Origin of the sequence: Ruania zhangjianzhongii, from assembly GCF_008000995.1 — a bacterium.
Taxonomy (GTDB): Bacteria; Actinomycetota; Actinomycetes; order Actinomycetales; family Beutenbergiaceae; genus Ruania; species Ruania zhangjianzhongii.
Window position 1 is genome coordinate 1,376,033 of sequence record NZ_CP042828.1, and the last position, 56,081, is coordinate 1,432,113.

General features: G+C 69.0%; 55 protein-coding genes (1 of these 55 cut by a window edge). 32 read left to right on the forward strand and 23 right to left on the reverse strand.

What is annotated here, in order from left to right; all coding sequences use genetic code 11:
• Window positions 1-165: 165 nt before the first annotated feature.
• The 6 genes from FU260_RS06330 to FU260_RS06355 are packed head-to-tail and all read right to left on the reverse strand — an operon-like array spanning window position 166 to window position 7,187.
• Window positions 166-1,536 (reverse strand): dihydroorotase, encoded by a 1,371-nt coding sequence (locus FU260_RS06330; RefSeq protein ID WP_147916290.1) that lies wholly within the window; start codon window positions 1,534-1,536, stop codon window positions 166-168.
• Between the two features lie 9 nt (window positions 1,537-1,545).
• A complete protein-coding gene (locus FU260_RS06335; RefSeq protein ID WP_147916291.1) occupies window positions 1,546-3,042 on the reverse strand; it encodes an aldehyde dehydrogenase in 1,497 nt (498 codons plus the stop codon).
• Window positions 3,039-4,025: an amidohydrolase family protein gene (locus FU260_RS06340; RefSeq protein WP_147916292.1), complete on the reverse strand. Its 987-nt coding sequence runs from the start codon at window positions 4,023-4,025 to the stop codon at window positions 3,039-3,041. Before FU260_RS06340 ends, FU260_RS06335 begins: the two co-directional genes overlap by 4 nt.
• Window positions 4,022-4,642 carry a cysteine hydrolase family protein gene (locus FU260_RS06345; RefSeq protein ID WP_147916293.1) on the reverse strand — a complete coding sequence of 207 codons (621 nt, stop codon included), beginning with the start codon at window positions 4,640-4,642 and terminating at the stop codon, window positions 4,022-4,024. The genes FU260_RS06340 and FU260_RS06345 overlap by 4 nt, the downstream gene beginning before the upstream one ends.
• Complete coding sequence (locus tag FU260_RS06350; RefSeq protein ID WP_147916294.1) at window positions 4,635-5,885, reverse strand: alpha/beta hydrolase; 1,251 nt, start codon at window positions 5,883-5,885, stop codon at window positions 4,635-4,637. Before FU260_RS06350 ends, FU260_RS06345 begins: the two co-directional genes overlap by 8 nt.
• 33 nt (window positions 5,886-5,918) lie before the next feature.
• Window positions 5,919-7,187: an MFS transporter gene (locus FU260_RS06355; protein ID WP_147916295.1), complete on the reverse strand. Its 1,269-nt coding sequence runs from the start codon at window positions 7,185-7,187 to the stop codon at window positions 5,919-5,921.
• Window positions 7,188-7,452: 265 nt separating this feature from the next.
• Here FU260_RS06355 and FU260_RS06360 point away from each other — a divergent pair, with 265 nt between their 5' ends.
• The 3 genes from FU260_RS06360 (at window position 7,453) to FU260_RS06370 (ending at window position 10,215) form a co-directional block, all read left to right on the forward strand.
• Complete coding sequence (locus tag FU260_RS06360) at window positions 7,453-8,400, forward strand: asparaginase (RefSeq protein ID WP_235912253.1); 948 nt, start codon at window positions 7,453-7,455, stop codon at window positions 8,398-8,400.
• A gap of 56 nt (window positions 8,401-8,456) precedes the next feature.
• A complete protein-coding gene (locus tag FU260_RS06365; protein ID WP_147916297.1) occupies window positions 8,457-9,128 on the forward strand; it encodes a GntR family transcriptional regulator in 672 nt (223 codons plus the stop codon).
• Between the two features lie 196 nt (window positions 9,129-9,324).
• Complete coding sequence (locus FU260_RS06370; protein ID WP_147916298.1) at window positions 9,325-10,215, forward strand: DNA-methyltransferase; 891 nt, start codon at window positions 9,325-9,327, stop codon at window positions 10,213-10,215.
• A 116-nt stretch (window positions 10,216-10,331) separates the two neighbouring features.
• Here FU260_RS06370 and FU260_RS06375 read toward each other — a convergent pair whose 3' ends face one another.
• Genes FU260_RS06375 through FU260_RS23795 form a run of 3 tightly spaced genes read right to left on the reverse strand, consistent with a single transcriptional unit; the run spans window position 10,332 to window position 13,599 of the window.
• On the reverse strand, window positions 10,332-11,135 hold the full coding sequence (locus tag FU260_RS06375) for a class I SAM-dependent methyltransferase (protein WP_147916299.1): 804 nt from the start codon (window positions 11,133-11,135) through the stop codon (window positions 10,332-10,334).
• Between the two features lie 43 nt (window positions 11,136-11,178).
• A complete protein-coding gene (locus FU260_RS06380; RefSeq protein WP_147916300.1) occupies window positions 11,179-13,404 on the reverse strand; it encodes a LuxR C-terminal-related transcriptional regulator in 2,226 nt (741 codons plus the stop codon).
• A 57-nt stretch (window positions 13,405-13,461) separates the two neighbouring features.
• Window positions 13,462-13,599, reverse strand: a complete 138-nt coding sequence (locus tag FU260_RS23795; protein ID WP_210418214.1) for a hypothetical protein — start codon at window positions 13,597-13,599, stop codon at window positions 13,462-13,464.
• A gap of 48 nt (window positions 13,600-13,647) precedes the next feature.
• Here FU260_RS23795 and FU260_RS23525 point away from each other — a divergent pair, with 48 nt between their 5' ends.
• The 4 genes from FU260_RS23525 to FU260_RS06400 are packed head-to-tail and all read left to right on the forward strand — an operon-like array spanning window position 13,648 to window position 16,335.
• Complete coding sequence (locus FU260_RS23525; protein WP_148239369.1) at window positions 13,648-13,827, forward strand: hypothetical protein; 180 nt, start codon at window positions 13,648-13,650, stop codon at window positions 13,825-13,827.
• Between the two features lie 60 nt (window positions 13,828-13,887).
• Window positions 13,888-14,301, forward strand: coding sequence for a hypothetical protein (locus FU260_RS06390; RefSeq protein WP_147916302.1), 414 nt, complete (start codon window positions 13,888-13,890; stop codon window positions 14,299-14,301).
• A gap of 48 nt (window positions 14,302-14,349) precedes the next feature.
• Window positions 14,350-15,033: an ankyrin repeat domain-containing protein gene (locus FU260_RS06395; RefSeq protein WP_147916303.1), complete on the forward strand. Its 684-nt coding sequence runs from the start codon at window positions 14,350-14,352 to the stop codon at window positions 15,031-15,033.
• Between the two features lie 39 nt (window positions 15,034-15,072).
• A complete protein-coding gene (locus FU260_RS06400; protein ID WP_147916304.1) occupies window positions 15,073-16,335 on the forward strand; it encodes a PoNe immunity protein domain-containing protein in 1,263 nt (420 codons plus the stop codon).
• A 46-nt stretch (window positions 16,336-16,381) separates the two neighbouring features.
• Here FU260_RS06400 and FU260_RS06405 read toward each other — a convergent pair whose 3' ends face one another.
• From FU260_RS06405 to FU260_RS06415, 3 genes are read right to left on the reverse strand one after another with little or no spacing between them, the layout of a single operon-like run.
• Window positions 16,382-17,095, reverse strand: a complete 714-nt coding sequence (locus tag FU260_RS06405; protein WP_147916305.1) for an endonuclease III domain-containing protein — start codon at window positions 17,093-17,095, stop codon at window positions 16,382-16,384.
• Between the two features lie 9 nt (window positions 17,096-17,104).
• A complete protein-coding gene (locus FU260_RS06410) occupies window positions 17,105-17,485 on the reverse strand; it encodes a transcriptional regulator (RefSeq protein WP_147916306.1) in 381 nt (126 codons plus the stop codon).
• Window positions 17,478-18,041: a hypothetical protein gene (locus FU260_RS06415; RefSeq protein WP_147916307.1), complete on the reverse strand. Its 564-nt coding sequence runs from the start codon at window positions 18,039-18,041 to the stop codon at window positions 17,478-17,480. Before FU260_RS06415 ends, FU260_RS06410 begins: the two co-directional genes overlap by 8 nt.
• Before the next feature lie 116 nt (window positions 18,042-18,157).
• Between FU260_RS06415 and FU260_RS06420 the strand changes: the two genes are divergently transcribed.
• On the forward strand, window positions 18,158-18,364 hold the full coding sequence (locus FU260_RS06420; protein ID WP_147916308.1) for a hypothetical protein: 207 nt from the start codon (window positions 18,158-18,160) through the stop codon (window positions 18,362-18,364).
• 230 nt (window positions 18,365-18,594) lie between these two features.
• Here FU260_RS06420 and FU260_RS06425 read toward each other — a convergent pair whose 3' ends face one another.
• Together FU260_RS06425 and FU260_RS06430 are read right to left on the reverse strand one after the other, a co-directional pair.
• Window positions 18,595-19,368, reverse strand: a complete 774-nt coding sequence (locus FU260_RS06425; RefSeq protein ID WP_147916309.1) for an ABC transporter ATP-binding protein — start codon at window positions 19,366-19,368, stop codon at window positions 18,595-18,597.
• A gap of 184 nt (window positions 19,369-19,552) precedes the next feature.
• Window positions 19,553-20,698 (reverse strand): acyl-CoA dehydrogenase family protein, encoded by a 1,146-nt coding sequence (locus FU260_RS06430; RefSeq protein WP_235912224.1) that lies wholly within the window; start codon window positions 20,696-20,698, stop codon window positions 19,553-19,555.
• A 314-nt stretch (window positions 20,699-21,012) separates the two neighbouring features.
• On the opposite strand from FU260_RS06430, the gene FU260_RS06435 reads away from it, so the two are divergent.
• The 6 genes from FU260_RS06435 (at window position 21,013) to FU260_RS06460 (ending at window position 27,594) form a co-directional block, all read left to right on the forward strand.
• A complete protein-coding gene (locus FU260_RS06435; protein ID WP_022916640.1) occupies window positions 21,013-21,294 on the forward strand; it encodes an HU family DNA-binding protein in 282 nt (93 codons plus the stop codon).
• 245 nt (window positions 21,295-21,539) lie between these two features.
• Entirely contained in the window at window positions 21,540-22,865 is a 1,326-nt protein-coding gene (locus tag FU260_RS06440) for an ABC transporter substrate-binding protein (RefSeq protein WP_147916311.1), read from the forward strand.
• A 78-nt stretch (window positions 22,866-22,943) separates the two neighbouring features.
• Complete coding sequence (locus FU260_RS06445) at window positions 22,944-24,110, forward strand: carbohydrate ABC transporter permease (RefSeq protein ID WP_147916312.1); 1,167 nt, start codon at window positions 22,944-22,946, stop codon at window positions 24,108-24,110.
• Window positions 24,107-25,024: a carbohydrate ABC transporter permease gene (locus FU260_RS06450; RefSeq protein WP_147916313.1), complete on the forward strand. Its 918-nt coding sequence runs from the start codon at window positions 24,107-24,109 to the stop codon at window positions 25,022-25,024. Before FU260_RS06445 ends, FU260_RS06450 begins: the two co-directional genes overlap by 4 nt.
• Before the next feature lie 20 nt (window positions 25,025-25,044).
• A complete protein-coding gene (locus FU260_RS06455) occupies window positions 25,045-26,559 on the forward strand; it encodes a glycoside hydrolase family 1 protein (protein WP_147916314.1) in 1,515 nt (504 codons plus the stop codon).
• A 36-nt stretch (window positions 26,560-26,595) separates the two neighbouring features.
• Entirely contained in the window at window positions 26,596-27,594 is a 999-nt protein-coding gene (locus tag FU260_RS06460) for a LacI family DNA-binding transcriptional regulator (RefSeq protein ID WP_147916315.1), read from the forward strand.
• Between the two features lie 126 nt (window positions 27,595-27,720).
• Here FU260_RS06460 and FU260_RS06465 read toward each other — a convergent pair whose 3' ends face one another.
• Window positions 27,721-28,692, reverse strand: coding sequence for a TetR/AcrR family transcriptional regulator (locus tag FU260_RS06465; RefSeq protein ID WP_147916316.1), 972 nt, complete (start codon window positions 28,690-28,692; stop codon window positions 27,721-27,723).
• 91 nt (window positions 28,693-28,783) lie between these two features.
• On the opposite strand from FU260_RS06465, the gene FU260_RS06470 reads away from it, so the two are divergent.
• The 5 genes from FU260_RS06470 to FU260_RS06490 are packed head-to-tail and all read left to right on the forward strand — an operon-like array spanning window position 28,784 to window position 33,301.
• Window positions 28,784-29,689, forward strand: coding sequence for an ATP-binding cassette domain-containing protein (locus tag FU260_RS06470; protein ID WP_147916317.1), 906 nt, complete (start codon window positions 28,784-28,786; stop codon window positions 29,687-29,689).
• Window positions 29,689-30,492 (forward strand): ABC transporter permease, encoded by an 804-nt coding sequence (locus FU260_RS06475; protein WP_147916318.1) that lies wholly within the window; start codon window positions 29,689-29,691, stop codon window positions 30,490-30,492. Before FU260_RS06470 ends, FU260_RS06475 begins: the two co-directional genes overlap by 1 nt.
• A complete protein-coding gene (locus tag FU260_RS06480; protein WP_147916319.1) occupies window positions 30,489-31,088 on the forward strand; it encodes a GNAT family N-acetyltransferase in 600 nt (199 codons plus the stop codon). Before FU260_RS06475 ends, FU260_RS06480 begins: the two co-directional genes overlap by 4 nt.
• Before the next feature lie 45 nt (window positions 31,089-31,133).
• Entirely contained in the window at window positions 31,134-31,478 is a 345-nt protein-coding gene (locus FU260_RS06485) for a DUF3039 domain-containing protein (RefSeq protein WP_147916320.1), read from the forward strand.
• Complete coding sequence (locus FU260_RS06490; protein WP_147916321.1) at window positions 31,475-33,301, forward strand: DEAD/DEAH box helicase; 1,827 nt, start codon at window positions 31,475-31,477, stop codon at window positions 33,299-33,301. Before FU260_RS06485 ends, FU260_RS06490 begins: the two co-directional genes overlap by 4 nt.
• A 365-nt stretch (window positions 33,302-33,666) precedes the next feature.
• Here the strand turns inward: FU260_RS06490 and FU260_RS06495 are convergent, their stop codons facing one another.
• Entirely contained in the window at window positions 33,667-35,034 is a 1,368-nt protein-coding gene (locus tag FU260_RS06495) for a nicotinate phosphoribosyltransferase (protein ID WP_413038333.1), read from the reverse strand.
• A gap of 222 nt (window positions 35,035-35,256) precedes the next feature.
• On the opposite strand from FU260_RS06495, the gene clpS reads away from it, so the two are divergent.
• The 5 genes from clpS (at window position 35,257) to FU260_RS06520 (ending at window position 40,680) form a co-directional block, all read left to right on the forward strand.
• Window positions 35,257-35,562, forward strand: coding sequence for an ATP-dependent Clp protease adapter ClpS (clpS, locus tag FU260_RS06500; RefSeq protein WP_147916322.1), 306 nt, complete (start codon window positions 35,257-35,259; stop codon window positions 35,560-35,562).
• Window positions 35,559-36,152: a DUF2017 domain-containing protein gene (locus FU260_RS06505; protein ID WP_147916323.1), complete on the forward strand. Its 594-nt coding sequence runs from the start codon at window positions 35,559-35,561 to the stop codon at window positions 36,150-36,152. The genes clpS and FU260_RS06505 overlap by 4 nt, the downstream gene beginning before the upstream one ends.
• 41 nt (window positions 36,153-36,193) lie before the next feature.
• The gene (gene murI / locus FU260_RS06510) at window positions 36,194-37,036 is read left to right on the forward strand and encodes a glutamate racemase (protein ID WP_147916324.1); all 843 of its coding nucleotides are present in this window, start codon (window positions 36,194-36,196) and stop codon (window positions 37,034-37,036) included.
• On the forward strand, window positions 37,033-37,803 hold the full coding sequence (locus FU260_RS06515) for an MBL fold metallo-hydrolase (protein ID WP_147916325.1): 771 nt from the start codon (window positions 37,033-37,035) through the stop codon (window positions 37,801-37,803). The genes murI and FU260_RS06515 overlap by 4 nt, the downstream gene beginning before the upstream one ends.
• 180 nt (window positions 37,804-37,983) lie before the next feature.
• Entirely contained in the window at window positions 37,984-40,680 is a 2,697-nt protein-coding gene (locus FU260_RS06520) for a phosphoenolpyruvate carboxylase (protein WP_147916326.1), read from the forward strand.
• A 38-nt stretch (window positions 40,681-40,718) separates the two neighbouring features.
• Here FU260_RS06520 and FU260_RS06525 read toward each other — a convergent pair whose 3' ends face one another.
• A complete protein-coding gene (locus FU260_RS06525; RefSeq protein WP_147916327.1) occupies window positions 40,719-41,720 on the reverse strand; it encodes an MsnO8 family LLM class oxidoreductase in 1,002 nt (333 codons plus the stop codon).
• 134 nt (window positions 41,721-41,854) lie between these two features.
• Between FU260_RS06525 and rph the strand changes: the two genes are divergently transcribed.
• The 4 genes from rph to FU260_RS06545 all read left to right on the forward strand — a co-directional run bounded on the left by rph (window position 41,855) and on the right by FU260_RS06545 (window position 45,591).
• Window positions 41,855-42,634 carry a ribonuclease PH gene (gene rph, locus FU260_RS06530; protein WP_147916328.1) on the forward strand — a complete coding sequence of 260 codons (780 nt, stop codon included), beginning with the start codon at window positions 41,855-41,857 and terminating at the stop codon, window positions 42,632-42,634.
• The gene (gene rdgB / locus FU260_RS06535) at window positions 42,631-43,248 is read left to right on the forward strand and encodes an RdgB/HAM1 family non-canonical purine NTP pyrophosphatase (RefSeq protein ID WP_147916329.1); all 618 of its coding nucleotides are present in this window, start codon (window positions 42,631-42,633) and stop codon (window positions 43,246-43,248) included. The genes rph and rdgB overlap by 4 nt, the downstream gene beginning before the upstream one ends.
• Before the next feature lie 53 nt (window positions 43,249-43,301).
• Window positions 43,302-44,018, forward strand: a complete 717-nt coding sequence (locus FU260_RS06540; RefSeq protein WP_147916330.1) for an MgtC/SapB family protein — start codon at window positions 43,302-43,304, stop codon at window positions 44,016-44,018.
• An 88-nt stretch (window positions 44,019-44,106) separates the two neighbouring features.
• Window positions 44,107-45,591: a mannitol dehydrogenase family protein gene (locus FU260_RS06545; protein WP_147916331.1), complete on the forward strand. Its 1,485-nt coding sequence runs from the start codon at window positions 44,107-44,109 to the stop codon at window positions 45,589-45,591.
• 88 nt (window positions 45,592-45,679) lie between these two features.
• Here FU260_RS06545 and FU260_RS06550 read toward each other — a convergent pair whose 3' ends face one another.
• Window positions 45,680-46,612, reverse strand: coding sequence for a sugar-binding transcriptional regulator (locus FU260_RS06550; protein ID WP_235912225.1), 933 nt, complete (start codon window positions 46,610-46,612; stop codon window positions 45,680-45,682).
• Between the two features lie 264 nt (window positions 46,613-46,876).
• Between FU260_RS06550 and FU260_RS06555 the strand changes: the two genes are divergently transcribed.
• From FU260_RS06555 to FU260_RS06565, 3 genes are read left to right on the forward strand one after another with little or no spacing between them, the layout of a single operon-like run.
• A complete protein-coding gene (locus tag FU260_RS06555) occupies window positions 46,877-48,205 on the forward strand; it encodes an ABC transporter substrate-binding protein (RefSeq protein ID WP_235912226.1) in 1,329 nt (442 codons plus the stop codon).
• A complete protein-coding gene (locus FU260_RS06560; protein ID WP_413038335.1) occupies window positions 48,202-49,149 on the forward strand; it encodes a carbohydrate ABC transporter permease in 948 nt (315 codons plus the stop codon). Before FU260_RS06555 ends, FU260_RS06560 begins: the two co-directional genes overlap by 4 nt.
• Before the next feature lie 3 nt (window positions 49,150-49,152).
• The gene (locus FU260_RS06565; protein WP_147916333.1) at window positions 49,153-50,043 is read left to right on the forward strand and encodes a carbohydrate ABC transporter permease; all 891 of its coding nucleotides are present in this window, start codon (window positions 49,153-49,155) and stop codon (window positions 50,041-50,043) included.
• Window positions 50,044-50,113: 70 nt separating this feature from the next.
• Here the strand turns inward: FU260_RS06565 and FU260_RS06570 are convergent, their stop codons facing one another.
• Together FU260_RS06570 and FU260_RS06575 are read right to left on the reverse strand one after the other, a co-directional pair.
• Window positions 50,114-50,524 carry a DUF3054 domain-containing protein gene (locus FU260_RS06570; protein WP_235912227.1) on the reverse strand — a complete coding sequence of 137 codons (411 nt, stop codon included), beginning with the start codon at window positions 50,522-50,524 and terminating at the stop codon, window positions 50,114-50,116.
• Window positions 50,525-50,530: 6 nt separating this feature from the next.
• Window positions 50,531-51,070, reverse strand: coding sequence for an NUDIX hydrolase family protein (locus FU260_RS06575; RefSeq protein WP_147916334.1), 540 nt, complete (start codon window positions 51,068-51,070; stop codon window positions 50,531-50,533).
• A gap of 138 nt (window positions 51,071-51,208) precedes the next feature.
• On the opposite strand from FU260_RS06575, the gene FU260_RS06580 reads away from it, so the two are divergent.
• Complete coding sequence (locus FU260_RS06580; RefSeq protein ID WP_147916335.1) at window positions 51,209-51,868, forward strand: DedA family protein; 660 nt, start codon at window positions 51,209-51,211, stop codon at window positions 51,866-51,868.
• Between the two features lie 94 nt (window positions 51,869-51,962).
• On the opposite strand, the gene FU260_RS06585 is transcribed toward FU260_RS06580, so the two are convergent.
• The 3 genes in view from FU260_RS06585 to pbp4b are tightly spaced (at most 52 nt apart) and all read right to left on the reverse strand, a layout consistent with a single transcriptional unit that may run on beyond the window.
• Entirely contained in the window at window positions 51,963-54,059 is a 2,097-nt protein-coding gene (locus tag FU260_RS06585; RefSeq protein ID WP_147916336.1) for a glycoside hydrolase family 3 protein, read from the reverse strand.
• Window positions 54,060-54,111: 52 nt separating this feature from the next.
• Entirely contained in the window at window positions 54,112-55,017 is a 906-nt protein-coding gene (locus FU260_RS06590) for an endonuclease/exonuclease/phosphatase family protein (protein ID WP_210418215.1), read from the reverse strand.
• A gap of 36 nt (window positions 55,018-55,053) precedes the next feature.
• Window positions 55,054-56,081 carry the 3' end of a penicillin binding protein PBP4B gene (pbp4b, locus tag FU260_RS06595; protein ID WP_147916337.1) on the reverse strand. It continues 1,384 nt past the right edge of the window, so 1,028 of the gene's 2,412 nt are visible here — the last part of the coding sequence; its start codon lies beyond the right edge, outside the window — the gene reads right to left on this strand; its stop codon occupies window positions 55,054-55,056.

Sequence of the window (56,081 nt, forward strand, 5' to 3'; positions counted from 1 at the left end):
CTGGACGAAGGGATCAGGGCCTGTGTGTCTTCGCCAGCTCAGAGGCAGCTCGACCCTGCCCAGCAGTGAGTCGGATGCGTGCCGCCGCCACCAGGAAGCGCCGGGTACCTCGGGGTACCCGGCGCTTCTGCATCCGCACGCAGTCGACGAGGTGAGCTCGCGAGGCTACGGCTGCGATCGGCGTCGATCGATAGCCCCCGCTCCGTAGATGAAGCGACCTGTGCGTGGGCTGGTTGGGTCCGCCTTCTCGGCGATGAGGGTGCCTCGCAGGTAGGTCTGCAGCACCGTGCCCTGTACCTCGCGGCCGTCGAACGGCGTCCAGCCCGCCTTGGAATGGACGTCTTCGTTGCGTAGCGTGCGGCGCGCCGCCGGGTCAACCAGCACGAGGTCGGCATCGGCGCCGACACCGATGCGCCCCTTGGCCGGCCAGAGTCCGTACTGCTGGGCCGGCGCCTCGGCGTATACCCGTGCGATGTCCTCGAACGAGAGATCTCCCCGCGCCGCTGCATCGATGAGGATCGCCATGGTGCTGTCCAGGCCCGGCAGCCCGAAGTGGGCGTTCCAGATCCCGCCGTCAGCCTTCTGTTCCAACGTCGAGGGTGCATGGTCGCTGGACATGTGCGTGAGCACCCCGGTTCGGAGCAGCTGCCACATCTCGGTCTCGTCGGTAGAGGTGCGCGAGCGGGCCGGCGGGGTGAACTTGCGCAGCGTGCCCTGCTCGAGAACTTCGTCCTCTCGCAGGAGGAAGTACTGCGGGCAGGCTTCGGCGGCAAGGCGTGCACCGCGGTCACGCTCGGAAGCGACGTACTGCGCCACTTCCTGGTTGCTGACGTGCGCGATCGTGGCTCGCGCTCCGGTGCGGCGCACGAGGAGGGCAGCGACCGCAACGGCCACGAGCTCGGCATCCCGGCTGCGCCAATCGATCAATATCCCGGCATCGTCCCGGCCCTCGGCCTGGAGTACCGTCTCGGCGTCTTCGGTCAGCGACTCGTCCTCGCAGTGCAGCAGACTAACGGCGCCCTCCAAAGCGGTTGCCGCGAGGTGCGTCTTGAGCGCCGCCGCGGTGTGCCCTGGTACACCGTGCGTGGTGCAGGTGAACACTTTGAAGAATGTGATGCCTGCGCGCCACAGGTCCCGGACTGCATCCGCCCGTCCCGGCCATGCGTGGGCAGCGAGTCCGTAATCCACGTGTGAGCGCCCGTCGAGATGGTCGATCTTGCGGTGCAGATCATCGACGGTGCGTACGGGGGCGCCATGGGTGTGCTCGACGATCGAGGTGACGCCCGATGCGGCGGCCGCTCGCGTTCCGGAAGGGAAGTCCTCGCGCTCTGGTGCTCCCGGGTCCATCAGGTGGACATGGGTATCGACACCGCCTGGCAGCACGAGCAGCCCGGAGGCGTCGACAACCCGCTCGGCATGCGGCGTCGAGGTGTCCAGTTGCACGATGCGGCCGTGGCGGACGCCGATGTTCAGTCGCCGCCTGCCCGTCGGCGTGACGACGGTTCCGCCAGCGAGGAGAAGATCGAGCTCAGCCATGACACTCCCTCATGAGTAGCGCACGTCCTCGACGCTGCCGAACCAGTCGAACGGCTCTTCCGAGGTGTTGATGATGATGCTCTGCGGGCGGGTGTACGCCTCGAAGGCCTCAAGCCCGTTCTCCGAGCCGATACCGCTGGCCTTGAAGCCGCCCCAAGGGGACGCGGGGTCGATCCTGTGATGGTCGTTGACCCAGACGATTCCGATGTCCAGGCTCTGGCCCACCCGGATCGAACGTCCCACGTCGTTCGTCCACACCGAGCCGGCCAGACCGAACGGTGAGTCGTTCGCCTGCCGAATTGCATCCTGCTCGGAGTCGAAGGGAGCGACGAGAGAGACCGGGCCGAAGACCTCGTCGTGCCAGAGGTCATGGTCGTGGGCGACGTCGGCAACGATCGTGGGCTCGTAGAACCAGCCCTTCTGCAGGTGTGCGCCGGACGGAATGCGCCCTCCGGCAAGCACTGTGGCTCCCTGCTCGCGAGCCCGATCGACGGCGCCCGCCGTTTTGGAGCGCTGGGCCTCGGATACCAAGGGACCCACCTGGGTGTGCAGATCGAGCGGGTCGCCGAGGCGCAGCTTGCGAGTGCGTTCGACGAGCCTGGCGACGAACGGTTCGTAGATCTGGCGGGCGACGAGGATGCGTGCCCCTTGTACGCAGGTCTGACCGGTCGCGATGAACGCAGCGAACAGTGCCCCCGCGACGGCCTGGTCGATGTCGACGTCGTCGAACACGAGCACTGGTGCTTTCCCACCGAGCTCCGCAGTGACCGGAATGAGCGAACGGCCGGCGCTAGCGGCGATGACCCGGCCGGTCTCGGTGCCGCCGGTGACGTCGAGCTTGGCCAGCCCTGGATGTTCGGTGAGCGCCTTGCCGGTTGTCCGTCCGAGTCCCGGCACGAAATTCACCACACCGGCGGGGACGCCAGCTTCTTCGAGGAGTTTGACGAGGAGCCCGGGAACGACGGGGCCCAGCTCACTGGGTTTGATGACGAGCGAGTTTCCCGCGGCGAGCGAGACACCGACCTTCTTCATCGTGATGAGCAGCGGGTGATTCCATGGCGTGATCAGGCCGACGACACCGAGCGGCACTCTGCGGACGACATTGAGGTGGTCCGCGCCGAAGTCGGGGCTGGTGCCCTGAGCCGTCTGGGCGACAGCACCGAAATACTCGAGCCACTCGGGCAGCCGCTTGAGCTGGGCCCGCATCTCGCGAAGCGTCCGGCCGATCTGCCGCGTCTCCAGCCGGGCGTACTCGTCGATCCGCTCGGCCAGCATCCCCGAGGCCCGGTTCAACACCTTCGCGCGCTCGCGCGCCGGCATGCTGCGCCAGCGACCGTCCTCGAACGCGGCGCGTGCTGCCTCGACGGCCCGGTCAATATCATCGGCAGTGCCGTCGGCGACGTCGTAGAGCGGCTCGCCGGTCGTCGGGTTGACGACGGTGAAGGTCCCGCCGTCACTCGCTGGACGCTCGCGTCCGTCGATGTGCAACAGGACGGACTCGGTCATCGGGGGGCTCCGTTCAGATTGAAGAGTCGTGTGGCGTTCTCCGACGACACGGCGGTGCGGCCGGCGGCATCCGTCACCTGCTCCGGAAACGTCCCGCCGGCCATGTCGAAGGGAATGTCGGTACCGAACATGACCCGGTCGGCGCCGACGCGCTGGATCAGCCAGTCGGTCGACTCGCGGCTGTGGGTCAAGGTGTCGTAGTGGAAGCGGCGAAGATACTCGCTCGGTGGCCGGCGCGGCCTCTTCGCCTCCGGGCGGACGCGGTGTCCGTGGTCGAGTCGGCCGATCTGGAACGGCAGGTGTCCGCCGCCGTGCACGAGCACCACCTTGAGATCGGGGAGCTCGTCGAGGATCCCGGAGAAGATGAGGCGAGAGGCGGCAACCGCGGTCTGCCAGGGGTTGCCCTGCAGGTTCGTCAGGTAGTAGTCATCGAGATCGGGTGAGGAACCGACGTAGTACGGGTGCAGCACCAGAGGAACATCGAGCTCCACGGCCGCCTCGAGCACCGGCCGGAGAGATGGATCGTCGAGCGGCACGCCCTCGACGTGCGGGCCGATCTGCGCCCCGCGCATCCCGAGTGTCGTGACGGTCCGCCGCAACTCCTTCGCCGCGTCGTCCGGGCTTTGCATCGGTAGGTTCGCGAGCCCGAAGAACCGACCACGGCCTTGGTCGACCATCGCAGCGACTGCATCATTGATCGTGCGCGCGGCCGCCGCGGCGCCTTCGACCTCCGTCCAGTAGAGAAAGAGGGGCGGGGCAACGGAGATCACCGAGATGTCGGTCCCGGCGGCGTCCATGCTGGCCAGGCGCGCTTCGACGTCGAAGAACTCTTGGACCAGCGGGTACCGGTAGCCCTGCCGGTGCACAACGACCGGGCTGTCGCCGTTCTCCTCGATGCGAATGCCGTCGGGTGCGGTGCCTTGGCGCATCGCCGCCACGAGATTCGGTGGGATGACGTGTCCGTGGGTGTCGATGACGGTCACAGCGCCTCCAGGATCTCTTCTGCGGTTGCCACCCAGCCGAACGCCTGGCGGATGATGGCTAGTGCCGGCTCGTGCAAGGCCGGGTCCATCGTGTCGACGCAGTCGCTGACCACGATAGGGGCGTAGTCGCGGGCGTTGGCCGCCACAGTGGTCGCGAGCACGCAGCTGTTCGTGTTGACGCCGGTGAGAAGGAGAGTCCCTACCCCGCGAGAACGAAGCACGTGGTCGAGCTCGGTTGCGACGAACGAGTCGTACCGCTTCTTGTGCAGGATGACGATGTCGTGGTCAGGGTCGAGGATCTCGGGCACGACCACGAGGCCGTTACCTGAGACGAGTTGGTGGTTGAGGACGTTGGCCCGGGTGGCATCACCGCCGGCGACCTCGCTCCACCAGGGGTTCGAGGCGATCTCCTCTCGGCTGTGGTAGGCGGTGACCACGTGCACGACGGGTAGCCCGTGGCTGCGTGCGCCGTCGACGAGCACTCGGTTCGCTTCGATGACTCGCGCCGCGGCGTCCGCAGAAAGGGGCATGGTCGCGACTGTGGGGTCCAGATGACCGGGATGCATGTCGATCGTGACGACCGCGGCGTTCGTCAAGGACTTCGGCAGGTTACTCATCAGAGGTGCTCCTCGGCAGTGGTCGTTGTTCGATCTCGCCGGAGGGCATCACGTAGTCGATCCGCTCCTCGACAGGCTTTCCCTCGACGCGCTCGACGAGCCAGTCGGCGGCGTAGTTGATCCAGTTCGGTCCGGAGGCGACGGAGGGCGTCGGCATCGAGAGTGCGTGTCGCCCTTGCTGATACACGAGCATGGCCGCCGGGCTCGCGCAGTCTGCGACCAGGTCGTAGCTGTGCTCGATGGGGGAGAGCTCGTCGGCGTCACCGGCGACGACGAGCCATGGCACGCTCATCTGCGGCATGGCCGGACGCAGGTCGATCTGCTTCACCATCTCGTCGAAGGCGTCCTCGTCGTTCTCCATCGCCGACATCCACATGTACCGGGCCTTGAAGCTCGGTGACGCCGCCTCGAAGATCGTGAAGCATCCGGGCTCGTGGCAGACGAGCCCGACCGCCGCACCGCGCAGGCTGGGCTGGGTTGCCGCGATCTGGGACATCCAGTAGGAGCCGAACGAGAGACCGAGCCCTACGACCTGGTTCTCGTCCACCTCGGGTCGTGAGCGGCACCACTGCATGAGTGCTTCACCGGCATCGACCCACGCTGTGGGGGTGAACGGCACCCCGCGGATCGGTGCCTCACCCTGCCCGGGGCCGTCGAAGGAGAGCACGGCGAAACCCCGTTCCAGGAGCTTGTCACCGTAGAGGCTGACGTTCAGCTCCTTGGCTGCGTCCATTCCGCCGCAGTACAGCACAGTGCGAATCGGTTCACCCGAGTGGCCACGGGGCAGGTGCAGCCAGGCGGGGAGGTACGCATCGCCGAACGGGATCTCCACCCGCTCGACGTGATGGTCCGCGAGACGGGCGTAGGCGGAGTAGGCCTCGTTCTTCAGATCATCGAGACGGACCAGCTCCTGCGTGGTCTCCCAGATCGGCCACTCGGCCGTCGCGTAGAGGAGCGCCGCGTAGAAGTAGCTGTCCCGCGCAGTCTCGAGGTGGCCGGCGGACTCGGCGCTCTCGGCCGTGCGGCGACGATGCTCCGCCCGCTCGGTGAACACCGGGACGATATCCGCAAACTTCGTGATGCGCGCCGTCGCCACGGCGAACTCGCCGATGCCCTCCACTCCCATCGGACGCACGGTGTAGGCGATACGGGGCTGGTCCCACTCAAAACCGTCCGTGCGCAGTACGGAGTCGATCATCCAGCGTTGCTCATGCCAGCGGCGTGGACCTGATGGTCGCGTCATCGTTGCTCCTCCTCGGTTGTCTCTCGTGTTCGGTCAGTGGGGTTTCGCGGTGCGTACACGGCTGAATTGGTCCGACTTCACGAAGAGCAGGACGAGGACGCCGACCAGCGGAAGCACGGTCAGCTGCCAGATGCCGGCGCCACCCCACCCCACGCCGTCGACGAGGCTCGAGAAGATGTACCCGGCGATCGAGGCAGGCACGTAGAAGCAGCTGACGAAGAATCCGGAGGCTCGACCGATCAGCGCCGGACGCACGGCACGCTGTAGTCCGGCGTAGACGCCGACAAAGCAGAAGCCGCTCGCGACAGCGCCCTCGGCGAAGGCGAGGACGTACTGCCAGCCGACGGATGTCGGTCCGTTGAAGATGAGGAAGCCAACGACGGCTCCGATGAGGAGCGCACCAATCAGCACGTTTCGTATGTTGAGCCGGTCCATCAGGTAGCCGGCCGGTAGCCCCATCATCGCGCCGAGGCCGAACATGCTGGCGATCGTGCCCGCGTCGGAGAGGGAGATCTGCAACTCGTCCTGGAGGAACGTGGGGTAGAGCCCGATGAACCCGTACATCGCGATCCCGACGACGACCGCGGTCAGGCCGAGAAGGATGACGTTCCTGTTCAAGAACCGAGCGGGTACATGGTCGGTGTGGCCGACCTCGTCGGAGGCCTCATCGGCGAGTTCGACCTGCTCGGTGAACCGCCTCTTGACGAAGAACGCGATGATCAACACGAACGCGAAGCCAACGGCACCGAAGATATAGAACGGTATCCGCCAGTCCCCGAGATTCGCCGCGAGGTTGGCCCCCACCACGGGGCCGAGGAAACCGCCGAGCCCAAACGCGAAGTTGAGGCTCCCGATGGCGAGAGCGCGGTTCGCGAAGAAGTAGGCGCCGACCGCTGAGAACAAGGCCGCATTCTGCATCGCCTCGCCAACACCTGAGAGCGCGCGGTAGGCGAACATGTCGAAGAACCCGACGCCGAACGCGGTGAGCACGGTGAAGACCGAGTAGATGCCGATGCCGATGAGCATCACCGACTTGCGGGAGAGTCTGTCGAGGAGGAAACCGGTCGGTACGCCGGCCAGTCCGATCCCCAGCGTGAAGATGGTGGCGAGGAGCCCGCCCTGGGCGAGGGTGTAGCCCAGGTCCGCACTGACCTGCGGGAGCAGGACGGGGAAGACCTGGCGATCCATCGCGTTCAGTGTGTACGACAGGCAAACGACAACGAGACTGGTCAGCGCGACTGACCGGGTGAGTCGGGCGAGGTCCGGTTTCGACTCGACCTGAGGGCTGGGGCTCTGACTCATCTGCGCATCACTCCTTCGTGTTCATCATGCTGACCCCGAATCTTCGATCATGCACTCTATAATTTATAAAATGCACTAGGCTCAGGTATAGCGCATCCCCGGGTGGTGTCGTCAAGTGCGGCCGTCGCCGCGGGTCCGCGGACGCGCTTCGCCTGACGACGAGGATTGGAGTTGCATGAGATCGCTCGACAGCCGACTGCCGGAGCCTGATCAGCAGGGGGCCAGACCGACGGTTGCGATCGCCTCGCTGGGCGGCACGATCACGATGACCAGTGCGGACGGCGGCGGCGTCGCGCCGTCGCTGACCGCCGAGGACCTGCTTGCGTCGGTACCCGAGCTGCGCACTGCAGCTGTTCTCACGACCGAGACCATCCGGACCGTTCCAGGGGCATCGCTCAGCCTGACCGACATCCTCGAGGCGCTGCAGTGGGCGAGGAGTGCGGTTGCCGGGGGAGCGTCCGGGGTGGTGATGATCCAGGGCACCGACACCATCGAGGAGACGGCGTACCTGCTCGACCTCTACTGGGGCGAGCAGGCGCCGCTGATCGTGACCGGCGCGATGCGGCCGCCGCAGCTTGTCAGTGCCGATGGACCGGCCAACCTCCTTGCGTCCGTGCGCGTGGCCTGCGCGGAACAAGCGTGTGGCCGTGGCGTGCTGGTCGTGCTGAACGACGAGATCCACGCCGCCAGCAGGGTACGCAAGATGCGGGCCAGCGGTCTCAACGCATTCGAGTCGCCGTCGTTCGGGCCGCTCGGTTACATCGATGAGGGAGTGCCGGTATTTGGGAATACCTTCGCTCGTGTGTCGCTCGATCTGCCAGTACCCACGTGTGCGCCGCGCGTCGCGCTGCTCGAGACCGCGCTCGGTGACGACGGCGAGCTTCTCGACCTGGCTGTGGGTGCAGGTTTCGATGGAGTGGTGCTGAGCGGGTTCGGCGTTGGACATGTCTCATCGACGGTGGCAGCGGCGGTCGAACGGGCGGCGGCGTCCGTTCCCGTTGTGCTCGCGAGCCGCACCGGCAATGGCAGCACCTATCGGCACAGCTACGGCTTCGTCGGCTCCGAGTCGGACCTCATCACCCGCGGGGCGATGATCGCCGGATGGCTGGATGCTCGAAAGGCGCGGATCCTTCTGGCGTGTCTGATCGCGGGTGGCGCAGATGGGCCGCGGATCCGACGCGAACTGGACCAGCGTGGCGGGCTGATGGTCTAGGGCCGCAGCCGCAGTAGCCTAGACCTGCACAGTACGGCGCGCCGGGAAGGTCGTTCATGACGTTCAGTCTCAACTCCAAGCACGGCCGGAGTATGACGACGCACGGTTTCGTCCTTCAGGCGCTTCGCGACGGGATTCTCGATGGTTCGGTCGCTGGCGGAACGCGCCTCATCCAAGCCGATCTCGCGCGCGAACTCGAGGTCAGCATCACTCCGGTTCGCGAAGCGCTGCGCGACCTCGCCACCGAAGGGCTCGTCGTCTTCGACCCGCACCGTGGTTTCCGCGTGCGTACCCTCGACCTTGCCGAGGTTCGTGAGCTCTATGAGCTGCGGATGACCCTCGAGCCGTTGACGGTCCGACGCGTGGCCGAGCGCGTCTCCGACGATCAGCTCGAACGGGCGGAGGACCTGCGTCAGGCGATGGAGCACGCAACGAATGTCTCGGAATGGTCCGAGCTCAACCGGCGATTCCACGCGACCCTGGTCGAGGGGGACGGGGGCAGCAGGCTGGCACAGATCGTCGAAGGGTTGCGGGACAGCGCGTCGGCCTACGTGAGTCTGTCGCTGAGCGCGAGTCCCGAGCGCATCGCGGAGTCGGACCGCGAGCACGCTCAACTGATCGAGCTCTACCGCAGCAAAGACATCGAGGGCGCAGTGGCTCTGACTGTGCAACACCTACACACGACACTGTCCACGATCGAAGAGGCGTACGAGAAGGGTCTGCTGTAGGAACGTGGGGCCCGTTCGCGCACCCGGCGTGTTCTTCCAGCGGCCGCTAGTCTTACCCGAGCGGATCCGCTGCGGGCGCAGCGCCCGCTGCGACGGTAGCGCGCTGGGGCTGACGCGGTCGCACCTCTAGGCCGGGCCCTCGTGCGGCCGAAGCGCCTCCGCAGTCGGATCGACCGTGGTGGCTACGATCGTTGCCATGAGTCTCTGGAGCCCTGACCGTGCGAATCTGGTCGTTCATGCCGACAACGCGCAGGTCCTCGACAGTCTGCCCGACTCTTCGTTCCGGATGATCTACATCGACCCGCCATTCAATACCGGGAAGACGCAAAAGCGGCATTCTTTGACCACCGTGCGTTCAGCGCAGGGGTCGAGGGTCGGGTTCCACGGCCAAAGGTACGAGACGATCAAGGGCAAGGTTCTCGCGTACAACGATGCGTTCGACGACTACTGGTCCTTCCTGGAGCCTCGGTTGGAGGAAGCGTGGCGGCTCCTCGCCGAGGACGGCACGCTCTACCTGCACCTCGACTACCGGGAAAGCCATTATGCCAAAGTGTTGCTTGATGCACTGTTCGGCAGAGAATGCTTCCTCAATGAGATCATCTGGGTCTACGACTACGGTGCCCGCACCACCAGCAAATGGCCGACGAAACATGACACCATCTTGGTCTACGTCAAGGACCCGAAGAAATACTACTTCAACAATGAAGAGGTCGACCGTGAGCCGTATATGGCTCCCGGTCTGGTGACGCCCGAGAAGGCGGCGAAGGGCAAGCTCCCTACCGACGTCTGGTGGCACACGATCGTCTCGCCGACCGGTAAGGAGAAGACCGGATACGCCACCCAGAAGCCGGAGGGTGTGCTTCGCCGCATGGTGCAGGCGAGCAGCCAAGAGGGCGACTGGGTCCTCGACTTCTTCGCCGGCAGCGGCACCCTCGGCGCAGTCGCCAGTCAGCTCGAACGCCGATTTGTCTTGGTGGACAGCAACCCCGAGGCGATCGAGGTGATGAAGAAGCGGCTGATCCCCGGGCCGAACCGCCGCGACGTCGAGTTCGTCTCTCTCCCCAGTGCGGAAACCGTCATCGCGTGATGACTGAGGCGGACGTCCTGGACGTCGCGGCCGACCTGCGGGCCTTCTTCGGCTGAGGCCCCCACCGCCCCAAGGAAGCGCCGCCGGGCCCCCTCGGCGGCGCTTCCCGTCTGTGATCACCTGGGCTTCTGCCCGCGCAGGTAGACCAGCTGGTAGTTCCAGATGCGGAATGTCGGGTCGTGGCAGAGTTCCTGGTAGCGCTGCATCTCCCACTCCTCGGCACCGGCGGCGAGGAGGGCGTCGTGAGCTTGAGTGTTCAACGCGGCGTGCACCAGCAGGCCGGGGCTACCACCGGTAGCGGTCTGTGAGTTTTCCGTCCCGTAGAGGTGCGCCAGACCGGCAGCCACCATCTGGTCGCTGATGCGGTAGCCCCAGGTCAGGTCCATCCCGGCAGCAGGCCCGACCACCTCGTGCGAGAGGTACTGGATCCGTTCCCAGATCGCCACGTCGCGCATGCAGTGGTCGGAGAGCACCCGCAGTGGGCGTGAGGTGGCATCGCCGATCACCAGCCAGCCGCCCGGCGCGAGCGCATCTGCGAGCGTGCTGAGAATCGCCTCCCGATCGGGCAGGTGCAGCAGCGTCAGCCGGGCATGGATCAGGTCGTACGGTCCGGCCTGCGCCCCGACCAGCCCCTCGTTGATATCGGCACCGACCACGGTGATTCCTGGCCCATCGCCCAGCCTGCTGGTGTCGATATCGACAGCCACCACCTCACCGCTGGGCCCCACCTGCTTGGCCAGCCACCGCACCACCGACCCGCCGCCTGCGCCCACGTCGAGGCACCGCTGGCCGGGCTGCAGACCGATCGGGCCGATGATGCTGACGGTGTGGACGTCGAACAGGTGAGCGAGGTGGTCCATATGGTCACCGCCCTGCTCAGAGCCGGTATCGAACAGGTAAGAGTTCTGCGTGTCCGTCATCTGCCCAGCGTGGGCGGTCGACGGCGCAGCGCACCATCCGTAATCACACGGATTCTCCCGTGATCGCCCAGGCAATCACGCCCTGCCGGCTGGACACCGCGAGCTTAGTGCGAATGTGCTCCTGATGGGTCTCCACGGTCCGCCGGGAGATGACCAGCTGCTCGGCGATCTCGGTGTTGGTCAGTCCCTTCCCGGTCAGCATGGCGACCTCGTGCTCGCGCTCGGAGAGTGCAGGCCTGGACCGGTCCGGAAGGCCCAGGGCGGCACTGATCGCCTGCTCGGTCGTCATCGCGGCGCCGGCAGAGCGCAGCTTCTCGGCCACCGGCACCCCCACCTTCCGTTCGGCGTCCTCGACCGCTGCCGTCACGATCGCCGCGACTACCGGTGGGACCGCCGTGCCGTGCCGGGCGAGTGCCTGGGCGGCGCCGGCCAGCCGCAGAACGGCGGGCGTCCGGCCCTCGCTGTGCGCGAGCGAGACCCCGGACCAGAGCCACTCGGAGTCTCCGTCAGCGGCGCCGAGCAGCTGCAGATCGGCGATCGCCCCCGCCAGGTACTTGCGATGTGCGGCCAGGTCGCCGCGCCGTGCTGCCGCATAGGACAGTCCCACCCGGGTACGGCGGGCGATCGCCGGGGCCGGTTCGGCCGAGGCCAACAGCCGCAGAGCTGCCAGGTCTGCCTCTGCCCCTTGGTCGATCTCGTCGAGGGTGAAGTGGGCATAGGCGAGCACTGTGTGTGACCACGCTTCCGCCTGGCGGTCACCGAGGTCGGCAAAGAGTGCGATGCTGCGCTGGCAGCAGGAGACGGCCCGCCGAGAGTCTCCGGCTGCGGCAGCCACCTGAGCGAGGGCGCGCAGGCCACGAGCCTGCCCATCGTCGTCACCGAGAGTGCGCATCAGCTCGACGGCGTCGGCCGACTGGGTGATCGCCTCGCGGTAGCGGCCCTGCCGGTAGCCCAGCTGCGCGAGTGCCAAAAGGGCTTCAGCCCGAGTGCGTGGCGACAGTCCTGGCGCGACCAGCAGGGGCTCGATCCGTTCCCGGGCGGCGTTCACGTGGCCGCGGTGCTCCCAGTAGCCGGCCAGACACGTCACCAGCTGCACGGCCAGATCACCGTGCCCAGCACGAGCCCATGTGACTGCTGCTAGCACATTGCCCTCCACGTCCCGCAACCGCGAGTACTGTCGGTGCCCCGCCACTCCCATCAGCCCAAGGGAGGCGGATCGGGCCACCTCGAGGAAGTGCTGGGCGTGGGCAGCACGGACCTGCTCGCCACGCGTCGTGGCTTCCAGGCGGGCGGCAGCGTACTGCCGAATCGGCTCGAGAAGGCGATAGCGCAGCTCACCGCCGTCAGCCGGCTCGGCGAGCAGCAGCGAGTGGTCCACCAGGCGCGCCAGGTTCGCCACGAGTTTCGGGTGGTCAGCAGCGACGGCGGCCACCGCAGGCAGATCGAACGCCCCGACGAGCACGGAGAGAGCCTCGAACAGACGCTGCTGGGCCGGCGAGAGCTGCTCGCAGCTCCAGCCGATCGTTGCGGTCAGGGTCCAGTGCCCGGCAGCGGTGGGATGCGGGAGCTGTGCGCCGGCGAGCTCAGACGCCAACCGGGCGAGCAGCTCCGGGAGGGAGAGCACGCGCGTTTGCCGGGCGACCAGCTCGATCGCCAGCGGGAGGCCGTCGAGGCGTGCGCAGATCTCGTCGATCACTGCGGCGGTGCCGGCCTCGGGCACCAACGTGGTGACCAGAGCGGCCCGGTCGGTGAAGAGCTGCGCCGCCGCCGATGCATCGAGCGGACCGATGCGGTGGAGCTGTTCCCCCGGCACGGCGAGCGGGACGCGGCTGGTCGCCAGCACCCGCACCCGCGGACAGGTGGTGACGATCCGGCTGACCAGCGTGGCCGCTTCCTCGCGGACGTGTTCGCAGTTGTCCAGCAGGAGCAGGAGGTCGGCATCCCGGAGCGCCTCAAGCACCGCCTCGGTGAGCGTCGCGCCCCGGTCGGTCGGCACCTCCAGTGCCACCGCGATCTCGCTGACCAGATCGGCGGAGTCGGAGACCGCGGCCAGCGGGACGGAGACCACACCGCGCTCGGTGGCGGTCTCCGTGCGGCGTGCGATCTCGACCGCCAGGCGGGTCTTCCCGGCCCCGGGCGGGCCGACCACTGTGACCAGGCGCGCCTCGCCGAGCAGGCGAGCTACGCCGTCGACCTCGGCCTCCCGGCCGACGAAGCTGGTCAGGGTGAGCTGCGACGGGGGCCAGGCGCGCGAGCCGTTCCCGTCCATCTGCCGCTCCTTGCTGTGCCCGACCCCTCGGTGGTCATCGGGTGATCGTACTGACGCCTACCCGTCGGTGTAGAACTGTGTGGTCCGCTCTTCGGCTGCGAGCGCACTCTCGCGGGGAGTGCCGAAGGCGATGTTGGCCTCGCCCCAGGCCGCGCTGGAGACGGCGATGAAGGCCTTCCCCTCCGCCGATGTCACCCACGCTTCCTGGTCCTCGATCGGCCGTTCTGCCGCAGGATCGGCCAGATGCAGCGACAGGCCGAGCAGGCTGAAATCCCAGCCCACCGGATGCCGCGGTCGAGGCGGGATACCGATGACCTGGCGTTCTTCCCCGTCCTCGCCGCCGACTACGAGACCTACGCCGGCCACACCATCGACGGCCTGCGGCTGCGCACCATGGACCAGCTTGCTGCTGAAGAGGCATGACCGGTAGCTCGATAGGGTTTCTGGGGTCGAGATGGAGCGATGGAGAGCGGTGAGTGAGGAATGAGTGAGGACGCGATTGTGCCGTTGATGCGCGCGATCGTGGCGGGCATCGATGAGGAGGCGGTGGGATGGAACGATCCTCTTCCCGAAGACTGGCAGTCGTTCTCGGTCGTGATCGACCTGACCCGCGAAGGCACGTATGCGAATTCTTACGGGTACGCCTACGGGCTCGCTGACGCGTGGATCAAGCCCGTCTCGGTGCCCCCGGCGCTCGTCGATGATCCGCTGAATGCCTTTGTCGCGGAGCGCTACCCCGAGGGGGCGACGCCTCCGGTGAAGATGCTGTTCCAGCTCGAGCTCGCGACGGGCAACTACAACGTTGAGTACGAGGACAGCGACCGCGCGCGCTGGAAGGTCTCTCCGGCGAACTATCAGGCGGTGCAGGCCGAGCTCAAACCGGTTTTCGAAGACTGAGTCTCGATCATTGACCGGGCCGGCGCGCGTCGCAGCTGAAGGAGTGTTGTGCAGGCGATCTTCACCGACATTGTCGACGGCGACGAGGAGAAGGTTCTCGAGCGCATCGAGAAGGATCCCTCTGTCCTCTCCGTCGTAGCCACGGGACGTCCGAAGAAGTACGCGGGGCAGTCACCGCTGCAGGTCGCGGTCCGATCCGGCGCGTTCCGCATCGCCGAATTGCTCTTGTCCCATGGTGCAGACCCGAACTTCGTCGATCGGAGCGCGCCCGGCGGCTGGTCGGCGCCCGTGTTGCACGACGCCATCGCGGCCGCCGTCAAGCGGTCCCGCTGGCTTCGTCCCTCTGCGCCCACCCAGCCCGTTCCGGAATGGCTGCTTGCGAACAGCGCAGAGAGCGCCGATGCGGCCTTCTCCGTGCTGTCGGCCCTGCTCGAGACCGGTGCGCCCGTCGACGCGGTCGATTCCTATGGGAACTCGTCTCTGGCGCGCGCGGCACGTGCTGCGCGCGAGATCCTGCCCCAGCACTGGTACAACGAGCCGGATCGGGTGGACGACAAGCCCTTGAATCCCGAGCTCATCGACGATCTGGCGCGCATCTTCGGCGCGCTGTACTCCCGCGGGGCCGACCCGAGCGCGGTCGATCCACAGCTCGGGCATCGCCTCGACGAGTTCTACGCCGCTGAGCCGGTGGGGCTGTTTCTCACACACCCGGACGCTGCCCCGCCCGACTGATCGCAGTGGCAGCGATCCCTGCACCATAGGGTGCTGCCTATGGTGCACACGATCCGGGACGCCCGAGTCGACCCACAAGAACTCGAGAACAGTCTTCAGCGGCGTGAGCGAAGGGTCGCCAAGGGGCGCCTGCGGGTCCGCGAGCATTCGCGCGCGCGGGAAGCCCGCGATCTGTGCCGCGACGACAGCGCATATCTGAGCCGGCGGTACACCGCAGGGGACCCGCTCAGCGAGCTCGCCGACATGCTCGATGAGTGGGCCGAGGACTTCGTCGCCTCCGTGCGTGTGCGTCAGGACGCTGCCGGTGGCGATCCCGGGTTCCTGGCGGCGTTCGACGATCGGCGGCTTCTCCTGGCGGCGATCGATCTGGTGTTCGTGGCGACCAGCCTGGGCCGGGTCGATATCGCGATGACGGTGCTGACTCATCCTGCGGTGGTTGCTGTGCCTGGTCGCGCTCTCGATGCGCTGGCGGTGATCCACGGCGTCGAGCGACCAGTGAGCGAGAGCGAGGTCTTGGCGGGAAGCTATGACCCCTGGTTGAAGGTCGGGAACGCGGCTCCTGAGCAGCGCCAGGGGCAGTTCGAGGACTTCGTCCGCGGATGGCGCGCGCACGGCGAGGAGGCCCGGTCGCTGGCAGTCGTCAACGAGTTCTTTACTGGTGCGTGGGCGTTTGAGGCGGTGGTGCTGGCGCAGGTGTTCGGCCTCGACGACGAGCCGGTGCGGGAGGTGCCGGAGTATCCGGTGGATCTGGCCGATTATGCGCGGGAGGCGGGTCTGCCTCGGTTGACTGCGGAGACGAGGTTGCCGGGGCCGTGGCAGAAGCCGGTGCCACCGAAGGTACTCGAGCCGGTCAACCCGCGCGAACCTCTGGAGGTGGTGGGGGAGCCGGGGTTGGCGCACCTGGCAGCTGTGCTCTCACCGGTGGGCGGTGACCAGTTGGCGGCTGGGGACGGCGATGTTGTGCTGGATGCCGCGTTCGAGGCTGGCGCTGTGCTGAGCGTGGATGCGCGGGCGATGGATCCGGACGAGGCGGGGGAGCTGGTGCAGATGACGTGCCGGGATCTGGGTCTGCCGGCACCGGGCCGTGTCCCGGGGCGGTTGCCGAAGGATCCCGCGAAGGCGCTGCCGAAGCTCGATGCCTGGCTGGAGACCGTGGGAGTGCGGTTGCTCGGACCGGCCACCGATACCGATGACCTGGTGTTCTTCCCTGTCCTCGCCGCCGACTACGAGACCTTCGCCGGCCACACCATCGACGGCCTGCGGCTGCGCACCATGGACCAGCTCGCCACCGACGAAGCCTGATCCGGCGCGCAGATCCCGCGAATCGCAGGAGCACCGAACGAACCGCTCAGCCGCGGTGTGCCTCCGCAGGCACCACATCCGTAGGCCCGGGCTTGGCCTTCGGCTTCCCACGGCGGGCTCGGGCCTCGGCACCGATCTGCTTCTTGGTGGCCGCGAACGAGCAGATCGGGCAGCCGACCAAATCGTGTCGCTGCGCGGGGCAGAACTCCCGGCCGAAGTAGATGATCTGCAGATGCCGGCGATTCCAGGTCTCCTTGGCGAAGGCGCGCTTGAGATCTGCCTCGACCTTCTCCACCGTGGTGCCGCTGGAAAGGCCCCAGCGCCGGGCGAGGCGGAAGATGTGCGTATCCACGGGGAACGCCGGCACGTCGAAGCCCTGGGCCATCACCACGCTCGCCGTCTTGTGCCCCACACCGGCTAGTCGTTCGAGGAAGTTCCAGTCCGGGAGCACCTCGCCGCCGGCGTCGAGGATCTGCCCGGCGGCGGTCCACACGTTCCGCGCCTTGGTAGGAGCCAGACCGATCTGCCGGATCAGCTCCAGGATCCGCTCCGGGCCGAGGGCGTACATCTGCTCCGGGGTGCTCGCCTCGGCGAAGAGTGCCGGGGTGATCTCGTTGACCTTCTTGTCCGTGGTCTGCGCGGACAGCGCCACCGCCACCAGCAGCGTGTAGACATTGGTGTGATCCAGGGCGATCGGCGGATCCGGGTACAGCTCGTCCAGGATCTGCCCGATCCGCTCCACCTTCTCGGCTCGCTTCACCTGGCCAGCCTACTGGCCGAGCTCGGGGCCTTCACCCATCTGGGAAGCGTCGACGATGAGCTGGAGGGCGCGCACATGCTCTTCGAACGCCTCGCGGCCGATCGCCGTAGCGCGGTACCAGCGAGTGCGCCGCTTTCCGGTGTAGGTCGCCACCGAGGTCACATAGCCCACCTCGCTGAGTGCGGCCAGATGTGCCGACAGGTTGCCATCGCTCAGGCCGAGCGCCTTGGCCAGCGCAGTGAATCGGATGGCGCCATCGGGTTGCAGCCCGTGCAGCGTCGCCTGGATCCGTAACCGGTTCGGATCGGAGAGCGTCGCATTGAACGGGGTGCGCAGGCGTTCGGACAACTCGGCGGAGAGGTCCGCACCGGGGTTGGTCGGCTCAGACATGCCGTGCTCCCCGCACCGTGCGGTACACCCCGACGATCAGCAGAGGCAGTGCCGAGCCGATCCCGAAACAGACTAGCTCTGGGACGAGCGGTTGGACGGCGGAGACGGCGGCCACCACCACCACGATCATGCCCGCCACGGCGAACGGGACATCCGCGGTGGCGACCGCGTACAGGCTCATCGCCATGCCCCACAGCGCGCCCAGGAACAGTGCGATATACACCCATGAGGACGGCTGCGCCGCCGCCACCAGGAACGGGGACGCGACCAGCACCACCACCCAGCCCCAGCGGGTGCGGCCTTCGGCACCGGTGCGGATCGCGTGCCGCATCGGCAGCCAGCTGCAGAGCATTCCGATCACCCAGGCCAGGGCGAGCACGAGGAGGCGCGCCACGCCGTCCAGGAGATCGAGGGCGGTATAGCCGGCGCCGAATGCCACGCCCCAGCCGATCAGCGGTAGCCCGGTGACCAGCGACCGCCCCGCCGTGCGGGTGCGATCGGTGAGCGAGCCGAGCTCGCGGATGAGCTGCTCGGCCTGCGCTGGGTCCTGGGACATGAACACGAGTCTACGAAACGAGGAACTTCCGCACACAGATGTGTACTCTGTGGCACAGAGTTATTACTCTGCAGTACGGAGCATCTAATCCGGATGCGCAGACGAAAGGAAACGTGATGGGGCGCAATTTCAGCAGCGGACTCCTCGCCGGTGTGGTCGCAGCGACGATCTGGATCTCGGTCAGCCTCTGGCAAGGACTGGCCACGGAAACCGTGGGGATGTGGGCTTTGGTATTCCTGGTAGCGACCACGATCATCAGCACGGTCATCGGCGGGATCGTCTCCCGCAGCGCCGGCAGCTCGGTCCAGGCCCAGCGAACCTGACCGCCCATGACAGCGGCCGTGGCCGCTGCCCAGTGACCGAGCGTCGCGCCGGCAACGCCGCGGGCCGCTAGTTCGGGAGTGACTCGCAGGTCCCGGCCGGCTTGCCCGGTGCCGGCCAGCAGCAGACGTCCAGTGGCTCGCGGCCAGCAGTCGCGCCGTCGACTGGCGCTGGAGTGGCAGGGCGAGAGCCGGCCGGCGCTTGCGCTGAAGCGTGAGCGCCGGCCCGCGCTTCAGCGGAAGCGCTGCACTGCCAGCGGTGCTGCTTCGGCGAGCTCACGGATCGCCTCGTGCTCCTGGGCCGCGAGCACGTCGCTGAGCGGGCCGGAAGCGACGAACCGCCCCTCGGCGAGGAAGTGGATGCTCGGGCACATCCGCTCCACCAGCTCCAGGTCGTGCGAGATCACCACGGCCGCGGTGCCGAGCTGAGCGAACAGGTCACCCAGACGGCGCGCCATCAGGCCGCGGGAGGCGGGATCGACGGCCGTGAAGGGTTCGTCCAGCACCAGGATCTGCGGGCGGGTGGCCAGCGCCGTGGCCAACCCCACCCGCTGGCGCTCGCCACCGGAGAGGGTGAGCATCGCGCGGTCGGCGAACCGGTCCGGCAGCGCGACGGCGTCCAGCAGCTCCTCAGTGGTGGTGGCGTGCGTGCGCCCCGCCTTGCGCGCCTCTTTCAGCGCCGTGCGCAGGGAGTTCGTCACGGTCATCCGGGGATCGGTGATCGTCATCGAGTCCTGGGACATGAACCGCACGTCAGCACGGAACACCTTCCCGGGCTTACCGCGCATCCGGTGCACCGGGCGGCCGTCGAAGGTCACCTGCCCGCGGGTGGGGGTGAGTGTGCCGCGCAGCAACCGCGCCAACGTGGTCTTCCCGACCCCGGACGGGCCGACGATCCCTACCGGTGCATCTCCGGCGGTGATGGTCAGATCGATGCCCTGCAGGACCTCGTTCCCTGGGTATCCACCCCGTACGTCGTGGGCCTGAAGAACGGATCCTGCCGCCATGGAGAGCGTGCTCCTTCGATCGTGGGAGGTGTCCTCCGTATGCTAACCCGCCCCTCGCTGCAGCCCGACCCGCCACCACTCAGGGCGCCGAGCTATCACTCGTGCAGGGTCGTGCCCGGCGATACCCAGCGCTCGTGCCCACTCACGGGAGCGGGGTGGGCTGAGGTGAGGTGCCGGTGGCGGGTCAATCCGGCAGCGGCCCGAGCAGGGCGTTCGCCCAGGCCCCGTGTGCGGACTCGTCGTCGCTGGGATGGAACAGGCCGGCGAGCACGTCCCGGTAGAGCCGGGAGAGCTCACTGCGGTTGAAGTAGGCGCCACCGCCGCTGACTCGGATGGCCGCGTCGACCACATCCTTGGCGGTCTCGGTAGCCCGAACCTTCGCCGCGGACAGCCGCGGGAACCACATCGCGCCGTGGTCGGCCAGGGTGTCCACGTCCGCCGCGAGCGCGCTGATCTGCGGATAGATGCCGTCCAGGGCGATCCCGGCGTGCGCCACGCGCCAACGGATGTCCGGATCATGCGCGTACGGGGCGCCGTCGTGCTGTAGCGAGGTGCGCTTGGCGACGGTCGCCGCCGCCACTTCGAGCGCCCGCTGCCCGATCCCGGTGTACACCGCGGCGAGCAGGAGCTCGAAGCAGGCGAAGATGCCGAAGATCAGGGGGTCCGGGTTCGGCCCCGGATCCAGCCGGCGCACCACCCGCTGGGCCGGAGCGTGCGCACCGTCGAGCACAGTGGTGCAGGACTGCGAGGCACGTTGGCCGAGCGCGTCCCAGTCGTCCTTGATCTCGAAGCCGCCCCCTTCGCGGGTGATGAAGGCATACACCGATTTCGGTCCGTCCGAGGAGGTGGTGTCGGTGCCGAAGGTGCCCAGCCGGGTCCAGGCGGGGGAGAGGGAGGTGAAGATCTTCGTGCCGTGGAAGGTGTAGCCGCCCTCGCCGTCCGGCCGGGCCTCGGTGGTGGAGCCGAACAGCACCAGGTCGTTGCCGCGCTCGGAGATCCCGAAGCCGAACACCTCGCCGGCTGCCGCCTCGTGCAGTACCTGGTCCATGAACGACTCGCCCCGGTCGTGCACGACTTTGGCCACACCGACCCACACCTGGTGCATGTTCACTGCGAGGGCGGTCGCCGGTGCCGCACCCGCGAGCGCCATCTGTTCCCGGGTGACCTCCTCCAGACTCATCCCCAGGCCGCCGAACTCGACCGGCACCAGCGCCTTGAGGTAGCCGGCCTCGCGCAACTCCTCCAGGTCCTCGGTGAAGAACGCGTTCTCCCGGTCGTAACCCGCGGCCCGCTCCCGGATCCGGGTGAGCAACTCTGGTGACAACAGCACGATCTTCTCCCTCGTTCGGCGATTCCTCCATCTCACCACGGATGTCGGACTCCGGGGCGGGTGCGGGCGATCGAGCGGCCAGGTTCCAGGCCCGCGCGGCAGCTGGCGCGCCCGGGCCATCCGGTCTGTGGCTATTGAGCCAGATGGGACGGAACTGACAGAAGAACCGTCCTCGAACCGCTGAAACCCTTGAAAATCGCGGAAACACGCCGAGAATCGGCGTGGATTTGCGCCACCTGGGGCTCCGCCGTCGTAGTGTGACCACGGCGCTTCCCGCTCGGGGGGCGATTTACGATCGAGGAGAGGGAACCTACGTGTCCGTCAACCGCACTGATCTCGTTGCCGCGATTGCCGAGAAGGCATCGCTGACCAAGACCGACGCCGACGCCGCGCTGGGTGCGCTGCAGGAGGTTCTGGTCGAGTCCCTCGGTAAGGGCGAGGCCGTCAAGGTCACCGGTCTGCTGAGCGTCGAGCGGGTGGAGCGCGCCGCGCGCACCGGCCGCAACCCCCGTACCGGTGAGGAGATTCAGATCCCGGCCGGCTACGGTGTCAAGGTGTCCGCCGGCTCCGCGCTGAAGAAGGCCGTCGCCAAGTGAGGCTGGGCGGCTGCTGAGCCGCCGCTGACGAAGGGGCGTGGGAGAGGATCCCGCGCCCCTTCGTCGTGTCTGCGCAGCTGTGCGGCGGGCGATCCAGGCGGCAGTGGCCGACGCGGCCGGTGGCCCAGGGGTTGACGTGGCCGACGGTCCAGGGCACGATGACCTACGCGTGGAAGCGCTCCCACCTCCGATGGTGGAAGCGCTACCACGATGGCCGATCCCATCGCTCAGACAAGGACGTCACCATGCCCAGCACGCGCACCAGACTTCCCCGACTCGCCGCAGCGGCGACCGGTGCCCTCACCCTGACCGCTCTCGCCGCCTGTGGCGGTACCGGCGATCCCGCCGGATCGGGTGGCTCCGGCGAGTCCGGCGACATCACGCTGACCGTCGCCACCTTCAACCAGTTCGGCTACACCGACGAGATGCTGGACCGCTTCGAGGAGGAGCACCCCGGCGTCACCGTGGAGCTGATCACCGCAGATACCTCCGAAGCCGCACGCACCAACCTGACCACCAAGATCGCTGCCGGGGGTGAAGGCCTGGCCGACATCGAGGCGATCGAGGTGGACTGGCTGCCCGAGCTGATGCAGTACCCGGACCTGTTCGCGGACCTGAGCGATCCCGAGCTCGAGGGCCGATGGCTGGACTGGAAGGTCGACCAGGCGACGACAGCCGATGGCCGCGTGCTCGGTTACGGCACTGACGTTGGCCCCGAGGCCATCTGTTACCGCCAGGATCTGTTCGCCGACGCCGGACTGCCGAGCGAGCCGGAGGAGGTCGCCGAGCTGCTCGGCGGTGCGGACGCCACCTGGGAGAGCTACTTCGAGGTTGGTCGGGAGTTCGTGGCCAGCTCCGACGCTGCGTGGTTCGACGGTGCTCAGCCGACCTATCAGGCCATGGTGAACCAGCTTGACGCTCCGTACGAGGACGCGGGCTCGGAGGAGCCGCTGGACCTGGCCGCCAACTCCGGCGTCCAGGACGTCTACACCCAGGTGCTGGATGCGGCAGTGGGTGACGAGCTCTCCGCCGGCCTGCAGCAGTGGACCCCCGACTGGGACGCGGCGTTCCAGAACGACGGCTTCGCCACGATGGTCTGCCCCGCCTGGATGACTGGTCCGATCGAGGAGCGCGCCGGCGGCGTCGACGGCTGGAACGTGGCCGATGTCTTCCCCGGCGGAGGCGGCAACTGGGGTGGGTCCTTCATCACCGTGCCCGCCTCCGGTGCGCACACGGACGAGGCGGCTGAGCTCGCCGCGTGGCTGACCGCACCGGAACAGCAGACCGAGGCGTTCGGCAATGCCGGCACCTTCCCGTCGCAGCTGGAGGCACAGGCCTCGGAGGATGTGCAGACCGCCACGAACGCCTTCTTCAACGACGCTCCGGTGGGGGAGATCTTCGCCGCTCGGGCGGAGGCGATCGCTGGTGTGCCGTACAAGGGCCCGAACTACTTCGCCATCCACCAGGCTGTGCAGGACGCGGTGCTCCGGGTGGACGTCACCGGTGAGCAGGACGTCGATGCCAGCTGGGCGAGTGCAGTGGAGGCGTTCAACGCCCTGGGGCTGATGTAACCGAGCGAGTGCTCCTGTCCCCGCGGGGCCGGCTTGCCAGCCGGCCCCGCACTGTCCGCCCGGAAACGAAGGCATGACATGGCCGTCCTGACCCACAGCCGCCCCGGTAAGGCGCCGCCACCTGCGGAACAGCCGCCTCGCCGCGTCGGCTTCTCCCAGCGGCTCGGTCGCTGGGACGTGAAGCTCTCTCCCTATCTGTACATCTCGCCGTTCTTCCTGTTCTTCGCCCTCGTCGGCGCGTTCCCGCTGCTGTACACCGCTTACGTCTCGGTGCACGAGTGGAACTTGCTCGGTGGCCAGGGGGAGTTCGTCGGCCTGGAGAACTTCGCCGACGTCCTCGCTCAGCCGGTGTTCTGGAAGTCGGTGGCCAACACCTTCTCCATCTTCGCTCTCTCCGCGATCCCGCAGCTGGCGCTGGCAGTGACCATCGCCGCACTGCTGGACCAGAACCTGCGCGCCGCCACCTTCTGGCGGATGGGGGTGTTGGTGCCGTACGTGGTGGCGCCGGTGGCCGTCTCGGTGATCTTCGGGCGGCTGTTCGCGGACCAGTACGGGCTGATCAACGCGATGCTCGGCGTGGTCGGTCTGGATCCGGTGGGCTGGCACAGCGACCGGTTCGCCAGTCACCTGGCGATCGCCACGATGGTGAACTTCCGCTGGACCGGGTACAACGCGTTGATCCTGCTCGCGGCGATGCAGGCGGTGCCTCGCGAGCTCTACGAGGCCGCGGTGATCGACGGCGCGGGCCGGGTGCGGCAGTTCGTCTCGGTGACCATCCCGCAGATCCGCGCCACGATGGTGTTCGTGGTGATCACCGCCACGATCGGGGGGATGCAGATCTTCGACGAGGCCCGCATGTTCGACCACTTGGGGATGGGCGGGCCCAGCCGGAACTGGATGACCACTGTGCTGTACCTGTACGACGTGGCCTGGGGGAACCAGAAGAACTTCGGCCGTGCCGCGGCCGTCGCCTGGCTGTTGTTCCTGCTGATCGTGCTCATCGGCCTGATCAACTTCTTCCTCACTACCCGGATCGCCACTGGTGGCGGCGACCGGTCCACGGTCAGCCGGAAGCGGACCAACGCGGTGATCGCCAGGGCTCGCGTGGACGCCCAGGCTGCGCGGGCAGCGGCGGGTGTCAACCGGTCGGGCACCGCCCCGCCGGGCGGCGCTGCGGCCCCGCCGGGCGCACCGCCGTCGGCACCGCACCGGACCGGCCAGCACGATCGAGGTGAACACCGATGACCTCCCTTCCCGTCACCGCCCAGACCGCAGGGGCAGGCGCTGCCCGTGCGGCGGCCCGCCGCCGAGGCTCTCGCGCCTCGCGAGCCGCCTCCCGTCGCCCCGGCTGGCTCACCTATGGGCTGCTGGCCGTGATCCTGGCGATCTCTGCCTTCCCGCTCTACTACACCCTGCTGCTGGGCTCCTCCAGCCAGGAGGAGATCTCGCAGCAGGCCGTGCCGCAGTGGTTGCCAGACCTGAGTGTGCTGAATCGGTTCGCCGAGGTCGTCGCTTCCAGCCAGATCAACTTCGTCAAGGCACTGACGAACTCGGTGATCATCTCCGTGACCGCGTCCCTGTCCGTCGTACTGTTCTCCACCCTGGCCGGGTTCGCCTTCGCCAAGCTCCGGTTCGCGTGGCGCCGCGGCCTGTTGGTGTTCGTGATCGCCACGATGGCTGTACCGACCCAGCTGGGTGTCATCCCGCTGTACATCCTGATGACCGACCTGGACTGGGTGGGCAAGCTGCAGGCGGTGATCATCCCGGCGATGCTCTGCCCGTTCGGGGTGTTCTGGATGACCCAGTACCTGTCCTCTGCGCTGCCGTTCGAGCTGATCGAGGCAGCCCGGGTGGATGGGGCGTCCATGTTCCGCACGTTCCGGTCCATCGCGCTGCCTACGGCGGCCCCGGCAGCGGCGATGCTGTTCCTGTTCTGGTTCGTGATGCAGTGGACGATGTTCTTCTGGCCGTCCATCGTGCTCAGCTCGCAGAACCCCACCCTGCCCCTGGTGGTGCAGTCCCTGCAGGGCCACTACTTCACCGACTACTCCCTCGTGATGGCCGGCATCTTCCTGGTCACGTTCCCGCTGCTGGTGATCTTCGCGATCGTCGGCAAGCAGCTCGTGGCCGGAATCATGACCGGCGCCGTCAAAGGCTGATGACTGGAGGTTCCACCCCGATGACCCTGACCCAGCCGGCGCAGCGCCCTGTGCCGTTCACCGCATCCCGACCGCTGCCGGACCCGAGCCCAGGTCCTGCCGACTTTCCCGAGGAGTTCGTCTGGGGGGCCGCCACTGCCGCCTACCAGGTGGAGGGTGCGGCGGCTGAGGGCGGGCGCCGCGAGTCGATCTGGGACACGTTCTGCCGGATCCCCGGTGCCGTGCACGGCGGTGACGACGGCTCTGTGGCCTGCGACCAGTACCACCGGTACCCCGAGGACGTCGCGCTGATCCGCAGCCTGGGGCTGGACGCCTACCGGTTCTCCGCCTCCTGGGCGCGGGTGGTCCCGGATGGACGCACCGTCAACCAGGCCGGGCTGGACTACTACTCCCGCCTGGTGGACGAGCTGCTCGCAGCAGAGATCACTCCGTGGCTCACCCTCTACCACTGGGACTTGCCGCAGGCGCTCGAGGACGACGGCGGGTGGCCGGCCCGAGAGACGGCGTACCGGTTCGCCGAGTACGCCGCAGCGATGCACGACGCCCTCGGGGACCGGGTGCGCACCTGGACCACGCTGAACGAGCCGTGGTGCTCGGCCTTCCTTGGCTACACCGCCGGCAGCCACGCCCCCGGAAGGCAGTCCGGGCGGGACGGTCTCGCGGCGGCCCACCACCTCCTCCTCGGCCACGGCCTCGCCCTGGACGAGCTCCGCCGTCGGGATTCGACCGCCCGGCTGGGCATCACGCTGAACTTCACCGTGGCCGATCCGGTCGATCCCGAGGACCCGGCCGACGTGGACGCCGCACGGAGCGAGGACGGGCTGTTCAACCGAATCTTCCTCGACCCGATCTTCGCGGGCGCCTACCCGCCGGATGTCCTCCAGGACGTCGCTCACCTGGGCCTGACCACGCACATCCAGCCCGGCGACCTGGACCTGATCTCGGCCCCGATCGATCTGCTCGGCGTGAACTACTACAACGGGGCGGCGATCTCCGCTAGCCCGGGCGAAGGCGTCCAGGAGGGGCAGAACCGGCCCGACGGCGTTCGGCAGGAGGAACACCGGCCGCACCGTGCGGTCGGCTCACCCCACCCGGTGGGCGGCGTCTACCACCGTTCCCGGGGACTGCCCACCACAGCGATGGGCTGGGAGGTGCAGCCGGAAGGGTTGACCCGGCTGCTCACCAGGCTGCAGCAGGACTACACCGGCCCGCGCGGTACGGCGCTCTACGTCACTGAGAACGGGGCTGCCTACCCGGACGAAGTGGCGCCTGACGGCCAGGTGCACGACACGGACCGGATCGCCTACCTCGAGGCGCACCTGCGCGCGGTGACGGAGGCGATCGCCGCCGGCGCGGACGTGCGCGGATACTTTCTCTGGTCGCTGCTGGACAACTTCGAATGGGCGCTCGGCTACAGCAAGCGGTTCGGCATCGTGCACGTCGACTACGCCACGCAGCAACGGACCATCAAGGCCTCCGGGCGGTGGTACGCCCGAGTAGCGGCTGCCCACGCCCTGCCCGCGCCGGGAACCTGAACGGCGGTGAGGTCTACGCCGCTAGAGTCAGGCCTCATGCCCTCGGTCACCCTCGACGACGTCGCTTCCGCCGCTGGAGTGTCGCGATCGACCGCCTCGCGAGCGATCAACGGCGGAAAGAAGGTTTCGCCCGAGGCGCAGGCTGCGGTCGACGATGCGGTGGATCGCCTCGGCTATTCGCCGAACCCGGCCGCACGCACGCTGGTGACCCGCCGGACCGGATCGATCGCACTGGTGCTCCCCGAGCCTGACGCTCGCATCCTGTCCGACCCGTTCCTCGCCGGGCTGCTCCGCGGCGTCAGCGACGGGCTGTACGGCACCGACCTGCAGCTGGTGCTCCTGCTGGCCCGCCGGGGGGAGCCGCCCGGCCGCACGGCGCGCTACCTGCGCAGCGGGCACGTGGACGGCGCCATCGTGGCCTCGCACCATGCCGACGACCAGCTGGAGGAACGGCTCGCCGATGGGCAGCTGCCGGCGGTGTTCGTCGGCCGTCCGTTCACCGACTACGGGCTGCACTACGTGGACACCGACAACCAGGCCGGCGGAATGCTCGCCGCTCGTCGGCTGCTGGACCGGGGCTGCCGCCGGATGGGGACGGTCACCGGCCCGATGGATATGCCGGCTGCGGTGGACCGGCTCGAGGGCTGGCGGCAGACCGTGGCCGGCGCGGGCCTGCCCGCCGCGATCACCCACGGAGACTTCACCGTGGAGGGTGGGGCGCGCGCGAGTGCCGAACTGCTCGACCATGACCCGGAGGTGGACGGGATCTTCGTGGCGTCGGACCTGATGGCGATCGGCGCGATGCAGGTGCTGGCCGCGCGTGGCCGGCGGGTCCCGGAGGAAGTGGCCGTGGTCGGCTACGACGCACTCGGGGCTGCCGGGCGAACCTCACCGCGGCTGACCACGGTGTACAACCCGCAGGTCGAGATGGTCGCGGCGGCGACACAGACGCTGCTCGCGATGCTGGCCGGCGAGCCGGCGCCGGCCGAGCCGCACATGCTCGCCCCGGAGCTGGTCGAGGGCGGCACCGCCTGACCCGAACCGTTCGCGCGCGGGGTGAGCGTCGAGTGGACGAACTCCGTTGCCCGGATCGTGTCCAGGCAACGGATTTTGGCCAGTCGGGGCGATGGGACTGGGTGACCGGACCGCGAGCGAAGGTGGCTACTTGTTCCGCGCCTTCTCCGCCTCGCGTTCCTGCCGCTCCCGGGCCCGGGCCACTGCCTCCCGTTCGCGCTTGATGGCCTCGCGCACCTTCTTCTGCGCCTCGCGCGCTGCCTTCTCCGCCTCCCTGCGGGCGATCCGTGCCGCCCGCACCTTCGGGTCCTTCGGGAACGCGTCTGTGGCCGGCGGCTCCAACGATTCCTGCGGCACTGTCGGGGGCGCCCCGCCGGCCCGGGAATCGACGTAGAGTCCGACTCCGTCGAGCATCCGGTCCAGGCCGAAGGCGAGCGGATCGGCGTCTGCGGTGAACACGCCGGCGTCGATCGCGGGCCGCAGGTGGGGGAACTGCTCGGCCGTGACCAGGGCATCGATCGTGTCGGCGATCTGGCGATCCAGGTCGTCCGTAGTCATCTCCGCGGCGCGGGCCTGCTCCTCGTAGCTGCGGGCGACGATCGCCTGCCAGCGGGCGTGGCCGGTCATCAGCAGCAGAACCGCGATCTTCTCCAGATCGTCGAGCGGGGTTTCGGTCAGCGTGTGCAGCGCCGCGTCCATCCAGGCGAGGTTCGCCGGTGTGCTCGGGATGCCGGCGATCGGCAGGTCCAGGAGCCACGGGTGAGCGGCGTAGATCGCCATCGTCTCGTTGTGCCACCGGAGGAGTCCTTCGCGCCAGTCGGTGGCTTCGGTAATGCGCAGCGGTGAAGTGCCCAGCGCGTCTTCGCCCATCAGCAGGAGGAGGTCGTCCTTGCTGGTGACATACCGGTACAGGGACATCGTGGTGAAGCCGAGTTGCTTGGCCACTGCGGACATCGAGACTGCGCCGAGCCCCTCGCTGTCTGCGATCTCGACGGCGACCTCCACGATCCGCTCCAGGCTGAGCTCGCGCTTGGGGCCACGCTGCTGCGGGTGGGCCGCCACGCCCCAGGCGAGCGCGAGGCCCCGGGGCAGCTCGACCTCGTCGGCTTCGATGTCCATCCCCACAGCCTAGTTCTGTTTACGTCATAGACAAGTGCGTGTATGACATATACAGTTTAGTGTGTACACAGACGAAGGAGAGGAAGGGCTCATGAACGTAGCGATCGAGGTGAGCGGCCTACGGAAATCGTTCGGCGCCGTCGAGGTCCTGAGCGGGATCGACCTGCGGGTCGAACGTGGTTCGGTCCACGCCCTGCTCGGACCGAACGGAGCGGGCAAGACCACGCTGGTGACGATCCTGGCGACGTTGGTGCGCCCGGATGCCGGCACGGCGAGCATCGCCGGCACCGATCTGCTCACCGACCCGGCCGGGGTGCGCCGTCGGATCGCGCTGACCGGCCAGTCCGCTGCGGTGGACGATGTGCTCACCGCGGAGGAGAACCTGCGGATGATGGCGGGGCTGCAAGGACTGCGCGGCCGGGCGGCACGCATCCGCACCCGAGAGCTGCTCGACCGGTTCGACCTGAGCGACGCTGCCCGCCGGCGGGTGAAGACCTTCTCCGGTGGGATGCGCCGGCGCCTCGACCTCGCGCTCTCCCTGGTGGTGGCCGCCGATGTGGTCTTCCTCGACGAGCCGACTACCGGCCTGGACCCGCGCAGCCGGCGCGAGCTATGGGAGGTGATCCGCACCTTGCGCGCCGATGGCACCACGGTGCTGCTCACCACCCAGTACCTGGAAGAGGCGGACGAGCTGGCCGACCGGATCTCGATCGTCGGTGCCGGGCGGATCGTCGCCGAGGGCACCCCGGCCGAGCTGAAGAGCACGGTGGGGGAGGAGCGGGTCGAGGTCCGGGACGCGGGCGGCGCCGTGCTGCACGCCGAGCCGACCGACGGCAGCTCCGCCGGTCTACGCCGGGCGCTGGACGTCATCGACGGACTGGGCCTGACCGGTGAGCTCGTGGTCCGCCGCCCCAGCCTGGACGACGTGTTCTTCGCCCTCACCGAGGCGCCTGCCGCCACTGCACCCCAGCTCGTCACCACCGGAAGGAACTCCTGATGACCACCCTCACCGCGCCAACGTCTGCGCCACCGGCGGCCCGGTTGCGTCCGGGCGCCGAGGAGGCAGTCTTCATCGGCCGCAGCCTGCGGCACAGCGTGCGCAACGTGGACGCCATGCTGATGGCGATCATGCTGCCGGTGATGCTGATGCTGCTGTTCGTCTACGTCTTCGGCGGCGCGTTCGATCCGGGCGGGGGCTACGTGAACTACGTGGTGCCGGGCATCATCCTGCTCTGCGCCGGGTTCGGGGCATCCTCCACGGCCATCGATGTGGCCGGGGACAAGGCCTCCGGGATCATGGACCGGCTGCGCACGCTGCCGATCCGCAGCTGGGCGGCGGTGACAGGGCACGTGGTGGCCAGCCTGGTCCGGAACCTGCTCGCCACCGCAGTGGTGATCGGGGTCGCGTTCGCGATCGGCTTCCGGCCCACTGGCGGGGCGCCCGAGTGGTTGTTGGCGCTCGCTCTGGTTGCGCTGTACATCCTCGCGATCACCTACCTGTTCGCCGCGATCGGCCTGGCCACCGGCAGCCCCGAGGCCGCGAACGGGTACGGCTTCGTGCTGCTCTTCCTGCCGTATCTCTCGACGGCGTTCGTCGGCGCCGAGACCCTGCCCACCTGGCTCCGGGGGTTTGCCGAGCACCAGCCGATCACCCCGGTGATCGAGACGGTGCGGGGGCTGCTGATGGGCACCCCCGCCGGCTCTGCGCCCGCGATCGCGCTGACCTGGCTCGTCGGGATCCTCGCCGTTGCCGTCGTCTGGTCGGTGATCCTGTTCAAGCGGCAGGCGGGTCGCCGATGAGTATCGAGGTGGTCCGCGCCGACAGCCTCGGCGAACCGGGACGGAGCGCGGCCGCGGCACTGCTCGCCCACGGGTTCGCTCAGGACTTCACCGCCGTCACCCGGGACCCGGAGCGGCTCGCCGCCGCGTTCGAGCCGATCATCGTGCCCGTGCGCTTCCACCTGGCCCTGCGCGACGGCGATCCCGCCGGGATCACCACGCTCACCGAGCCCGACCAGGAGGTGTTCGATCCCCGATGGGCGCCGCTTCGCCGGAGCCTCGGAGTGCTCCGCCGCACACTGCTGTACCTGGTGGTGCGGGGCGCGTTCATGGGGCACGACCCGGATGCCGCTCCGGGGCGCGCGGAGCTCGGCTTCGTCGCCACCGCGCCGGAGCACCGGGGCGCAGGCGTGGCGACCGCCTTGCTGCGGCACCTCGTGCAGACCTCCGGCCACCGGGTGCATGTACTGCGCGACATCAAAGACACCAACGAGGCGGCACTGCACGTGTACCGCAGGCTCGGTTTCGTCGAGTACACCCGCCGCACGGCCCGCTTCTCCCACCGCGCCGGCTTCTCCGCCTACGTCTCGATGAAGCGGGAGAGCCCGGTGAGCTGACCTGCCCAGGCAGCAGCACGCCGTCGGGCTTCGTACACTGGAGCCATGAGCGAGCCGATTCCTCCCACGCAGCCCCAGGAGACCGAGCGCCTGTCCTCCGGGGCGGGAACCGATGTCTTGGAGCGGGAAGAGGTACGCGACGAGGCGTCGCCCGGTGACGGCGACCGCTACGCGCACTACGTGAAGAAGGAGAAGATCACCGCGGCTGCCGTCTCCGGCACACCGGTGGTCGCCCTCTGCGGCAAGGTCTGGAGCCCGAACCGGGATCCCAGCAAGTACCCGATCTGCCCGGCGTGCAAGGAGATCTACGAGAGCATGACCGGCAAAGGTGGGGACGACTCGTCCTCCGGCAAGGGCCGCGGGTTCTTCGGCTTCGGCTCCAAGAAGTGACCGGGCCGGACTCCCCGGCCGCCACCGCTCACCCGCCCACCGTCGCCTCACCGGCGGCGGGGTCGACGAGTGCGGCCTCGAACCTGCCGCCGGCCTATCCGGCGCGCGCGCCGTGGGGTACCGCGCCAGCGTTGCGCGCCTGGCAGGCGGCCGCGCTGGACACCTATCTGGAACGCGGGCCGAGGGACTTTCTCGCCGTGGCCACGCCGGGGGCCGGAAAGACCACGTTTGCGCTCCGGGTGGCCACCGAGCTGCTGCAGGCGCGGATCGTCCGGCGGATCACCGTGGTGGCCCCGACCGAGCACCTGAAGACGCAGTGGGCAGACGCGGCCGCGCGAGTGGGCGTGCGGATCGACCCGAACTTCCGCAACGCCCAAGGTAAGCACGGGTCTGCCTACGACGGCGTGGCGCTCACCTACGCCCAGGTGGCCGCCAACCCGAACCTGCACCGGGCCCGCACCGAGGCCGCGCCCACGCTGGTGATCCTGGATGAGGTCCACCACGGTGGTGACGCGCTCTCCTGGGGCGAGGCGGTCCGGGAGGCATTCGAACCGGCCCGGCGGCGACTGGCCCTGACCGGTACCCCGTTCCGGTCCGACACCTCCCCGATCCCGTTCATCACCTACGCCGCCGGCGCGGACGGGATCCGCCGCTCCCAGGCGGACTACACCTACGGCTACGGGGACGCGCTGCGCGACCACGTGGTGCGGCCGGTGATCTTCATGTCCTACTCCGGGCAGATGCGCTGGCGCACCAAGACCGGGGAAGAGGTCAGCGCGCGGCTCGGCGAACCGCTCACCAAGGACATGGTGAACCAGGCCTGGCGTACTGCCCTGGATCCGGACGGGGAGTGGATCCCCTCGGTGCTGGCCGCCGCGGACAAGCGCCTGACCGAAGTGCGCCGGCATGTTCCGGACGCCGGCGGACTGGTGATCGCCACCGACCAGACCAAGGCCCGGGCCTATGCCGCGCACTTGCGCCGGGTCACCGGGCAGGCGCCGGTGGTGGTGCTCTCCGACGACGACGGCTCCTCGAGCAGGATCGAGGAGTTCGCCTCCGGGGGCCAGCGGTGGATGGTCGCGGTCCGGATGGTCTCGGAGGGGGTGGACGTGCCCCGGCTGGCGGTCGGGGTGTATGCCACCTCGGCGGCCACCCCGCTGTACTTCGCCCAGGCGGTCGGCCGGTTCGTGCGCGCCCGCAAGCGGGGCGAGACCGCGTCGATCTTCCTGCCCTCGGTGCCGACCCTGCTCGGGCTCGCCGCCGAACTGGAGACCGAGCGGGACCACGCACTGGACCGGGACGGTCGCGCGGAGGCCGACGAGGGAATCTTTTCCGCCGAAGACGACGACCTGGCCCGGGCGAACCGTGAGGAGAAGGCCAGCGATGACCTGATGCTCCCCGGGTTCGAGGCCCTGGAAGCGCAGGCGTCCTTCGACAAGGTGCTGTTCGACGGCGGCGAGTTCGGGCTCGGTGGGGACGTCGGCTCGGACGAGGAGCAGGAGTACCTCGGCCTGCCCGGGCTGCTGGACGCCGATCAGGTCACCACGCTGCTGCGGTCCCGCCAGGCGGACCAGGTGGCGGCGCGCCGGCGGAGCGGACAGGGCGCCCCGGCACCGGTGGAGGACCACCGGGCGGTGGCCGAGCTGCGCAAGGAGCTGAACTCGCTGGTCAAGGCCTGGGCCCGGCGTTCGGGCACCCCGCACGGGGTGGTGCACACCCGGCTGCGGGAGCACTCTGGCGGGGGCGAGGTGGCGACCGCCTCTGCCGAGCACCTGCGCACCCGCATCGGTCAGGTGCGGCGCTGGTTCGTCGGCAAGAAGTAGGCCAGCCGCTCGCGCCGCGCCCGCTGACACCTCGCCCACCGGCGCTGAATCCATTCACTCGTCACTCAGCGCAAGGAGTCGTGCTCGCGGGTATCGAGCCGCCGCGCCGGGTGACGAACCGGCCTGCCGGCAGATTGGTCGACCTACCGCGAAACCGGGGAGATGGCGCCCGCGATCTCCGCCGGCGTTGCGGCGATCGCCTCGCTGCTGCATCCGGCCTGCTCGGGACGTTCGTGGTCCACTGGTTCGGGAACCGGCCGCGGGACCGGGAGACTCCCCGGTTTCGGCCAAGGCGTTCGATAGCGAGCCCGTCCGGTCGCTACCCGGGAGCACGACTCATCGCGCCAGATAACGAATGAATCGATTCACCGGACCTGGGTGTGTGCGGTGGGGATCGCCGGATCACCCGCGGACAGCCGCCGCGAGTACGGGGACAGCTCGGCGCGGGAGGCGGCATGTCGGGCAGCGGCGCGCCGCACCCCCTCCGGACCAGTAGTACCCGGTTCCACCATGCCGTCGCGGACCAGCGGCACCAGCAGCGGGCGCAGGTGGGCACCCTCGGGCTGCCAGTCCGGCGGTGCCCCGGCCACCACCAGCTCCTCACTGGCCCGCCCGGACGGGTCCAGCCGCCGGGCAGCGCTCTTGCGACCACCGACACTGGCCTTGGACGCCGACGCCTTCTGCACCGGCTCCATCGAACCATCGGCGCCCTCGCGCAGCACCAGCTTGTAGACCATCCCGCACGTGGGGGCGCCGGAGCCGGTCACCACTGAGGTTCCCACTCCATAGGAGTCCACCGGCGCCACCGCCAGCGAGGCGATCGCGTACTCGTCCAGATCGGAGGAGACCACGATCTTCGTACCCGCGGCCCCGAGCGAGTCCAGCTGCTCGCGGACCTCGCGGGCCACCTGGGCCAGATCGCCGGAGTCCAGCCGTACCGAGTCCAGCTCGGTCCCCGCCGCAGCGATCGCTCGGCGTACCCCCTCGGCGATGTCGTAGGTGTCCACCAGCAGGGTTGTCTCTGCACCGAGCGAGGCGACCTGCGCCTCGAACGCCGACGTCTCGTCGTCGTGCAGCAGGGTAAAGGAGTGCGCGGCGGTACCGATCGTGTCCAGCCCCCAGCGCCGGCCTGCCTCCAGGTTGGAAGTGCCGGCGAACCCGGCGACCACCGCAGCCCGGGCCGCGGCCGGGGCCGCCTGCTCGTGAGCCCGGCGGCCACCCATCTCCAGGCACGGCCGCGACCCGGCCGCACTGGTCATCCGCGAGGCGGCCGAGGCCACCGCCGAGTCGTAGTTGAGGATGGACAGCACCAGGGTCTCCAGCAGCACCCCCTCGGCGAACGAGGCCTCCACCACCAGCAGCGGGGAACCAGGAAGGAACACCTCGCCCTCGGCATAGCCGTAGATGTCGCCGGTGAACCGGTAGTCGGCGAGGAAGTCCAGTGTCTGCTCGTTCACCACCTTCCCGGAGCGCAGGAACTCCAGCTCGGTGTCGGTGAACCGGAAGTGCGGCAGCGACTCCAGCACCCGCCCAGTGCCCGCTACCACGCCGTAGCGCCGGCCGGCGGGCAGCCGCCGGGTGAACACCTCGAACACGCACTGCCGCGAGGCGGTGCCGTCGGCCAACGCCGCTTGCACCATGGTCAGCTCGTACCGGTCGGTGAGCAGCGCCGTGCTCGTGGTGCTGGCCGTGCTCGCCGTGCTCGGAACGCTCGCTGCCATCCGCTCAGACATGCTCATACGGTACTGGTTGCGGGGCTGCGGGCTCGCTCCTTCGGAATCCACTTAGCGCCTTGGAATCCGAGGTAGAAGTGGATTCCGACGGGCCAAGTGGATTCCGATGCGACGGCGCAGGTCGGGTGGCGCGGTCCCGAGCCCGCCCGAGGCGCCCGGCCGCGTGCCGCCGTCGGCCGTGCTCGGCCGCGCTCCGCCGTCGACCTGGTTAGGGTGAGGGACATGCCCGCTGTACCGGTCCCGGTCGGATCCCCGGACCTCGATAGCCACACCACCGTTGAGCCCGACCGGATCTGGCTGACGATCGTGTGGAACGACCCGGTGAACCTGATGAGCTACGTCTCGCACGTGTTCCGAAGCTACTTCGGCTACACCGAGGAGAAGGCGAACACGCTGATGCTGCAGGTGCATCACGAGGGTCGCAGTGTGGTCTCCTCAGGAAGCCGGGAGAAGATGGAGATTGACGTGCAGGCGATGCACTCCTACGGCCTGTGGGCCACCCTCGCGCAGGACGGGGACCCGCAGTGAGAGCCTTCCGGCGCCGGCGCGGGGTCTATGTCGCCGCGCTCGAAGGGGACGAGGCCACGATCCTGGCCCGGGTCGTCGCGGACACCTCGATGCTGCTCGGCGTCCCGCTGCGGCCCGGTGAGGACCCCGCGGAGTCGGCCGATCCACTCACCGAGCTGTCCTGGTCCACCGAGGGCGTGGACAGCCCGACCGACCCGGCCCTGGCCCGGCTGCTGCCGGACGCCAGCCGGACCGACGACGAGCTCAGTCAGGAGTTTCGCCGGCTCACCGAGTCCGAGCTGCGCGCGAGCAAGGTGGCGCGGCTGCGGATGGTGTGGGACGCGCTGCGGGTCTCCAGCGGCGAGATCCGGGTGCCGACCGAGCGGGCCCTGGACTTCGCCGCCGCGCTCACCGACGTGCGGCTGGTGATCGCCGAGCGCCTGGGGATCCGTACCGAGGCCGACGCCGAGGAGATCGCCGATCGGGTAGCCCGCGGCGGTGGCGACGACGACGAGGACGAGGTACAGCTGGCGCTCGGCATGGTCTACTCCGCGCTCAGCTGGCTGCAGGAGTCACTGCTGCAGGTGATGCTGCCCACATTGGGGGAGTAGGGGCTGCTCCCACCTCGCCTGCCGGTCTACCCTCGCAGGTGATGAGTGATGCACCCATCGGCATCTTCGACTCCGGTGTCGGGGGTCTGACGGTAGCCCGGGCCGTCATCGACCAGTTGCCCCACGAGTCCGTGCTCTACATCGGCGACTCCGCACACGGCCCGTACGGTCCGTTGCCGATCGCGCAGGTGCGTGCGCACGCGCTCGCTGTGATGGACGATCTGGTCGCCTCCGGGGTGAAGATGCTCGTGATCGCGTGCAACTCCGCCTCGGCCGCCGTCCTGCGTGATGCCCGCGAGCGATACACCCTCGGCCGGGGGGTTCCGGTGGTCGAGGTGATCCAGCCCGCCGTGCGCCGTGCAGTGGCCGCCACCCGAACCGGCCGGATCGGCGTGATCGGCACCCGGGCGACGATCGCTTCCCGTGCCTACGAGGACGCGTTCGCCGCTGCTCCGCACCTGCAGCTGAGCACCGCCGCGGCGCCGCGGTTCGTGGAGCTGGTCGAGCGCGGGATCACCAGTGGTCCGGAAGTGCTCAAGCTGGCCCGGGACTACTTGGCACCGGTCCTGGCCGCGGACGTGGACACCCTGGTGCTCGGTTGCACGCACTACCCGCTGCTCACCGGGGCGATCCAGTACGTGGCCGGTGACGGCGTCACTCTGGTGTCCAGCGCGGAGGAGACCGCCAAGGATGTGTACGCGGCGCTGGTGGCGCACGGCCTGGAGCGCTCCGCCGCGGCACCGGCCCGGCACCGATTCCTGTCCACCGGCGACCCGGCGGCGTTCACCCGGCTCGCCCGCCGGTTCCTGGGGCCAGAGGTGGGGGCGGAAAGTGCAGCAGAGATCACCGGGGAGATCCCGGTGGTGGGGGAGGGAACACCATGAAACTGACCATCCTGGGCTGCTCGGGGTCGATGTCCAGTCCCGAGTCCGCCTCGTCCAGCTACCTGGTCCAGGCCAGCGACGGCGCGCGCACCTACTCGGTGCTGCTCGACCTGGGATCGGGGGCGATGGGGCAGCTGCTACGCCACCACGACCCGGTCGCGCTCGACGCTGTGCTGCTCTCTCACCTGCACGCTGACCATGTGGTCGACCTCGCCGCACTGCACGTGTACCTGGAGTACGGCCCGGCAGGGCCGCAGCCACCGATGCCGGTGCACGGTCCGGTCGGCACCCCCGAGCGGATCCGCCAGCTCTGCGGGGAGGAGGACTGCACGGCGCAGTTCGACGTCTCCTTCTGGCAGCCGGGCGTGGCGCTGCAGGTCGGACCGCTGCGGATCGAGCCGATCGAGGTGCGCCACCCGGTGACCGCCTACGCGTTGCGCTTCACCGGCCCGAGCGAGGACGGCTCCCGGCAGGTGGTGCTCACCTACACCGGCGATACCGACTCCTGCGACGGGGTGATCGACGCCGCCCGGGATGCGGACCTGCTGCTCAGCGAAGCGGCGTTCAGCGAGGACGGACCGGCGATCCGCGGTGTGCATCTGACCGGCCGGCGCGCCGGCGAGGTGGCGACGGCTGCCGGTGCGCGCCACCTCGTGCTCACCCACCTGCAGCCGTGGACGCCGGCGGAGACGGTGCGCTCGGAGGCGCTGACCGCATTTTCCGGTTCCGTGGACCTCGCCATGCCGGGCGCGATCTGGGAGCTGTGACATCACTCACCAAGTTCCGGTCAAGACCCGGGCATAGTTCCACTATGTGTGGTTCCTCTTTCGTTACAGCCTGCGACGGCGGAACTCGGGTGTGATCGGTATCACGCGCTGGTCTGGGGCGGCGTCCGCGGGGTAGACGGTGGCGCCTGCCGGAGCTCCGGTCTCGGTACGCTGACGCCCATGAGCGAAGTACGCGACCAAGCCGTGACCACTCCGGCGAACGGGATCGCCTCCGGCTCCCGAAGCGGCGCGATCGATCAGATGCCCGATGTGCTGCGCCATGACGTGCGGCTCCTCGGTGAGCTGCTCGGCACCGTGCTGACCGAGAGTGGCGGACCGGGCCTGCTCGCCGACGTGGAGAAGCTGCGCGAGCTGACCATCGCGGCCTACGACGACGCTTCCTCGGACGCGTTCTCTCGCGCCGAGGATCTAGTCGAATCGTTCACGCTGGAGCGCGCCGAAGAAGTTGCCCGAGCCTTTACCTGTTATTTCCATCTGGTCAACCTGGCCGAGGAGTATCACCGGGTGCGTGCGCTGCGCTCCCGGGACACCGGGGACGTGGACCCGGCCCGGGCGCCGGAGGACACCCTCGGCGGTGCCTGGAACTTCCTGGTGGCCGAGCTCGGTGAGGACGAGGCGCGAGCGCGCATCGACGCCCTGGAGTTCCGGCCGGTGCTCACCGCCCACCCCACCGAGGCGCGGCGGCGCGCTGTCGCGGCGAGCATCCGGGAGATCACCGAGCTGCTCGGCCAGCGGGACGACCCACGCCTGGGCGCCGGCGCACTGGCTGCCAACCGCCGCGAGCTGTTTACCCAGGTGGACCGACTCTGGCGTACCTCGCCGCTGCGGCTGACCAAGCCCACCCCGCTGGACGAGATCCGCACCGTGACCGGGATCTTCGACCAGACCCTGTTCGATGCGCTGCCCCGGATGTACCGCGCGATCGACGCCCTGCTGCAGGACCCGGACGTCCCGGCGCCGGTGCTGGCGCCGTCGTTCGTGCGGCTCGGTTCCTGGATCGGAGCCGACCGGGACGGCAACCCGAACGTGACCGCCCCGATCACCCGCTCCGCGGCGGCGATCACCGCCGACCACGTGCTCGGCGCGCTGCTGGAAGCGGCCCAGCGGGTGGGCAGCGCCCTCACTCTCGACGCCACCACCACTCCACCGTCGGCGGAGCTGGAGTCGCTGTGGAGCCGGCAGCACCAGCTCGCCGCCGAGCTCACCGGCGAGGTGGCGGTCCGGTCCCCGAACGAACCGCACCGACGGGTGATGCTGGTGGTCGCTGAGCGGATCGCCGCCACCCGCCGCCGGGACGCCGATCTCGCCTATGCCGGTCCTCAGGAGCTGCTCGCCGACCTGCGCGTGGTGCAGTCCTCCCTGGCGGCGGCCGGGGACGCCCGGCAGGCGTACGGCGACCTGCAGGACCTGATCTGGCAGGTGGAGACCTTCGGCTTCCACCTGGTGGAGTTCGAGGTGCGCCAGCACTCCAAGGTGCACAATCAGGCCCTGGCTGAGCTGGACGCCGGTGGCGAGCTGAGCCCGATGAGCGAAGAAGTGCTGGAGACGATTCGCTCGATCGCGGCGATCCAGAACCGCTACGGCGTAGTGGCCGCCCACCGGTACGTGATCTCCTTCGCCACCTCCGCGGCCGACATCGCCGCCGTCTACCGGCTCGCCGAGGCGGCGATGGGCTCGGCCGCGGACATCCCCGTGCTGGACGTGGTCCCGTTGTTCGAGACGTTCGCGGATCTGCAGTCCTCGGTGGCGGCACTGGACGACATGATCGAGCTGCCGCAGGTCCAGCAGCGGATGGCCGAGACCGGGCGCCGGATCGAGATCATGCTCGGCTACTCCGACTCCTCCAAGGACGTGGGCCCGGTGGCGGCCACTCTCGCGTTGTACGACGCGCAGGAGCAGATTGCCCAGTGGGCCGCACGCAACGACATCACGCTCACCCTCTTCCACGGGCGCGGTGGTGCGCTCGGCCGCGGCGGCGGTCCCGCGAACCGCGCCGTGCTCGCCCAGCCCCCGGGCAGTGTGGACGGCCGGTTCAAGCTCACCGAGCAAGGCGAGGTGATCGCCGCCCGGTACGGCAACCCGGTGATCGCCCACCGGCACGTGGAACAGGTCGCTGCGGCCACGCTGCTGCAGGCGACCCCGGCGATCGAGGAGCGCAACTCCACCGCGGCCCGGGACTTCGCCGAGATCGCCGCCACGATGGATGCCGCCTCCCGCGAGCGGTTCTTCGAGCTGGTGCACGCCGAGGGCTTCGCGCCCTGGTTCGCCCAGGTGACCCCGCAGGAGGAGGTCGGCTGGCTGCCGCTGGGCTCGCGGCCGGCCCGCCGGGGGCTGAGCGTGGAGTCGCTGGAGGACCTGCGCGCGATCCCGTGGGTGTTCGCCTGGACCCAGGCCCGGATCAATCTCACCGGCTGGTTCGGCCTCGGTACCGCGCTGGCCGCGGTCGGTGACCTGGACACCCTGCAGGACGCCTACCGGCGCTGGCCGCTGCTGACCACGCTGATCGACAATGTGGAGATGTCTCTGGCGAAGACCGACGAGCGGATCGCCCGCCGGTACCTCGCCCTCGGCGACCGGGACGACCTGGCCGAGCTGGTGCTGGCCGAGATGGAGCTCACCCGGCAGTGGGTGGTGGACATCACCGGGCAGGAGCGGCTGCTCGCCGGGCACCGGGTGCTCGGCCGGGCGGTCCAGCTGCGCAGCCCGTACGTGGACGCGCTCTCCCTGCTCCAGCTGCGCGCGCTGCGCACCCTGCGGGACACCGACGGTTCCGACGAGTCCCAGGACGAGGCGATCCGCCGGCTGATGCTGCTGTCCGTGAACGGTGTGGCCGCCGGCCTGCAGAACACCGGCTGACCGCGTACCCCTCTCCGGGTCGTCCTGTCAGGAGTGCGCTATGGCGCACCCGTGACAGGTCGACCTGGCAGCGCGAGGCTCGCTAGCGCGGCGTCCGCGGCGGTGAGTGCCTCTCGGTGATAGGTCGAGGTGCTCGCCAGCACCTCCGCCGCGCCGGTGCGCTGCACCAGTGCGGCGAGCTGCTCGCGCACCTGGTCGGCCGTTCCGTACATCGCGTGCTGGAGCTGGCGGTCGACGGCGGAGCGCACCTTGTCGCTGAAACCGTCGAGATCGTCGGTGCGTACCTGCCGCAACGGGCCGAAGACTCCCGTGGTGCGGCTCTCGGCCATCGCCACCGCCTCGGGGAGCAACAGTTCCCGGGCCCGTTCGGCGGTGTCGGCGACCATCACGTCGAGGCTGATCGTCACCCGGGGGTGCGGCCACTGCTCGCTGGGCCGGTAGTCCTGCCGGTAGGCCTCCAGCGCGGTCAGGTCGCCGTGCAGCGCCGGCCCGCCGAGCACCACCGGCAGTCCGTGCCGGGCTGCCACCGCCAGACCGGCGCCGGTGGCGAGCAGATGCACCGGCACCTGGCCGGTCACCTCCGGTACGGCGGGCACCGGCGCAGTACCGGTCAGATGTGCGAGCACCTCGGTCAGGTCACCCTCGAACTGCTCCGGGGTGTACTCGGTGACCCGCAGGCTCTCCCGCACGGGTTTGATGAACCCGAGCGAGCGGCCGATGCCAAGGTCGATCCGACCCGGGAACAGCGCGTCGAGGGTACGGGCCTGCTCGGCCACCACCAGCGGCTGGTGGTTCGGCAGCATCACCCCGCCGGACCCCACCCGGATCGTGGAAGTCGCGGCAGCGACGCCCGCCATCAGCACCGTCGGGGCCCCACTGGCGATCCCGGGCACGCCGTGGTGCTCGGCGACCCAGAAGCGCCGGTAGCCGAGTGCCTCCGCTGCGCGTGCCCGCGCCACGCTGGCCCGCAGCGACACTTCCGGCTGTTCGCCCACGCGCGTGCGGGAGCGGTCCAGCAGGGAGATCGGTACAGGCGCCATCACCGGAGCAACCAGCGCCCGCCGAGCAACATTCCCGCCCGCCCCACCACCTGGAGGTCGTCCTGTCAAAGGTGACCGATAGCGCACCTCTGACAGGACGACCGGGCAGGGGGTTGGGCATAGGCTGGGCTGCCATGACTGAGAACTCTCGCACCGACGGCCGCCGAACCGACCAGCTCCGCCCGGTCGCCTTCCACCGAGGCTGGTCCGACCAGGCCGAGGGCAGCGTGCTGGTGGAGTTCGGTGGCACCCGCGTGCTGTGCACGGCTTCGTTCACCGAGGGGGTGCCGCGCTGGCGGAAGGGCTCCGGCCTGGGCTGGGTGACCGCGGAGTACGCCATGCTGCCCCGGTCCACGAACTCCCGTTCGGACCGGGAGTCGGTCAAAGGCAAGATCGGTGGCCGCACGCACGAGATCTCCCGGCTGATCGGGCGCGCACTGCGCGCGGTGATCGACCTCTCCGCGCTCGGGGAGAACACCATCGTGCTGGACTGTGACGTGCTCCAGGCCGACGGCGGAACCCGCACCGCCGCGATCACCGGAGCCTACGTAGCGCTCGCCGATGCGATCGAGTGGGGCAGGACGCATGGAGCAGTCAAGGCCAAGGCAACGGTCCTGAGCGACTCGGTCTCCGCCGTCAGCGTGGGGATCATCGACGGGACGCCGATGCTAGACCTGCCCTATGTGGAGGACGTGCGCGCCGAGACCGATATGAACGTGGTGGTGACCGGTAGCGGGGACTTCGTGGAGGTGCAGGGCACCGCCGAGGGGGTCCCGTTCCGCCGCGCGGAGCTGGACCAGCTGCTCGACCTGGCTGTCGCCGGCTGCGCCGATCTGACCGCAGCCCAGCGGGAGGCGCTCGCCGAACCCCTGGACCTCCGTGAGACGCCCGGCCCGCTGGCCAGCAACAGATGAGCAGCCCCCGCCTGGTCCTGGCCACACACAACGCGCACAAGGTCGCCGAGCTGCGGGCGATCTTGGCCGATCTGCCCCGGCTGGCCGCCGAGGAGATCGTCGGCGCGGGGGACGTCGGCGGGCCGGAACCGGTCGAGGACGGCGTCACCTTCGCCGAGAACGCCCTGATCAAGGCCCGTGCCCTGGTGGCACACACCGGCATCGCCGCGGTGGCCGACGATTCCGGCCTAGCGGTGGACGTGCTCGGCGGCGCCCCCGGCATCTTCTCCGCCCGCTGGGCCGGCCGGCACGGCGACGATCAGGCGAATCTTGACCTGCTGCTGGCCCAGCTGAGCGAGGTCCGCGCGGAGCACCGGGGCGCGGCGTTCGTCTGCGCGGCAGCCCTGGTCACCTCCGATGGGCACGAGCACGTGGAGACCGGGCAGCTGCGCGGCAGGTTGCTCACCGCCCCGCGCGGGCAGGGTGGATTCGGCTATGATCCGATCCTTCGCCCCGACGGCGAGAGCCGCTCGTGTGCGGAGCTCACCCCGGCGGAGAAGAATGCGATCTCGCACCGCGGCCAGGCGTTTCGGGCGCTCGCGCCGCACATAAGTGCAGCCCTGCTCGCCGGATGAGCGGCGCTCTACGCTGAGCCGGTGACCCGACCGACCGCCTGCCCTGGACGCTGATGCACTTCTTGACCGACACCACCTGGACCGAGCTCTACCTGCTCACCGTCGCCTTCGTGCTCTGCGCGGTGATCGGCATCGAGCGCCAGGTGCGGCAGAAGGCGGCAGGATTTCGCACCCACGTGCTGGTCGGGATGGGCTCGGCCGGGTTCACTTTGGTCTCCGCGTTCGGCTTCGCCAACGTGCTCGGCGACGATGTGAACCTGGATCCGTCCCGGATCGCCGCCCAGATCGTCTCCGGCATCGGCTTCCTCGGCGCCGGGGTGATCTTCACCCGGCGGGACGTGGTGCGGGGGCTGACCACTGCCGCCACGATCTGGGTTGCCGCCGCTGTCGGTATGGCTGCCGGGGCCGGGATGGTCTCCCTCGCCGTGTTCCTCACCGTGCTGCACGTGGTGGCGGTGCTCGGGGTCGGGCCGCTGGTGCGCAAGATCCCCACCCGGGACCACAACCGAGTGCTCCGGGTGCGTTACCTGGATGGGGCCGGAGTGCTCCGGGACGTCCTCGCCCTGGCCACCGATCTGGGGTTCAGCACGCTGATTCTCGGCAGTCGGCGGCTGGAGCGCGACGCTCAGGCCATGGTGGAGATCGACATCCGGTTCAAGGGCCGGATGGCGCTGCGCACCGCTATTCCGAGCGTGAACGCCATCGAAGGGGTCCGCGAGGTCGAAGTGCGTAGCGATGACGAGCACGAGGACGACGAAGACGTCATCTGATCCGTTGCCGGCCAGTGCTGCTCATCTGAGTTGAGCGGTACTGCTCATCTGATACCTTCGAGTGAACGATCCGACGCCAGGAGCCGTGATGACTTCGCTCAACGATGCTGCACTGACCAGTCTGGACCCGCAGGTGGCCCGACCCGACTACGACCGCAGCGCCCTCAGCGTGGGGATCGTCCACATCGGCGTCGGTGGTTTCCACCGCGCCCACCAGGCGATGTACCTGGACGAGCTGATGCGCGCCGGCCACGCCCACGACTGGGCGATCTGCGGACTCGGCCTGATGCCCGGCGATATCCGGATGCGCGACGCCCTCGCCAGCCAGGACGGCCTCTACACCCTGGTGGTCAAGCACTCGGACGGCAGCACCGAGGCCCGGGTGATCGGCTCGATCCTGGACTACGTCTACGCCCCGGACGATCCGGAAGCGGCGCTGGCCCGGATGGCCGACCCGGCGGTGCGGATCGTCTCGCTGACCGTGACCGAGGGGGGCTACAACGTCAACCAGGTCACCGGCGAGTTCGACCTGACCAATCCGGCGGTACGGGCCGACCTCGAACCCGGGGCGCTGCCGACGACCTCCTTCGGGTATGTGGTCGAGGCGCTGCGCCGCCGGCGGGAGGCGGGGACCGCGCCGTTCACCGTGATGAGCTGCGACAACATCCAGGGCAACGGGGACAACGCCCGGCGGATGTTCGGCGCCTTCGCCCACGCCAAGGACCCCGAGCTGGCCGCCTGGATCGACGCCGAGGTGCCGTTCCCGAACTCGATGGTGGACCGGATCACCCCGGTGACTACCGACGAGGACCGTGCCCTGGTGGCCGAGCGGTTCGGCGTCGAGGATGCCTGGCCGGTGGTCACCGAACCGTTCACCCAGTGGGCGCTGGAGGATCATTTCGTCGCCGGTCGGCCACCGTACGAGGACGCCGGTGTGCAGGTGGTGGCCGATGTCACGCCCTATGAGCTGATGAAGCTGCGGCTGCTGAACGTCAGTCACCAGGGCATCGCCTACCTCGGCTACCTGGCCGGCTACCGCCTGGTGCACGACGTCGCCCAGGACCCGATGTTCGCGACCTTCCTGCGCGGCTATATGGACTCCGAGGGGAGCCCGACCCTGCAGCCGGTACCGGGCGTGGACCTGGATGCCTATAAGGCCACCCTGATCGAACGGTTCTCCAACGCCTATGTGCGCGACACCGTCGCCCGGCTGTGTGCGGAGTCCTCCGACCGGATCCCTACCTGGTTGGTGCCGGTGATTGATGCGAACCTCGCCGCCGGGGGAGAGGTGGCCCGATCCGCGCTGATCGTGGCTAGCTGGGCCCGCTATGCCGAAGGTGTGGATGAGCAGGGCGCACCGATCGAGATCGTCGACCGGATCGCCGACCGGGTGCACGCCGCCGCCCTTGCCCAGGCTGAGGACGATCTGGCTTTCCTCCGGGACCGGGACCTGTTTGGTGACCTGGTCGAGGACGAGCGGTTCGTCGCTGCCTACCGGTGGGCGCTGTCCTCGCTGCACGAGCGCGGTTCCCGCGCCACGATTCAGGCCCTGCTCGACGGCGAGGCCCCCTGACGTAGCCGGCTCACCGCTCGTACCGGTGGACTGGGCGCCGTTGTGCCTCGTTCTGTCGGCTCGGGTGCTTCTCGGCCGGCGCTGAGGATCAGCCCGTCGCGGTCAGCTCGGCCAGCGCCGTGGCGCAGTCGGTGTCCAGGACCAGCATGTCCACGAAGCCACCGCGCACACCCGCGCGAACTGCTGTGGCGGTCTCCCGGCCGAAGCCGGAGGCGATCACCGTGGGGGTGCGGCGCAGCTGGTCCAGCGTCACCGCGACCACCCGCTCCTCCAGCGAGGGGTCCAGCTCTCGGCCGTCGGCGTCGAACAGTCGCCCGGAGCACTCGCCGACCACGTGATGCTTCTCGACAGTGCTGAGGTCCGCGGCGGACAGGGTCGGATAGACCGTGGAGGACTGCGGCGACCAGCCGCCGATGGCCACGACAGCGAGATCGAGCTCGTCCGCCTTGCGCAACGCGTCGGCGATCTGCGGCTGGGCGCGCAACCCGGCGGCGGTGGACGCGTCCCCGACGGTCAGGGGTGCCCAGATCGGCCAGGTGCGCACTCCGGTCAGCCCCTTGAAGTGCTGGATCAGGCCTAGGGAGTCCCCGCTGCCCTCCACCGGCTGAGCGCCGACGAGCTGGACCACCTCACAGGGCGGGAGCTGGTCGATGTAGGGGGCGGCCGTCTCCAGCGTCCTCGACCAGGAGATGCCGACCGTCATCCCCTCGCGCACCTCGTCCCGCACGATGTGGGCCAGCGTCCGGGCGAGCAGGTCGCGCCGCTGCCGGGCGTCGGAGTGCGAGGTGGCGATGGTCACCGGCACGCCGAGTGCCTGGGCGAGCGGTCCGGACAGGTCCTCGGCCTCCTCCGGCAGTGCGACCGAGATGCGCACGATCCCCATCTCGCGGGCCGTGGTCAGCAGCCGGGCGACCCGGAACCGGGACAGGTGTCGCTCGCTGGCGATCTCTACCTTCGACTTGCCGTCCACGTGGAAGTCGATGCTGACGTCGCGCATCAGCACGAGCTCATCACGATCCACTGAACGGCCCTCCTCTCGCAACAGATGTGCAGTCAGTGCTTGCTCATCTGAGTGTAGGCCACTACAGTCCCTAATATCAGATGAGCGGATTAGATATTCTCAGATGAGCACCGCTGTCGGTCGTAGCGCTCGACGGTTCGTGCAGACGATGTGAGGACGACGATGTTCCGAGAAGAACCGACCCGGGCCGCCACTGGCCGCCCGGTCAGCCGGCGCCGGACCAGGCTCCGGTCGGCGCGCACGCGTGTTGCGGCACTCGCCGGCGTGAGTGCACTGACGCTGGCCGGCTGTGCCGGTGCCGGTGCGATCTCCAGCGGAGGCGACACCGAACAGATCGTGGTGGCGATCGTGTCCAACCCGCAGATGCAGGACGCGATCTCGCTGCAGGAGGAGTTCCTCGCCGAGCATCCCGGCATCGACGTGCAGTTCGTCAGCCTGCCGGAGAACGAGGCTCGCGCGAAGATCACCGCGTCGGTGGCGACCGGCGGCGGCGAGTTCGACGTGGTGATGATCTCCAACTACGAGACCGGGATGTGGGCGGAGAACGGATGGATCGAAAACCTGCAGCCCTACGCCGACGAGACCGAGGGGTATCAGCCCGACGACTTCGTGCCCAGTGTCCGGGAAGCCCTCTCCTCTGACGGAGACCTGTACTCGGTGCCGTTCTACGGTGAGTCCTCGTTCCTGGCCTACCGCGAGGACGTCTTCGCGGAGCAAGGGTTGGAGATGCCGGAGCAGCCGACCTGGGACGAGGTCAGTGAGCTCGCCGCCCAGCTGCATGATCCGGAGAACGACTTCGCCGGGATCTGCCTGCGTGGTCTGGCCGGGTGGGGCGAGAACATGGCACCGCTCTCCACGGTGATCAACACCCATGGCGGCCGCTGGTTCGACGAGGACTGGAATGCCACCCTGGACGCACCGGAGGTCAACGCAGCCGTCACCGACTACGTCGACCTGGTGCGCAACTACGGTGAGCCGGGTGCGGCCACTGCCGGGTTCGGTGAATGCCTGACGATGTTCAGCCAAGGCCAGGCCGCGATGTGGTACGACGCGACGTCGATGGTCTCCTCGGTGGAGGACCCGAGCTCGTCCACCGTCGCCGGGGATGTGGCCTACGCACCCGCCCCGGTGGTGGAGACCGAGGCTTCCGGCTGGCTGTATTCCTGGGCACTGGCCATCCCCACCACCTCCGAGCACAAGGACGCTGCCTGGGAGTTCGTCTCCTGGATGACGCACCCGGACTACATGCACCTCGTCGGTGAGGAGATCGGCTGGGAGCGCGTGCCACCGGGTAGCCGGCTGAGCACCTATGACATCCCGGAGTACGCCGAGGTGGCCTCCGCCTACGAGGAGGAGATGCTCCGGGCGATGGAGAACGCGAGCCAGGAGAACACGATGACCCGGCCGGTGCCGTACTCGGGCATCCAGTTCGTGGCTATCCCGGAGTTCCAGGACCTCGGCACCCGCGTGGGCCAGCAGATCTCTGCGGCAATCGCTGGGCAGATCTCGGTGGAGGAGGCGCTCGAACAGTCCCAGCGCTACACCGAGACCGTCGCCGCGTCCTACCAGTCCGAGCAGGAGGATGGATCGTGACCACCGTCGTCGAGCGTCACCATCGCAAAGAGGCGGAGCGGCGCAGCAAGGCCGACTCGCCGCAGGCGATGGATCGCGCCGAAGCCTGGCGTCGCCGGGCGCCCCTACTGCCGGCCCTGATCTTCACCATCATCGTCACCCAGGTGCCGTTCCTGGTGACCATCTGGTACTCGCTGCGGTCGGAGAACCTGCTCCGCCCCGGTGAGGACCGGTTCGTCGGCCTGGGCAACTACGCCGACCTGTTCGCGGACTCCACGTTCCGCCAAGCCGCACTGAACAGCGTGATCTTCACCCTCGGCTGCGTGCTGGTGGCGATGCTGCTCGGCATCGGCATCGCGCTGCTGCTGGACCGCAAGTTCCTCGGCCAGGGGTTGGCCCGCACGCTGCTGATCACCCCGTTCCTGATCATGCCGGTAGCCGGGGCGATGATCTGGAGCGTCTCGATGTTCAACCCCACCTACGGGATGGTGAACTGGGTGATCGGGCTCGTCGGCATCGACGCGGTCAACTGGACGGCGACCTTCCCGGTGCTGTCCATCCTCATCGCCCTGGTGTGGCAGTGGACACCGTTCACCATGCTGCTGGTGCTCGCCGGGCTGCAGGCCCAGCCGAAGGACGTGCTCGAGGCGGCGCAGATGGACGGCGCCGGCTGGGGCCGGACGTTCGTCTCGATCACTCTGCCGCAGCTGCGGCGGTACATCGAGCTGGGTGTGCTGCTCGGCGCGATCTACGTGGTGAACACCTTCGACCAGATCTATCTGATGACCGCGGGCGGGCCTGGCACGGCGAGTGCGAACCTGCCCTTCTACATCTACCAGCGCGCCTTCCTCGGATTCGACATCGGGCAGGCGGCAGCGATGGGTGTGGTGGTGGTGATCGCGACGATCATCGTGGCCACCTTCGCCCTGCGCCTGATCTTCCGCAGCTTCGAGCAGAAGGACTGAGTCATGACCACGACGACACCTGACGCACCCGCGGCCCGTCCCACTCCGCAGTCCCACCGACCCGCACCGCGCCCGGACCGGGGCAGCGGCCTCGGGGGCGGCCTGCTCACTGCCCTCACCTGGGTGGTGGCGATCGGGTTCTTCTTCCCGGTGCTGTGGATGGCGCTGACCGCGTTCAAGCAGGAGAACGAGGCGGCGTCCAACCCGCCCACCTGGTTCTTCCAGCCCACGCTGGACCAGTTCCGGGCGGTGATCGACGGCGGCGCGGGCGTGTTCTTCGCGAACTCCCTGATCGCCACCGGGCTGTCCACGCTGCTGGTGATCGCCTTCGCCGTGCCGGCCTCCTACGCGCTGGCGATCCGCCCGGTGAAGAAGACCCAGGACGTGCTGTTCTTCTTCATGTCCACCAAGATGCTCCCGGTGGTGGCGGTGATCGTGCCGATCTATGTGATCGCCGGCCGGCTGCATGTGTTGGACACGGTGTGGACCCTGGTGGTGCTGTACACGGCGATGAACCTGCCGATCGCGATCTGGATGATGCGCTCGTTCTTCCAGGAGATCCCCGGGGAGGTGCTCGAGGCCGCATCGGTGGACGGTGCGGGGCTGATGCGCACGCTGCGCTCGGTGCTGATACCGATGGTCGCACCCGGTCTGGCCGCGACCGCACTGATCTGCGTGATCTTCGCCTGGAACGAGTTCTTCTTCGCTCTCAACCTCACCGCGGCGCGCGCGGCCACGGTGCCGATCCTGATCACCTCCACGATGACCAGCGAAGGGCTGTTCCTGGCGCGGTTGTCCGCGGCGTCGCTGCTCGCCTCGCTACCGGTGCTGATCGCCGGATGGGTGGCGCAGAAGCAGCTGGTCCGCGGCCTGTCCATGGGCGCGATCAAGTAGCGGCTACCGCCGCGAGGGTGGCCTGAGAATCGTCGCGAGCTCGTCCCTCAGGCCACCCTCGCGCGTCGTTTCACTGCTCCCGACGGCGGAGCACGGCTCGGGCGAGCAGGCGCCACCCGATCAGCAGGACAGCAAGGACCCCCGCTGCGACCAGCGGGAAGGCGCCGGAGGCGCCCTGCCCGACCAGGAGGCGCAACCCCAGGCCCCCGGCGACGGTCACCATCCACAGGCCGACCGCCGTCGGCCAGAGCTCGAGCGGCTCACGCCAGGTGTACATGCCGACCCAGCCGACCGCCAGAGCAGCGAGGAACGGCCACGCGGTCTCGGCGATACCGGCCAGCGCGTTCGCCTCGTCGTGGCTGCGCCGGCCGGCGATCACGAAGGCGAGCACGCAGGCGACGTCCAGCATCGCGGCCAGGGCGGCGAGGCGACCCGCTCGCGGGTCGACCAGCTCGTCGTAGTCCTCGACCGGCTCAGTCACAACCGTTCACACCAGGCGGCCAGTACTGGCCAGGGCGGTGCGCACCAGGGCGCCGTGTCCGTCGGCCATATCCGCCTGGATCATCGGGGAGACCGCCTCCTCCGGGGTGAACCAGGCGATGTCGAGAGCATCGTGCTGCGGTTGACAGTCACCGTCGATCGGGATGATGTAGGCCAACGAGACGGCGTGCTGACGCGGGTCGTGGTAGGCAGTGATCCCGGGAGTGGGGAAGTACTCGGCGACGGTGAACGGAGTCAGCGTGACCGGTAGCCGCGGCAGCGCCATCGGGCCGAGGTCCTTGTCCAGGTGGCGGGCGAGCGCGTCCCGGATCCGCTCGTGGAACATCACTCGGCCGGAGACCAGCGCACGGGAGATCCCGCCGTCGCGCGGGGTGCGCAGCAGCATGCCCACGTGCTGGATCACGCCGTCCGCATCCACCCGGACCGGGATTGCGTCCACGTAGACCATCGGCAGCCGCTTGCGCAGGGCGTCCAGCTCGTCCTTGGAGAACCAGCCGTCGCCGGTGTCGATCGCCGTCTCACTCACCCCCTTGTTCTACCTTGTCCGCCCGGTAGATGGCCAACGCTGGGCCTTGCGCGCGTGGCGCGGTGGGGGTCGATGTCAGGGGTGAATCGGGGGGATACCTCATAGTGCCTGACCCGGTCGGCACGGTTGTCTGGAGTCATGGATTCCCTGCTGACCAGCCTGAGCGAAGCATTCGGGCCGCTGATGCTGCTCCTCGGCGCGCTGTTCGCGTTCGCCGAGTCGGCGTTCGGGCTCGGCTTCGTGGTGCCGGGGGAGACGGCGGTGCTCACCCTGGGTGCGGCTACCGGCTCCGGCGGGGAGCTGACTGCGGCGATGGGAACCGTTGCCGTGGGTGCGATGGCCGGGGACCACACCGGGTACCTGATCGGCCGGCGGTACGGTACCCGGCTGCGGGATACCCGGGTGGTGCGTCGGATCGGGCCGCAACACTGGGACCGTGCCACCCGACTGCTGCGCCGGCACGGGGTGCTCGCGCTGATCATCTCCCGGCTGCTGCCCGCGGTGCGCACCCTGATGCCCGCGGCTGCCGGGGCCGCCGACGTCAGCTACAGCAGGTTCCTGGCCGGCTCGGTGGTCGGCGCCGGACTGTGGAGCGGCCTCTGGGTCGGGATGGGGGCGGCTGCCCGGGCCGCCTTGCCGGAGATGGCCAGTACCCTCGGGAAAGCCGGCTGGATCGCCTTCGCTGTCGCGGTGCTGGCGGTTGCCGTCGTACTGCTGCTGCGCCGCCGGGCTCGGCGACATCGTGCGGCTGCCCGCGATGCTGTCCGCGCGGAGCTGGAGTCCAGCGAGGTCTCCTAGCATCGACGGGGCGGCGGCGCTGGCGGCTAGGTGCCGGCGGTGGTCGCCGGCGGCGGGGCCTCGGGGCGCCCGCCGCCGGCGTGAGTGAACCAGGTCAGCGGCGATCGCCGCGCTCGCAGGGGTCACCGCCGCCGTGGCCCGGCCGGCCGGTCGTGAAGCACATGCTCCACTCGGTAGTGGCCTCCGCGGCGATCTCCCAGCCGTCCAGGGGTTCCGCAGCAACGGTGACGTCTCTGTTCTGGTGGGCACGGTAGTCACCGGCCTCGGTGGGCTCATCGTTCACGAGGTACTGCACGCCCTGGCTCTCCGGGATGGTGTAGAGGTCCCGCCCGCGGCCGGGCCGGTCGGTGAACTCGGGCTCGGCCGGGGTGACGGCGTAGTGCAGGCCGTACCCGATCGGGTACAGGGTCTCGGACCCGTCGGCGGTCGGCACATCGACCGGCAGCGCGCCGGTCGGGTTGAGGTCCCCGGCGACGGCGGCTACCGCGCCGTGGAAGTTGGGCTCGAACCAGCCGTAGATGTTCAGTACCGCATCCGCCCCGGGTAGCACGTTCGCGTCATAGGGGTTGCGGGTGGCGACCACCACTACCGGGGTACCGGTCTCGGCCAGCGCGGCGACCATCTCCTGCTGGGCCTGGTTGGCGTTGTTCGAGGCGAAGATGACCACGTCGTGGTCGGCTGCCGCCGCCACAGCGCGCTCGCGGTACGCCGCAGACGGCGAGGAGCCGTTCTCGTAGTCCTCGGTGACGTCGAACCCACGCTCGATCAGCATCGGGCCCATCCGCTCCGGCCAGGCCGAACCGGCGCCCACCATCAGGACCGAGTCCGACTCCGCGTCCAGCGGGAGTACGTCACCCTCGTTGCGGACCATGGTGACCGCGCGGTCGCCGATCTCGGTGGCCGTGGCCAGGTGCTCGTCGTTGCCGACGGTGTCCATCACATCCTCGACCGGAACGCTCGGGTCGCCGTCCCAGACGCCCCGCTCCACCTTCCACTCCAGGATCCGGGTGACCGACTCCTCCAAGCGCTCGCGGCTGAGGTCGCCCGCCTCGATCGCCTCGTGCACCCCCTCGAACGTGGCGTCCACGTCTGGGGAGTTGAGCAGGATGTCCGAGCCGGCCTCGATGGCGAGGGCGGCGACGTCACCGTCGTCCAGCGGGTTGCCCGGGATCTGCTTGAGCGCAGCCATGCCGAGGGAGTCGGTGGTGATCAGGCCGTCGAAGCCCATGTCCTCGCGGAGCAGTCCGGTGAGCACGTCGTGGGAGAGCGTGCCTGGCATCTCCGGGTCGATCGCCTCGACGATGATGTGGGCGGTCATGATCATGTCGATGCCACCGTCGATCGCCGCCTGGAACGGCACCAGATGCTGGTCCAGGGTCTCCCGGTCGTAGGTGACGATCGGCAGCCCGGTGTGGGAGTCGGTCTCGGTGTCACCGTGACCGGGGAAGTGCTTGGCGGTGGCCGCGATGCCCTGGTCCTGCATGCCCGCCACCTGGGCGACGCCCAGGTCTGCGACGGCCCCGGGGTCCGCACCCATCGAACGCACCCCGATCACCGGGTTGGCCGGATTAGTGTTCACATCCAGCACCGGGGCAAAGTTCACGTTGATGCCGACGGCGTTGAGCTCGGAGCCGAGCACCGCACCCTGGTCGTAGGCCAGGTCGGTGTCGAACGTCGCGCCGAGGGCCATGTTACCGGGCAGGACGGTCGCGGGCTCGGTCATCCGGGCGACGATGCCACCCTCCTGGTCGATCGTGACCGCCAGCGGGATACCGGAGGCCTCGTCCCCGGTGGAGACCGCCTGCAGGCCGTTCGACAGCTCGGCCGCGCCGACCGGGTCATCTTCGACGATGGGGTTCGACCAGGCGAAGTAGAGCACGCCGCCGAGGTCGTATTTCTCGATCACCTCGGCAGGGGTGTCCACGCCGTAGTACTGCTGGTTCTCGGCGGCCATCGACGTGTCATCCGCGGAGTCGCCGTACACCCGGGTCCAGGTCATCTGGCCGATGAGCTCATCGATGCTCATCGCCTCGACGGCGGCGGCGATCTGGTCAGCGGACTCGGGTGCGTCCCCGTTGCTGGCCAGTGGTGCTGGTGGCGCGGCCGTGGCCGGGACCGCTCCGGCGAGCAGCAGGCCTGCTCCCAGGCCCAGGGCGACGCCGGCTCGCGTGCCTCTCGATGGTGTGGACATGGTGTTCCTCCCGGTTGGTGTCTGCGCTGACTGGTGGGTGGTGGGTTCGCTTCTAGTGCTGGCGACCGCGCGGTAGCTCGAGGTCGGCGACCACCGGCCGGTGGTCGGAGGAGAAGGCTGCTACGCCGTCGGCCGGGACCCAGGCATGCTGAACGGCGATGCCGTCGGAAACGGCGACGTAGTCGATCCGCCGGTCGGGCACATCGGCGGGGAAGGTGAACCCGTCGCCCTCGCCGGCTTCGGCGTGCGCGTCGGTCAGCACGTCCCACAGCGGTGCAAGCTCAGGCGCCTGAGGGGTGGCGTTGAAGTCACCCATCAGGACTTGGCTGGCGTGCGGGCCGTCCTCGGCCAGGATCTCCAGGGTGTCGGCCACTTGCAGCTCGCGTACCGTCGGGTCGCCGCGATAGTCGAGATGGGTGGAGTACACGTGCACCCGGGCGCCGCGAGCCTGAATCACCGCCTCGGCGAATCCCGGCGCGGGAGCCGGCTCCGGATCCTCGGACTGGGTGGACAGCCGGGTGATCTCGTGGTTGGTGAAGTCCACGATCGGGTAGCTGGACAGCACTGCGACCCCGAACTCGGCCCGTGGGCCACCCTCCTCGGCCGGATCGTTGGAGTAGATCGGCGCGAAGCCCACCCACATGTCCAGGGCGTCGGCCAGCTCTTCGGCCAGGTCCAGGTTCAGGCTGCGCTCACCCCAGTGCACGTCCACTTCCTGCAGCGCGATCACGTCCGCCTCGATGTCCTCGATCGCGGCGGCGGTGCTGGCGATATCGAACGTGCCGTCGGCGTCCCGCCCGGCGGCGATGTTGTACGACGCCACCCGGACCTCCACTGCCGGCGGTGGAGATCCGGGGCCGGGGGAGTCGGCGGTTGCGGGGACGAGGGCGGCGAGCACGAGGCCCGCCCCCAGACTGAGGGCGACGCTCGCTCGAGCGCCGGTCGATCGAAGTGACAACGTGTCCTCCCGGGGTGTGCTGGTACTAGGCCTGGGTCAGTCGATGGCGGCGAGGATCGCGCTCGCCTGGCTCCGAAGCTCGGTGGCGGCCTCCTCGGTGAGGGTGTCCGGCCCCTTGGGGTGGTCCAGGTGTGCGATGAACCGCTCCAGTGCACCGGCAGCGGGCCCGGTGCGGCTGCCGTCGAGGTGATCGCGGGCCCGGTCGAGGGTGTGGGTGAGCTGGTGCGCGATCGGCCCGGCGATGTCCCCGGTCTCGATGTACTGCGCCAGCGAAGCGTCCAGGCCGGCGATCGTCGGCACCTGCGTGGTGTCGTTGGTCAGCGCCCGATAGACGTGCGCGGAGATCGGCACCAGATCAGCGACCGGGTACTGCGCGCCGGCGAACCCGTTCGGGGGGTCGATCACCGGCGAGTGCCGCATGTTCGTCAGGATCGTGATCGTCATATCGTGCAGCGGGTCGATGATCGTCAGCGTCCCGGTCCAGCCCTGGTGCCCGAAAGTGCTCCGGCTCGGACCCCAGTTGAAGTACCAGTAGTCTGCGGAGCTGGCCGAGTGCACCCGCCAGCCGAGCCCGTAGCTCGAGGAGTCCACCTCGTCGGGATCCGGGGAGTACGGCGCGGTGAACTGCTCGATCACGTCCTCGGTGAAGTACTGCTCACCGCCGTAGATGCCGTCGTTCAGCATCAGCTGAGTGAGCACCGCCATATCCGAGGTGGTGGAGAACAGGCCCGCGTGGCCGGCCACCCCGTCCATCGCGTAGAACGCCTTCTCGTCGTGCACCTCACCGCGCAGGGTGTAGTCCCGGATGTAGACGTCGCTACCGTCGGGATGGGTCCCGAAGGAGATATTGCCGTCCCGGGTGTTCCCGTTCAGCTCGGTGGCTGCCACCTGCTCCGGTGCCACACCGTGCTCGAGTGGGTTGAAGTGGGTGTTCTCCAGTCCGAGCGGTGCGTAGAACTCCTGCTCGAGGTAGACGTCCAGCGGCTGACCGGTGACCTGCTCCACGATCAGCCCGAGGACCATGAAGTCCACGTCGCTGTAGGCGAACGTGCTGCGCGGCTCAT

Excerpts from the sequence above, each read along its gene's own strand:
- FU260_RS06330 (WP_147916290.1), bottom strand. The coding sequence starts at position 1,536 with ATGGCTGAGCTCGATCTTCTCCTCGCTGGCGGAACCGTCGTCACGCCG.
- FU260_RS06335 (WP_147916291.1), bottom strand. The coding sequence starts at position 3,042 with ATGACCGAGTCCGTCCTGTTGCACATCGACGGACGCGAGCGTCCAGCG.
- FU260_RS06345 (WP_147916293.1), bottom strand. The coding sequence starts at position 4,642 with ATGAGTAACCTGCCGAAGTCCTTGACGAACGCCGCGGTCGTCACGATC.
- FU260_RS06350 (WP_147916294.1), bottom strand. The coding sequence starts at position 5,885 with ATGACGCGACCATCAGGTCCACGCCGCTGGCATGAGCAACGCTGGATG.
- FU260_RS06355 (WP_147916295.1), bottom strand. The coding sequence starts at position 7,187 with ATGAGTCAGAGCCCCAGCCCTCAGGTCGAGTCGAAACCGGACCTCGCC.
- FU260_RS06360 (WP_235912253.1), top strand. The coding sequence starts at position 7,453 with ATGACCAGTGCGGACGGCGGCGGCGTCGCGCCGTCGCTGACCGCCGAG.
- FU260_RS06365 (WP_147916297.1), top strand. The coding sequence starts at position 8,457 with ATGACGTTCAGTCTCAACTCCAAGCACGGCCGGAGTATGACGACGCAC.
- FU260_RS06370 (WP_147916298.1), top strand. The coding sequence starts at position 9,325 with ATGAGTCTCTGGAGCCCTGACCGTGCGAATCTGGTCGTTCATGCCGAC.
- FU260_RS06375 (WP_147916299.1), bottom strand. The coding sequence starts at position 11,135 with ATGACGGACACGCAGAACTCTTACCTGTTCGATACCGGCTCTGAGCAG.
- FU260_RS06380 (WP_147916300.1), bottom strand. The coding sequence starts at position 13,404 with ATGGACGGGAACGGCTCGCGCGCCTGGCCCCCGTCGCAGCTCACCCTG.
- FU260_RS23525 (WP_148239369.1), top strand. The coding sequence starts at position 13,648 with ATGCAGCGACAGGCCGAGCAGGCTGAAATCCCAGCCCACCGGATGCCG.
- FU260_RS06390 (WP_147916302.1), top strand. The coding sequence starts at position 13,888 with ATGAGTGAGGACGCGATTGTGCCGTTGATGCGCGCGATCGTGGCGGGC.
- FU260_RS06400 (WP_147916304.1), top strand. The coding sequence starts at position 15,073 with ATGGTGCACACGATCCGGGACGCCCGAGTCGACCCACAAGAACTCGAG.
- FU260_RS06410 (WP_147916306.1), bottom strand. The coding sequence starts at position 17,485 with ATGTCTGAGCCGACCAACCCCGGTGCGGACCTCTCCGCCGAGTTGTCC.
- FU260_RS06415 (WP_147916307.1), bottom strand. The coding sequence starts at position 18,041 with ATGTCCCAGGACCCAGCGCAGGCCGAGCAGCTCATCCGCGAGCTCGGC.
- FU260_RS06420 (WP_147916308.1), top strand. The coding sequence starts at position 18,158 with ATGGGGCGCAATTTCAGCAGCGGACTCCTCGCCGGTGTGGTCGCAGCG.
- FU260_RS06425 (WP_147916309.1), bottom strand. The coding sequence starts at position 19,368 with ATGGCGGCAGGATCCGTTCTTCAGGCCCACGACGTACGGGGTGGATAC.
- FU260_RS06440 (WP_147916311.1), top strand. The coding sequence starts at position 21,540 with ATGCCCAGCACGCGCACCAGACTTCCCCGACTCGCCGCAGCGGCGACC.
- FU260_RS06445 (WP_147916312.1), top strand. The coding sequence starts at position 22,944 with ATGGCCGTCCTGACCCACAGCCGCCCCGGTAAGGCGCCGCCACCTGCG.
- FU260_RS06450 (WP_147916313.1), top strand. The coding sequence starts at position 24,107 with ATGACCTCCCTTCCCGTCACCGCCCAGACCGCAGGGGCAGGCGCTGCC.
- FU260_RS06455 (WP_147916314.1), top strand. The coding sequence starts at position 25,045 with ATGACCCTGACCCAGCCGGCGCAGCGCCCTGTGCCGTTCACCGCATCC.
- FU260_RS06460 (WP_147916315.1), top strand. The coding sequence starts at position 26,596 with ATGCCCTCGGTCACCCTCGACGACGTCGCTTCCGCCGCTGGAGTGTCG.
- FU260_RS06465 (WP_147916316.1), bottom strand. The coding sequence starts at position 28,692 with ATGGACATCGAAGCCGACGAGGTCGAGCTGCCCCGGGGCCTCGCGCTC.
- FU260_RS06470 (WP_147916317.1), top strand. The coding sequence starts at position 28,784 with ATGAACGTAGCGATCGAGGTGAGCGGCCTACGGAAATCGTTCGGCGCC.
- FU260_RS06475 (WP_147916318.1), top strand. The coding sequence starts at position 29,689 with ATGACCACCCTCACCGCGCCAACGTCTGCGCCACCGGCGGCCCGGTTG.
- FU260_RS06480 (WP_147916319.1), top strand. The coding sequence starts at position 30,489 with ATGAGTATCGAGGTGGTCCGCGCCGACAGCCTCGGCGAACCGGGACGG.
- FU260_RS06485 (WP_147916320.1), top strand. The coding sequence starts at position 31,134 with ATGAGCGAGCCGATTCCTCCCACGCAGCCCCAGGAGACCGAGCGCCTG.
- FU260_RS06495 (WP_413038333.1), bottom strand. The coding sequence starts at position 35,034 with ATGTCTGAGCGGATGGCAGCGAGCGTTCCGAGCACGGCGAGCACGGCC.
- clpS (WP_147916322.1), top strand. The coding sequence starts at position 35,257 with ATGCCCGCTGTACCGGTCCCGGTCGGATCCCCGGACCTCGATAGCCAC.
- murI (WP_147916324.1), top strand. The coding sequence starts at position 36,194 with ATGAGTGATGCACCCATCGGCATCTTCGACTCCGGTGTCGGGGGTCTG.
- FU260_RS06515 (WP_147916325.1), top strand. The coding sequence starts at position 37,033 with ATGAAACTGACCATCCTGGGCTGCTCGGGGTCGATGTCCAGTCCCGAG.
- FU260_RS06520 (WP_147916326.1), top strand. The coding sequence starts at position 37,984 with ATGAGCGAAGTACGCGACCAAGCCGTGACCACTCCGGCGAACGGGATC.
- FU260_RS06525 (WP_147916327.1), bottom strand. The coding sequence starts at position 41,720 with ATGGCGCCTGTACCGATCTCCCTGCTGGACCGCTCCCGCACGCGCGTG.
- rph (WP_147916328.1), top strand. The coding sequence starts at position 41,855 with ATGACTGAGAACTCTCGCACCGACGGCCGCCGAACCGACCAGCTCCGC.
- rdgB (WP_147916329.1), top strand. The coding sequence starts at position 42,631 with ATGAGCAGCCCCCGCCTGGTCCTGGCCACACACAACGCGCACAAGGTC.
- FU260_RS06540 (WP_147916330.1), top strand. The coding sequence starts at position 43,302 with ATGCACTTCTTGACCGACACCACCTGGACCGAGCTCTACCTGCTCACC.
- FU260_RS06545 (WP_147916331.1), top strand. The coding sequence starts at position 44,107 with ATGACTTCGCTCAACGATGCTGCACTGACCAGTCTGGACCCGCAGGTG.
- FU260_RS06565 (WP_147916333.1), top strand. The coding sequence starts at position 49,153 with ATGACCACGACGACACCTGACGCACCCGCGGCCCGTCCCACTCCGCAG.
- FU260_RS06580 (WP_147916335.1), top strand. The coding sequence starts at position 51,209 with ATGGATTCCCTGCTGACCAGCCTGAGCGAAGCATTCGGGCCGCTGATG.
- FU260_RS06585 (WP_147916336.1), bottom strand. The coding sequence starts at position 54,059 with ATGTCCACACCATCGAGAGGCACGCGAGCCGGCGTCGCCCTGGGCCTG.